This is a genomic window from Rhizobium sp. 18065 (assembly GCF_902706095.1).
Lineage (GTDB): Bacteria > Pseudomonadota > Alphaproteobacteria > Rhizobiales > Rhizobiaceae > Allorhizobium.
This window is the reverse complement of record NZ_CACSJP010000003.1, coordinates 402,672-460,026: the sequence shown is the minus strand read 5'-3', so window position 1 is coordinate 460,026 and position 57,355 is coordinate 402,672. Positions and strand designations below refer to the sequence as shown.

52 protein-coding genes and 1 pseudogene (2 of these 53 only partly in view) are annotated in these 57,355 nt (G+C 60.0%); 32 read left to right on the top strand and 21 right to left on the bottom strand.

Annotated elements, in window-relative coordinates; all coding sequences use genetic code 11:
* Both GVK95_RS10625 and GVK95_RS10620 read right to left on the bottom strand, forming a co-directional pair.
* Window positions 1–1,374, bottom strand: the start of a protein-coding gene (locus GVK95_RS10625; protein WP_159949270.1) for an AAA family ATPase. Its footprint begins 2,118 nt before the window's first position; the window shows 1,374 of its 3,492 coding nt (coding positions 1–1,374); its start codon is at window positions 1,372–1,374; the stop codon falls past the left edge of the window.
* Window positions 1,374–2,639 carry a DNA repair exonuclease gene (locus tag GVK95_RS10620; RefSeq protein ID WP_159949268.1) on the bottom strand — a complete coding sequence of 422 codons (1,266 nt, stop codon included), beginning with the start codon at window positions 2,637–2,639 and terminating at the stop codon, window positions 1,374–1,376. Before GVK95_RS10620 ends, GVK95_RS10625 begins: the two co-directional genes overlap by 1 nt.
* Before the next feature lie 260 nt (window positions 2,640–2,899).
* On the opposite strand from GVK95_RS10620, the gene GVK95_RS10615 reads away from it, so the two are divergent.
* Entirely contained in the window at window positions 2,900–3,652 is a 753-nt protein-coding gene (locus tag GVK95_RS10615; protein WP_159949266.1) for a sulfite exporter TauE/SafE family protein, read from the top strand.
* A 41-nt stretch (window positions 3,653–3,693) separates the two neighbouring features.
* On the opposite strand, the gene GVK95_RS10610 is transcribed toward GVK95_RS10615, so the two are convergent.
* The 4 genes from GVK95_RS10610 to GVK95_RS10595 form a co-directional block, all read right to left on the bottom strand.
* Window positions 3,694–3,912 carry a hypothetical protein gene (locus GVK95_RS10610; RefSeq protein ID WP_159949264.1) on the bottom strand — a complete coding sequence of 73 codons (219 nt, stop codon included), beginning with the start codon at window positions 3,910–3,912 and terminating at the stop codon, window positions 3,694–3,696.
* A gap of 332 nt (window positions 3,913–4,244) precedes the next feature.
* Entirely contained in the window at window positions 4,245–4,565 is a 321-nt protein-coding gene (locus tag GVK95_RS10605; RefSeq protein WP_244618732.1) for a hypothetical protein, read from the bottom strand.
* A gap of 247 nt (window positions 4,566–4,812) precedes the next feature.
* A complete protein-coding gene (locus tag GVK95_RS10600) occupies window positions 4,813–5,535 on the bottom strand; it encodes a response regulator transcription factor (RefSeq protein ID WP_159949262.1) in 723 nt (240 codons plus the stop codon).
* The gene (locus tag GVK95_RS10595; protein ID WP_159949260.1) at window positions 5,532–6,776 is read right to left on the bottom strand and encodes a sensor histidine kinase; all 1,245 of its coding nucleotides are present in this window, start codon (window positions 6,774–6,776) and stop codon (window positions 5,532–5,534) included. Before GVK95_RS10595 ends, GVK95_RS10600 begins: the two co-directional genes overlap by 4 nt.
* A 283-nt stretch (window positions 6,777–7,059) precedes the next feature.
* Here GVK95_RS10595 and GVK95_RS10590 point away from each other — a divergent pair, with 283 nt between their 5' ends.
* The 5 genes from GVK95_RS10590 (at window position 7,060) to GVK95_RS10570 (ending at window position 12,473) form a co-directional block, all read left to right on the top strand.
* Complete coding sequence (locus GVK95_RS10590) at window positions 7,060–8,076, top strand: ABC transporter substrate-binding protein (RefSeq protein ID WP_159949258.1); 1,017 nt, start codon at window positions 7,060–7,062, stop codon at window positions 8,074–8,076.
* A gap of 120 nt (window positions 8,077–8,196) precedes the next feature.
* Window positions 8,197–9,663, top strand: coding sequence for a sugar ABC transporter ATP-binding protein (locus GVK95_RS10585; RefSeq protein WP_159949256.1), 1,467 nt, complete (start codon window positions 8,197–8,199; stop codon window positions 9,661–9,663).
* Window positions 9,660–10,607 carry an ABC transporter permease gene (locus tag GVK95_RS10580; protein WP_159949254.1) on the top strand — a complete coding sequence of 316 codons (948 nt, stop codon included), beginning with the start codon at window positions 9,660–9,662 and terminating at the stop codon, window positions 10,605–10,607. Before GVK95_RS10585 ends, GVK95_RS10580 begins: the two co-directional genes overlap by 4 nt.
* Window positions 10,604–11,545: an ABC transporter permease gene (locus GVK95_RS10575; RefSeq protein ID WP_159949252.1), complete on the top strand. Its 942-nt coding sequence runs from the start codon at window positions 10,604–10,606 to the stop codon at window positions 11,543–11,545. The genes GVK95_RS10580 and GVK95_RS10575 overlap by 4 nt, the downstream gene beginning before the upstream one ends.
* Window positions 11,546–11,558: 13 nt before the next feature.
* Window positions 11,559–12,473: an SMP-30/gluconolactonase/LRE family protein gene (locus GVK95_RS10570; protein ID WP_159949250.1), complete on the top strand. Its 915-nt coding sequence runs from the start codon at window positions 11,559–11,561 to the stop codon at window positions 12,471–12,473.
* Window positions 12,474–12,527: 54 nt separating this feature from the next.
* Here GVK95_RS10570 and GVK95_RS10565 read toward each other — a convergent pair whose 3' ends face one another.
* The 7 genes from GVK95_RS10565 to GVK95_RS10535 form a co-directional block, all read right to left on the bottom strand.
* Window positions 12,528–12,788 carry a hypothetical protein gene (locus GVK95_RS10565; RefSeq protein ID WP_159949248.1) on the bottom strand — a complete coding sequence of 87 codons (261 nt, stop codon included), beginning with the start codon at window positions 12,786–12,788 and terminating at the stop codon, window positions 12,528–12,530.
* Between the two features lie 526 nt (window positions 12,789–13,314).
* Window positions 13,315–15,207 (bottom strand): sugar phosphate isomerase/epimerase and 4-hydroxyphenylpyruvate domain-containing protein, encoded by a 1,893-nt coding sequence (locus tag GVK95_RS10560; protein WP_159949246.1) that lies wholly within the window; start codon window positions 15,205–15,207, stop codon window positions 13,315–13,317.
* 156 nt (window positions 15,208–15,363) lie between these two features.
* Window positions 15,364–15,813: a type II 3-dehydroquinate dehydratase gene (locus GVK95_RS10555; protein ID WP_159949244.1), complete on the bottom strand. Its 450-nt coding sequence runs from the start codon at window positions 15,811–15,813 to the stop codon at window positions 15,364–15,366.
* 5 nt (window positions 15,814–15,818) lie between these two features.
* The gene (locus GVK95_RS10550) at window positions 15,819–17,120 is read right to left on the bottom strand and encodes a TRAP transporter large permease (protein ID WP_159949242.1); all 1,302 of its coding nucleotides are present in this window, start codon (window positions 17,118–17,120) and stop codon (window positions 15,819–15,821) included.
* A complete protein-coding gene (locus GVK95_RS10545) occupies window positions 17,117–17,635 on the bottom strand; it encodes a TRAP transporter small permease subunit (RefSeq protein ID WP_159949240.1) in 519 nt (172 codons plus the stop codon). The genes GVK95_RS10550 and GVK95_RS10545 overlap by 4 nt, the downstream gene beginning before the upstream one ends.
* A 67-nt stretch (window positions 17,636–17,702) precedes the next feature.
* On the bottom strand, window positions 17,703–18,698 hold the full coding sequence (dctP, locus tag GVK95_RS10540; protein ID WP_159949238.1) for a TRAP transporter substrate-binding protein DctP: 996 nt from the start codon (window positions 18,696–18,698) through the stop codon (window positions 17,703–17,705).
* 120 nt (window positions 18,699–18,818) lie between these two features.
* Window positions 18,819–19,733, bottom strand: a complete 915-nt coding sequence (locus GVK95_RS10535; RefSeq protein WP_159949236.1) for a shikimate dehydrogenase — start codon at window positions 19,731–19,733, stop codon at window positions 18,819–18,821.
* Between the two features lie 219 nt (window positions 19,734–19,952).
* Between GVK95_RS10535 and GVK95_RS10530 the strand changes: the two genes are divergently transcribed.
* The 10 genes from GVK95_RS10530 (at window position 19,953) to GVK95_RS10485 (ending at window position 33,687) form a co-directional block, all read left to right on the top strand.
* Window positions 19,953–20,594, top strand: a complete 642-nt coding sequence (locus GVK95_RS10530) for a TetR family transcriptional regulator (RefSeq protein WP_159949234.1) — start codon at window positions 19,953–19,955, stop codon at window positions 20,592–20,594.
* A gap of 257 nt (window positions 20,595–20,851) precedes the next feature.
* Window positions 20,852–21,460 carry a J domain-containing protein gene (locus GVK95_RS10525; RefSeq protein WP_159949232.1) on the top strand — a complete coding sequence of 203 codons (609 nt, stop codon included), beginning with the start codon at window positions 20,852–20,854 and terminating at the stop codon, window positions 21,458–21,460.
* Between the two features lie 1,332 nt (window positions 21,461–22,792).
* Complete coding sequence (locus GVK95_RS10520; RefSeq protein ID WP_159949230.1) at window positions 22,793–23,401, top strand: TetR family transcriptional regulator; 609 nt, start codon at window positions 22,793–22,795, stop codon at window positions 23,399–23,401.
* Window positions 23,402–23,516: 115 nt separating this feature from the next.
* Entirely contained in the window at window positions 23,517–24,650 is a 1,134-nt protein-coding gene (locus tag GVK95_RS10515; RefSeq protein WP_200844266.1) for an efflux RND transporter periplasmic adaptor subunit, read from the top strand.
* A 39-nt stretch (window positions 24,651–24,689) separates the two neighbouring features.
* The gene (locus tag GVK95_RS10510; protein ID WP_159949226.1) at window positions 24,690–27,770 is read left to right on the top strand and encodes an efflux RND transporter permease subunit; all 3,081 of its coding nucleotides are present in this window, start codon (window positions 24,690–24,692) and stop codon (window positions 27,768–27,770) included.
* Between the two features lie 501 nt (window positions 27,771–28,271).
* A complete protein-coding gene (locus GVK95_RS10505) occupies window positions 28,272–29,870 on the top strand; it encodes an ABC transporter substrate-binding protein (RefSeq protein ID WP_159949224.1) in 1,599 nt (532 codons plus the stop codon).
* A 173-nt stretch (window positions 29,871–30,043) separates the two neighbouring features.
* Entirely contained in the window at window positions 30,044–31,048 is a 1,005-nt protein-coding gene (locus tag GVK95_RS10500) for an ABC transporter permease subunit (RefSeq protein ID WP_159949222.1), read from the top strand.
* A gap of 14 nt (window positions 31,049–31,062) precedes the next feature.
* Window positions 31,063–31,971 (top strand): ABC transporter permease subunit, encoded by a 909-nt coding sequence (locus GVK95_RS10495; RefSeq protein WP_159949220.1) that lies wholly within the window; start codon window positions 31,063–31,065, stop codon window positions 31,969–31,971.
* 1 nt (window position 31,972) lies between these two features.
* On the top strand, window positions 31,973–32,824 hold the full coding sequence (locus tag GVK95_RS10490) for an ABC transporter ATP-binding protein (RefSeq protein ID WP_159949218.1): 852 nt from the start codon (window positions 31,973–31,975) through the stop codon (window positions 32,822–32,824).
* Complete coding sequence (locus tag GVK95_RS10485; protein ID WP_159949216.1) at window positions 32,821–33,687, top strand: dipeptide ABC transporter ATP-binding protein; 867 nt, start codon at window positions 32,821–32,823, stop codon at window positions 33,685–33,687. Before GVK95_RS10490 ends, GVK95_RS10485 begins: the two co-directional genes overlap by 4 nt.
* Window positions 33,688–33,737: 50 nt before the next feature.
* Here the strand turns inward: GVK95_RS10485 and GVK95_RS10480 are convergent, their stop codons facing one another.
* Complete coding sequence (locus GVK95_RS10480; protein WP_159949214.1) at window positions 33,738–34,214, bottom strand: Lrp/AsnC family transcriptional regulator; 477 nt, start codon at window positions 34,212–34,214, stop codon at window positions 33,738–33,740.
* 163 nt (window positions 34,215–34,377) lie between these two features.
* Here GVK95_RS10480 and GVK95_RS10475 point away from each other — a divergent pair, with 163 nt between their 5' ends.
* Window positions 34,378–35,550 carry an amino acid aminotransferase gene (locus tag GVK95_RS10475; protein ID WP_159949212.1) on the top strand — a complete coding sequence of 391 codons (1,173 nt, stop codon included), beginning with the start codon at window positions 34,378–34,380 and terminating at the stop codon, window positions 35,548–35,550.
* A gap of 6 nt (window positions 35,551–35,556) precedes the next feature.
* Window positions 35,557–36,186: a YitT family protein gene (locus GVK95_RS10470; RefSeq protein WP_159949210.1), complete on the top strand. Its 630-nt coding sequence runs from the start codon at window positions 35,557–35,559 to the stop codon at window positions 36,184–36,186.
* Window positions 36,187–36,226: 40 nt separating this feature from the next.
* On the opposite strand, the gene GVK95_RS10465 is transcribed toward GVK95_RS10470, so the two are convergent.
* The 3 genes from GVK95_RS10465 to GVK95_RS10455 form a co-directional block, all read right to left on the bottom strand.
* Entirely contained in the window at window positions 36,227–36,979 is a 753-nt protein-coding gene (locus tag GVK95_RS10465) for an ABC transporter ATP-binding protein (protein WP_159949208.1), read from the bottom strand.
* Entirely contained in the window at window positions 36,973–38,040 is a 1,068-nt protein-coding gene (locus GVK95_RS10460; protein WP_159949206.1) for an iron ABC transporter permease, read from the bottom strand. Before GVK95_RS10460 ends, GVK95_RS10465 begins: the two co-directional genes overlap by 7 nt.
* A 199-nt stretch (window positions 38,041–38,239) precedes the next feature.
* Window positions 38,240–39,379, bottom strand: a complete 1,140-nt coding sequence (locus GVK95_RS10455; protein ID WP_159949204.1) for an ABC transporter substrate-binding protein — start codon at window positions 39,377–39,379, stop codon at window positions 38,240–38,242.
* 115 nt (window positions 39,380–39,494) lie between these two features.
* On the opposite strand from GVK95_RS10455, the gene GVK95_RS10450 reads away from it, so the two are divergent.
* The 4 genes from GVK95_RS10450 to GVK95_RS25260 all read left to right on the top strand — a co-directional run bounded on the left by GVK95_RS10450 (window position 39,495) and on the right by GVK95_RS25260 (window position 42,707).
* Window positions 39,495–40,298, top strand: coding sequence for a class I SAM-dependent methyltransferase (locus tag GVK95_RS10450; RefSeq protein ID WP_159949202.1), 804 nt, complete (start codon window positions 39,495–39,497; stop codon window positions 40,296–40,298).
* A 71-nt stretch (window positions 40,299–40,369) separates the two neighbouring features.
* On the top strand, window positions 40,370–40,606 hold the full coding sequence (locus tag GVK95_RS10445) for an AbrB/MazE/SpoVT family DNA-binding domain-containing protein (protein WP_159949200.1): 237 nt from the start codon (window positions 40,370–40,372) through the stop codon (window positions 40,604–40,606).
* Window positions 40,603–41,007 (top strand): type II toxin-antitoxin system VapC family toxin, encoded by a 405-nt coding sequence (locus tag GVK95_RS10440; RefSeq protein WP_159949198.1) that lies wholly within the window; start codon window positions 40,603–40,605, stop codon window positions 41,005–41,007. The genes GVK95_RS10445 and GVK95_RS10440 overlap by 4 nt, the downstream gene beginning before the upstream one ends.
* A 125-nt stretch (window positions 41,008–41,132) precedes the next feature.
* Window positions 41,133–42,707 carry an aromatic amino acid ammonia-lyase gene (locus GVK95_RS25260; protein ID WP_159949527.1) on the top strand — a complete coding sequence of 525 codons (1,575 nt, stop codon included), beginning with the start codon at window positions 41,133–41,135 and terminating at the stop codon, window positions 42,705–42,707.
* Window positions 42,708–42,751: 44 nt separating this feature from the next.
* On the opposite strand, the pseudogene GVK95_RS25255 reads toward GVK95_RS25260, so the two are convergent.
* A pseudogene (locus tag GVK95_RS25255) lies at window positions 42,752–43,843 on the bottom strand (LysR family transcriptional regulator); the annotation flags it as partial.
* A 262-nt stretch (window positions 43,844–44,105) separates the two neighbouring features.
* On the opposite strand from GVK95_RS25255, the gene GVK95_RS10425 reads away from it, so the two are divergent.
* The 8 genes from GVK95_RS10425 to GVK95_RS10390 all read left to right on the top strand — a co-directional run bounded on the left by GVK95_RS10425 (window position 44,106) and on the right by GVK95_RS10390 (window position 52,682).
* Window positions 44,106–45,488: an amidohydrolase family protein gene (locus tag GVK95_RS10425; protein WP_159949194.1), complete on the top strand. Its 1,383-nt coding sequence runs from the start codon at window positions 44,106–44,108 to the stop codon at window positions 45,486–45,488.
* Window positions 45,485–46,771, top strand: coding sequence for a Zn-dependent hydrolase (locus GVK95_RS10420; RefSeq protein ID WP_159949192.1), 1,287 nt, complete (start codon window positions 45,485–45,487; stop codon window positions 46,769–46,771). Before GVK95_RS10425 ends, GVK95_RS10420 begins: the two co-directional genes overlap by 4 nt.
* Window positions 46,756–47,844 (top strand): DUF917 family protein, encoded by a 1,089-nt coding sequence (locus GVK95_RS10415; RefSeq protein WP_159949190.1) that lies wholly within the window; start codon window positions 46,756–46,758, stop codon window positions 47,842–47,844. The genes GVK95_RS10420 and GVK95_RS10415 overlap by 16 nt, the downstream gene beginning before the upstream one ends.
* Before the next feature lie 63 nt (window positions 47,845–47,907).
* Window positions 47,908–49,566 carry a urocanate hydratase gene (locus GVK95_RS10410; protein ID WP_159949188.1) on the top strand — a complete coding sequence of 553 codons (1,659 nt, stop codon included), beginning with the start codon at window positions 47,908–47,910 and terminating at the stop codon, window positions 49,564–49,566.
* Window positions 49,567–49,634: 68 nt separating this feature from the next.
* Window positions 49,635–50,072 carry a globin domain-containing protein gene (locus tag GVK95_RS10405; protein WP_159949186.1) on the top strand — a complete coding sequence of 146 codons (438 nt, stop codon included), beginning with the start codon at window positions 49,635–49,637 and terminating at the stop codon, window positions 50,070–50,072.
* Window positions 50,073–50,198: 126 nt separating this feature from the next.
* Window positions 50,199–50,939 (top strand): GntR family transcriptional regulator, encoded by a 741-nt coding sequence (locus GVK95_RS10400; RefSeq protein WP_159949184.1) that lies wholly within the window; start codon window positions 50,199–50,201, stop codon window positions 50,937–50,939.
* Between the two features lie 47 nt (window positions 50,940–50,986).
* Window positions 50,987–51,742: a 2-dehydro-3-deoxy-D-gluconate 5-dehydrogenase KduD gene (gene kduD, locus GVK95_RS10395; protein WP_159949182.1), complete on the top strand. Its 756-nt coding sequence runs from the start codon at window positions 50,987–50,989 to the stop codon at window positions 51,740–51,742.
* Between the two features lie 28 nt (window positions 51,743–51,770).
* Window positions 51,771–52,682: a sugar kinase gene (locus tag GVK95_RS10390; protein ID WP_159949181.1), complete on the top strand. Its 912-nt coding sequence runs from the start codon at window positions 51,771–51,773 to the stop codon at window positions 52,680–52,682.
* Between the two features lie 21 nt (window positions 52,683–52,703).
* Here the strand turns inward: GVK95_RS10390 and GVK95_RS25035 are convergent, their stop codons facing one another.
* A complete protein-coding gene (locus tag GVK95_RS25035; RefSeq protein WP_200844257.1) occupies window positions 52,704–52,859 on the bottom strand; it encodes a hypothetical protein in 156 nt (51 codons plus the stop codon).
* Window positions 52,860–53,374: 515 nt separating this feature from the next.
* On the opposite strand from GVK95_RS25035, the gene GVK95_RS10385 reads away from it, so the two are divergent.
* Window positions 53,375–54,430, top strand: a complete 1,056-nt coding sequence (locus GVK95_RS10385; RefSeq protein ID WP_244618731.1) for a PAS domain-containing protein — start codon at window positions 53,375–53,377, stop codon at window positions 54,428–54,430.
* Between the two features lie 26 nt (window positions 54,431–54,456).
* Here the strand turns inward: GVK95_RS10385 and GVK95_RS10380 are convergent, their stop codons facing one another.
* Together GVK95_RS10380 and GVK95_RS10375 are read right to left on the bottom strand one after the other, a co-directional pair.
* Window positions 54,457–55,749 (bottom strand): pilus assembly protein TadG-related protein, encoded by a 1,293-nt coding sequence (locus GVK95_RS10380; protein ID WP_159949179.1) that lies wholly within the window; start codon window positions 55,747–55,749, stop codon window positions 54,457–54,459.
* Between the two features lie 146 nt (window positions 55,750–55,895).
* Entirely contained in the window at window positions 55,896–56,345 is a 450-nt protein-coding gene (locus GVK95_RS10375; RefSeq protein WP_159949178.1) for a helix-turn-helix domain-containing protein, read from the bottom strand.
* Between the two features lie 147 nt (window positions 56,346–56,492).
* Between GVK95_RS10375 and GVK95_RS10370 the strand changes: the two genes are divergently transcribed.
* A protein-coding gene (locus GVK95_RS10370; protein WP_159949177.1) for an SDR family oxidoreductase crosses the window boundary here: on the top strand, window positions 56,493–57,355 show its 5' portion. It continues 37 nt past the right edge of the window; 863 of the gene's 900 nt are visible here — the first part of the coding sequence; its start codon is at window positions 56,493–56,495; its stop codon lies off the right edge, out of view.

The window sequence follows — 57,355 nt, the reverse complement described above, 5'->3', positions numbered from 1 at the left end:
CTGCTGTCGTCGCGCACGCTCCTCGACAGAAAGCCTCGAGACAAGGTTCGAGCCAGTCAGCCGGGCCAGCGCCGTATCAAGCCGCGCCAGTGCTTCTGCGCCTATGACCCCAGTTTTATCGCCTGCATCGGCTGCTTCCCTACGCAGGCTGTCGAGTGTATTGCGGGTCCGTTCAAACTCACGTTCTGCCCCCACCAGTTCCGCATCGACGCCAGAACGCCTTTCAATCAGGTCACCAATGATCGCCGTGCTGCTGGCCGGCAGTACCAGGGCTTGCGGGTTGTCGTCGCCCGGCCGTTCGAGATCAACGAGCAACCGTGCCAGCATGCCTTCCTGCTCGGCCAAAGCCAGCCGGCGCTTGGGCAGATCCACTTGGGCGGCACGAAACCGCGCACTGCCGTCGGCAAGCAATTCCATGTGGCTGGCGATCGAGAGGCTCTTCTCGTCGACCACGATGCTGCCAATCTCGGCCGCGACCTGATCGATGCCGCGGTCCTTCTCCTGCAACAGGGCCTGAAGTCGGGTTTCATCGCGCGAAAGCTGCGGCAGCAATGCAAACCATTCGGCGGGAGGGCGCGGCAGATCCGCCTGCATGGCCGGGTCGTCGAGAAGCCGCGCCAGCTCTGAGGCAAGCGGCAGCGCAGTCAGGATCCGCGTCAGCTCCGTGTGCCTGATCCTTGCTTCGGCAAGTTCGCCCGCCGCACCATCATAGGCCGACTTTGCCTGCAGGTAGCTCGCCATCAGCGCCGCATGGGCTGCGGCAAAGGTATCGGTCGCGTTGCGCTCGGCCTTCAACGTCTCCAGTGAGCGTTTCAGCTCGGCAAGCTTGGTGCTCGACGATCGCTTTTTATAGAACGAAGTGGCCTCGTCCGCGGCAGAAGACAGGACCTTGCTCAGGCCGGCCAGGCCGGAACTGGCAGAAAACAACAGCTCGCCCAGTTCGCCCTTGCTTTGCATGATGGCGTTTCCGCCGTCCTTCAGCGACTGGTCGTCGAGCGAAAACATCGTGCGATAGGCCTCACGACTGATGCCGCCCAGCGCGCCGGATACAAGTGCGTCGTTGACCGGCGCGCCACGGGCGTCGATGAGGCTGCCGCTGCGCTGCTTCAGCCGGACCAATTCATGGGCGACCCCATCGACCTCCAGCTCGGCACCGATGCGCATCGCGCCGTAGGGGTGCAGGAAGTTATAGGGCGTTTGCGGATGCATCCCGAACAGCAGGTCGAGAAATGCGGTGAGTGTCGTGGACTTGCCCGCTTCGTTGAGGCCATAGACGATATGAAAATCCGGCCGTCCCGCGACAGCCTTGCCGAAGTCGATGACGCAGTCGGTGAATTTGCCGTAGCGCGTGAGATCAAGGCGATTGAGGCGCATCAGCTGTCGTCCCGCTCGGCAGCGCTCATGCGCGCAGAAATGTCTTCGGTTCCCCTGGCAAGCAGTCCGTCGATGAAACGGTCAAAGCCGGCTTGATCGTCACCCGCAAAATTCCGGCTCTCCGGAGGCAGGTCAGCCAGAAGATCGCGGACCATGTCGCTGATCTCGTCACGAAAATCGGAGCGGCCGAGGATTTCATCGCGCATCAACTGCCTGAGTTCACCGACCGGGTCGGCGGTTGTGCCGCGTGTTGCGGTCGGCGGCTGCACTTCCACTTCCAGCTTTTCGATCCAGGTATTGCCGATCCGCTCGCTGCGCTGTTCGGCTTCCGCCTGCATCAGGTCGATGTCGCGGCGGATCTTCCAGGCGAGCGTCGTCTCCCCCGTCAGCCGCAATCGCGCAACCAGGTGCGGCGAGGCGGTGCGCTCGCGCTGTGCAAGCAGCGCCGTTTCGATTGCCGCCGCCGCGTCGCGCCATTCGACGACACCGCCGAGGTGAACACTTACCCGCTCGAACTGCGCAACGCTGGTCAGGCGCTCCTCGACGGCAATCGAACGATCGTCGGCGATGGTCACAAGCGACACGGTCTTCGCTCCCGCTTCATTGATATCGCGGCCCTGAGGCATGCCCGGCATGATGACCGTGCGCGCACCCTGATGATGGGTACGTTGATGGATATGGCCAAGCGCCCAGTAATCGAAACCGGCGGCATGCAGATCGGCGACATTGCAGGGTGCATAGACATCGTGTCCCGGTGCGCCGGCAAGGCTGGTATGCATGATGCCGATGTTCACCGCGTCCGGCACGGGCGACTTGTAGCGGGGCAAAAGCCCGTCCGGCGCCTGGGGCTTTGAAAAACTCATCCCGTGCATTGCAACCGAAAGGCCCCGGCCGGCGGACTCGACCACCTCGGCGCGCGCGCCAAAGATCTTGACGGTCGGCGGCAGCACCAGCTCCTGCGTAATTCTGGACAAGGCGTCGTGGTTGCCGCGGATGACATAGGCGGCGATACCGGCCTCGTGCAGGCGCTGCAACTGGCTGGCTAGAAACCGCGCGGTCTTCATCGAGGTCTGATCGCCATCGTAGAGATCACCGGCAATCACCAGGGCATCGACCTGTTCTTCAAGGCAGAGATCGACAATGGCAACCAGTGCCTGGCGTGTCGAACCGCCGATGAGCTCAGCCAACTCGCTGTTGCGCAGCGCCAACGAGCGCAGCGGTGAGTCGAGATGGATGTCTGCTGTATGAACAAATCGAAATGGCATGAAGGAACCCGGTACAGAATCTTTTCACTATAGGGTAAAGCCACAGCCTTCTGCTAGCACTGTGCGGGCATGAAAAGGACCCGGCGCGCCGCCTTGGATGCCAGCGGCGATTTACTTCGCGTGCATTTTCGACGAGAACCGCATTGTCGGAATGCTTCGACCTTGCGTCCATGCAGCCGAGCTCAGGCTTGGAACGTGCCGGTGGCTGCAGGCACACTGACAACACCATTTTTTGACGCGCATTGACCTGGGCAGGCTGCATGATCGAACATACCTCGTTGATCCTCGCAATCGCTCTCGTATGCGCGTTTTTTGTCGGTCTTTCCAAGGGCGGCCTGCCTTCTGTCGGCACCCTCGCCGTTCCGCTGCTCGCGCTTGTCATCTCGCCGGTAACGGCGGCTGCGCTGCTGTTGCCGATCTATATCGCGAGCGACATGGTCGGGCTCTATCTCTATCGCCGCAGCTATTCCGGGCGAAACCTTGCCATACTGGTGCCGGCATCCCTGCTGGGCGTGGTGATCGGCTGGACGTTTAGCGCCTATCTGTCGAGCATGTTCATCGGCATGATCGTCGGCCTTGTCGGCGTCATGTTCTGCCTCAATGCCTGGTTCGGCGCGCGCTACAGGAAGGTGGCGAAAGAGGCGAATGTTCCAGCGGGCATTTTCTGGGGCACACTGACCGGGCTGACCAGTTTCGTTTCCCATTCGGGCGGCCCACCCTATCAGATGTATGTCCTGCCGCAGCGTCTCGAAAAGATGAAATTTGCCGGCACCTCGACGATCCTGTTTGCCATCATCAACGCCGCCAAGGTCATTCCCTATTGGGAACTGCAACAGTTTTCCAATTTTGACAGCACTCTGGTTCTCTGGTTGTTGCCCGCAGCGATCATCGGCACCGTTGTCGGAAAGAGATTGACGCAGATCCTCCCCGAGACGCTGTTTTTCCGAATTGTCGAGATAACCCTGCTTCTGCTGTCGCTGAAGCTGATCGCCGATTACATCTTCAGCATCTGATCAGCTGTCCGTGACATTGGCTACCGGCTACTCGCGAGCAATCACGCCGATGGCAGGACGCGGATGGCCGCTTCGGTCATTCCTTCGAAAATGGCGGAGAGATCGAGCCACCCGTGTGGCCTGCGACCATTGACATTGGCCGGCCAACCGCACAGGCCGTCATGCTCGACATAGCCGACGCACCGTGGCGCTGCTTCATCTAGAAAGAACAAGACCGCCAATCGCCCCGGCTCAAGCGCTTCAATCGGATGCCAATTCACCTATCTCTCCCCAATTATGAGGGGTTATTTATAGGTGATTTCCTTGCCTCAACCTTACGGCTCCCGGCGCATGCCTTTGCAAGGCTCGAACACGCTGGTCTCACCCTGAGAAACGAACTCCTCAGAACAGAAAGGTGCCCATTGCGATGCAGATCGCTTGGGCTCAAGGGCATCACAAAAGCGGCTGTTGGCACCTTAAAATGCTGAGACTGGGCAAATGTTCACCCTCGTCTCTCATCGCGTATCCGGGAAAGGACGACTGTCGAAACACGAAAACGAGCGCCGTTGCACAGGCCGCTGTGTAAAGCAGCCTGTGTTCGGACAAAGTCAGGTTATTTGTTCTTCAGCAGCCAGATCTTACCGGCCATGGTAATTTCCTGCCTCAACTGGCCCTCACCTTCATCCGCGCCGACCTCGCTCAGGAGAGCAAAATCCCGCAACTGAACCACGGTTGTGGTGGTGGCAAAACGGATTTTGCGGGCCCGCTCCTTGAAACGATCTGTTTTGGCATAGGTGATCGTGGCATTCAGATGCGTCCACTTGTTGCCTTCCTGGGGATAGAGATCGCCTTCCAGAGCGAGCTTCAGGCCGCGTATCTGTACGGGGGTCAACGTGATCGGCGTCATATCAATCTTGTCGGTTGCTGTGGTCAAAATCAGGTCCTAGCATGCTGGGAATGGGGAGAATTTAAAGGCGGCGCTTGGCCATCTGTGTTTTTGATTAGCACGATGTGCACCTTGGCGACAACGAGCGGGGGCAACTTGGACACTCGAGATGGTAAATGCGTTGATTTCAGGCGGAGAAATCGCGTTTGATCACAATGCACCGGCTTTTCCCGTGTACGCCCGATACGCCGACCAGTCTCTTCCCCCCTGCGAGAAAGGCTTGTCCGCCCCGCCCTCAGTCCGCCTTCAACCAGTCCGCGAGCTCTGCCTCCGCCCGCTCCAGCGACGAATAGTTCAAAAGCTTGCGCAATAGCGCCACGGTCACGGCGCGGGCGCGCAGATTGAACCGGCTGTCGTCATGGTCCTCGGCCGCCATCTGGTAGACATCCAGCTTCTCGTACAAATGCTGCAGCCGGTTCTGCACGCTGCGCAAGGACAGGCCGCGCCGCCTTGCGATCGCCCGGTCGGTCAGCCCCAGCGCGATGTCGACCAGGATTTCGTATTCCGTGTCGCTGAAACCGTTCACCTGGCCAAGGCTCTTTTGCTGCATGCCCCGCACCTCGCGGTCAATGACACATTGCGCCTCGACGAAGATGCTCCTTAACGCCAGCCTCAGCCGCTCGTCGGATGCCGATTTCAACACATAGCCATAGGCCGCTCCATCCGGCACGATACGCGAGACACCGCGCACATAGGCCTCGTCCGAATAGTTGGACCAGAAAAGGATCCGGGTGTCGGGCCGCTCTTTCCAGATTGTACGCGCCGCTTCGATCCCGTTGCGGGCCTGCATCTGCAGGTCCATCACCACATGGGCGGACTTGTTGTCGCGGGCGAGTTTCTCGCCCGCGGTGCCGTTGTCGGCCTCGATCACGGTGTCGCATTCCGGCAAGGCGGCGCAGACCGCCTCATGCAGGTAGGACCGGTGCAGCGGATCATCCTCGACAATCAGAACTTTCATTGGATATCTCCAGCGATTTTCGGTTTTGCCGGGCCGACCGGCAACTGCACGCGCACGACCGTACCCTTGCCTTCCCGGCAGGGGCCCATAGTGAACTTGGCCGATATCAGCCGGGCCCGCGTCATCATGTTGTCGATGCCGCCGCCGCTACGGCGCTGCGGCCGGGTCATGCCGCGGCCGTCATCCGACACTTCGATCACGACACCCAGCGCCTGGCTGCGCAACCGCACCGAGATATGACCCGCCTGCGCGTGACGCGCGGCATTGTTGATCGCCTCCTGGGCAATGCGAAAGAGGGCGATGCGAAGCGTCTTGTCCAGCGTATCGATCAGGCCGTCGGTCTCGTCCACCAGCGCCCAACGGGTTTCACCGCCAGTGTCGCGCAGCGAGCGGTCGAGATGGTTTTCCACCGCCTGGGCAAAGCCGAAGAGTTGCAACACGGAAGGCTTGGCCTCCTCGATGATTTCGCGCAGGTCCTGCATGCAATGCTGCAGGCTGCGCGCAAGCGGCTCCAGCGCGTCGCCGGGCACCTCTTCATCGTTCATCAGCCGGTCGAGCCGGCGCGACAGTCGCGTCAGATCCGCCAGCGTCTGGTCGTGCAGGTCCATGCCGATACGCTGGCGCTCCCTCTCCAGCGCCTCGGTCAGGTTCAGCGCTCCAAGCCGCAAACCCTCTTCCCGTGCGCGGGCTTCCGCCTCGACGATGGCCGACTGCTTGGCCTGGTCGGCAGCGCGAAGGGCAAAGAAATAGGGCGACAGCAGATCGGCGACCGAGCAAGCATTGGCCACATCCTCAGCCGAATAGAACGCGATTTGATGGGAGGAGCACGACAGGGCGCCAATTACCTCGCCCTCGACCTTCAACGGCACGTGGATGCGGCTTCTCAGATTGTGCTCGAAGATCGGCCGGGTGAAGGCATCCTCGAAATGAAACCGCTGGTCCACCCGGGCATCCGGCGTGATCATCTGCTCGACCTCGCCCCACAGCAGCGATCGGATCGGACTGTTGCAGATCGGCGCTGGCGCATGCTCGCCCCAGGCGGTGTCGAGGCCCGTTTCATAGGCGGTGTGATACTTGCCATTGACCATGGTGATGCAGACATCGAGATGGTCGTGGGGAATGATGTGTGATACCTCCGCGCCGACAGCCTTGATGGCCGAGCGGAAGTCGAGCTGCCCCGCCAACAGGCGCGAGATGCCCAGGTAATGATCGAGCAGCGCCGAGGGCGCTATCTTCAACATGCCGTTCCTCTCCTCCACGACAGCCTGCTCCCGACAGGCGCCGTCCTCACATACCATAAGATAGAAGCCGTGCCGGCCGCGTCTTGCTGGATCCCGCATCATCTTGCGTATTCCCCGCAATCACACTGCCGTGGCAAGCCTATACAAGCACTGCATTCTATACCATCTTGACTGGCGTCGAGAGGAGGTGCTCGACGAGGGAGTTCAGTTTCGTCCGCGGACAGCGGACGGTTTGAAAAGAGGAAACCGGCCGCCTGAAGGTCGGACAAGAGGGAGAGAGACCATGAAGAAATCCAGAATACTTCTGGCAACGGCTGCACTTTGCCTTGCCATCACGCCCATGGCCGCGCAGGCGGATACCTCGGGCAAGAAGATCGCGCTATCCAACAACTATGCCGGCAATTCCTGGCGACAGGCGATGCTGACGAGTTGGGAAAAGGTGACAGGCGCCGCCGTCAAGGATGGCAAGGTGGCTGCCGCCGATGCCTTCACCACGGCCGAAAACCAGGCGACCGAGCAGGCCGCGCAGATCCAGAACATGATCCTGCAGGGCTACGACGCGATTGTCGTCAACGCGGCCTCGCCGACAGCGCTCAACGGCGCCATCAAGGAAGCCTGCGACGCGGGCATCACCGTCGTCTCGTTTGACGGCATCGTCACGGAGCCTTGTGCCTGGCGCATCGCCGTCGACTTCAAGGAAATGGGTCGCAGCCAGGTTGAATATCTGTCGGGCAAGCTGCCGGACGGCGGCAATCTGCTTGAGATCCGTGGCCTTGCCGGCGTCTTTGTCGATGACGAGATTTCGGCCGGTATCCACGAAGGCGTGAAGCAGTTCCCGCAGTTCAAGATCGCCGGCTCGGTGCATGGCGATTGGGCCCAGGACGTGGCGCAGAAGGCTGTCGCCGGTATCCTGCCAAGCCTGCCGGAAATCGCCGGCGTGGTCACCCAGGGCGGTGACGGCTACGGTGCAGCCCAGGCCATCGCTGCCGCCGATCGCAAGATGCCGATCATCGTCATGGGCAACCGTGAAGACGAATTGAAGTGGTGGAAGGAACAGAAGGACGCCAATGGCTATGAGACCATGTCGGTCTCCATCGCGCCCGGCGTCTCGACGCTCGCCTTCTGGGTCGCCCAGCAGATCCTGGATGGCAAAGAGGTCAAGAAGGATCTCGTCGTGCCGTTCCTGCGCATCGACCAGGACAATCTCGAAGCCAATCTGGCCAACACCCAGGCTGGCGGCGTTGCCAATGTCGAATACGCATTGGAAGACGCCCAGAAAGTGATCGAGGGCGCGAAGTAAGCCCCTGAAGAACCCCTCCCTGTTCCGTCCGGCCGTGCGCCGGGCGGGGCAGGTGGTCATATCGACCTGCGTTCTGGCCAGGCGAGCCGACACCGTCATTATGCAATGGGATCAAGATACATGACAAAGGCCGGTTCGACGCACACGGTCGTCAGCGTCTCCGACGCCAAGGTGATTTTCGGCGCGGTCAAGGCGCTGGACGGCGTGACGCTTTCTATTCGCTCGGGTGAATGTGTAGGACTTGTCGGTCACAACGGCGCGGGCAAGTCGACGATCGTCAACGTCATTAATGGCGGGCTGTCGCCGCATCAGGGCAGCGTCATCTACAGTGAGGATGCGACACTTGGCCATGGCATCGGCGCGGCCAGGCAAAGCGGTATACGGTGCGTGTTCCAGGAACTGTCGCTCTGCCCCAACCTCACCGTCGTGGAAAATACCCGAGTCATGCACAAGCCGCTTTCCGGCTGGGGCTGGCGCCGGCGTGGCGCCGACATCATTGGCCGCAAGCTGGACGAGATTTTTCCCGGCCACGGCATCGATAGCGGCGAGCATGTCGGCAATCTCTCGATCGCAGAACGCCAGATGGTGGAAATCGCCATCACCTTTTGCGAGATCGGCCATCCCGTCCGGCTGGTCATCCTCGACGAACCCACGTCCTCGCTCGATTCGCGGCTGGCCGCTCAACTTCTTGCCTATGTCCGCAGGTTCGTTGCGACTGGTGGTTCGGTCATCTTCATTTCCCATATCCTGAGCGAAATTCTCGGCATTGCCGACCGCATCATCGTGATGAAGGACGGCCGGGTCGTGACCGAGCGCGCCGCATCCGATTTTTCCGAACACAGCCTGATCGAGGCAATGGGAAGCGTGGTCAAGGAACACCGCGCGGCGCGGGTCTTGGCGGACAAGAGAACAGGCCCGCCTGCCCTATCGGCAACACCGGTACGCGGCCGCGGGCTGGCCTTTGAGGCATTTCCGGGCGAGATCGTGGGATTTGCCGGCCTCGGCGGTCACGGCCAGACCGACATGCTGGTCAAGCTCTACCTGTCCCTGAGCGGTGACTGGTTCGGCAGGCGTGATCCTGCTGCCATGTTTGTTGCCGGCGACCGCGCGGTCAACGGCACCTTTCCGCTGTGGAGTATCCTGAAGAACATGAGCGTCGCGTTGCTACCCGACCTTGCGCGCCACGGCCTTTTGGATGAAGCCCGCGAACAGGCGCTTGGCCGGTCGTGGCGGGAAAAGATCGAGATCCGCACGCCCGACATGGACAACAACATCCTGTCGCTTTCCGGCGGCAACCAGCAGAAGGTGCTGTTTGCCCGCGCCCTGGCAAGCCGCGCGCCGGTCGTCCTGATGGATGACCCGATGCGTGGCGTCGATATCGGCACCAAACAGGAGGTCTACGGAATCCTCAGGACCGAAGCGGACCAGGGCCGCACGTTCGTCTGGTATTCGACCGAAATGGACGAGGTCTGCCTCTGCGACCGGGTCTATGTGTTCAACAATGGCGCGATCGTCGCCGAACTCAAAGGCGAGGCGGTCACGGAGGAAAACATCCTCGCCGCATCCTTCACCGAGGTCGCAGCGTGAAAAAATTCTTCTCCCCTGATACGATCAGGCTCATCGTTCCGGCGCTGTCGCTGACTGTCCTGCTGATCGCGGTGTTTTATCTTCAGCCCCGCGCCATGAGCTATACCGGGCTCAACCTGCTCTTCAATCTCGCGGTACCGATCGCACTGGCCACCATCGCCCAGATGCTGATCATGACGGTCAACGACCTCGATCTATCCATGGGCACCTTCGTCAGCTTCGTTGCCTGTGTTACGGCCACCTTTCTGCAGGCGACGCCACTCCTCGGCATTGTCATCCTTGCGGCGGCCATCGCTACCTATGCCGCCATTGGCGTGCTGATCCACCTGCGCGACCTGCCCTCCATCGTTGTCACGCTCGGCATGAGTTTTGTCTGGGGAGGCCTCGCAGTCCTGATCCTGCCGGCACCGGGTGGTCAGGCACCGGACTGGATACGCGCAATCATGACCTCGAAGCCGCCCATCGTGCCGATGGCAATCGTCGCCAGCGTTCTGATTGCACTCGTCTCGCATTTCCTGATCATGCGTTCGTCATTCGGCGTAGTGCTGCGCGGCGTCGGCGGCAATGCGCGCTCGGTCGAGCGTGCCGGCTGGTCGATTGTCCGGGCACGGGCGGCGGCCTATGCGCTGGCCGCCTTCTTCGCGATCCTGGCCGGCATTGCACTGGTCGGACTGACAACCGCAGCCGACGCCAATATCGCATTGCGCTATACCCTGCTGTCGATTGCCGGCGTTATCCTGGGCGGCGGTGAATTCGTCGGCGGTCGGGTTTCGCCGATCGGCGCCGTGATCGGCGCGCTGACGCTGACGCTTGCCGGCTCGTTCCTCTCCTTTCTCCGGATTTCGCCGGACTGGCAAATCGGCGCACAAGGCGCGATCCTGATCATCGTGCTGGGACTGAGGCTGCTGCTCAACCGCTTCGAAGCAAGGAGAACACGCCGATGATCGCCCTGATGCGCAAACCGTGGATCTGGTCCTTCATCGCCACGGCGCTGGTTTTCCTGACCACCATCCTCGTGACTGGCGGGGCAAGCATGGCGGGCCTCGCCCAGGCGACGCTGACATTTGCCGCCTTCTCGGTCATCGTTGGCATCGGCCAGATGCTGGTGATCACGCTTGGTCCCGGCAATATCGATCTTTCAGTGCCAGCCACCATGACGCTGGCCGGCACGGTGGCGCTGAAGCTGATGAATGTCGAAGACAGCATGGTCCTGCCGGGCCTGCTTGTCGCCATCGGCATCGGTGTCCTGATTGGAACGGGCAATTATGCCTTGATCAAGCTGCTGCGCATTCCGCCGATCATCGCCACCCTGTCGATGAGCTTCGTCGTGCAATCCACCGCCATCTGGACCAATCGCGGGTTGCGCATCAAACCGCCACCGGCGCTGGCAGACTTTACCACCTCGACCACGGCCGGCATCCCCAATGTCGCGATCATCGCGCTCATTCTCTCGGCGATTGTCTGGGTACTCCTGCAAAAGACCGTCTACGGGCGCTGGATCGCCGCCATCGGCCAGAGCATTCGTGCCGCCCGCATGGCCGGCATTCCCATCGACGGCATCCGGTTTGTTACCTATGTGCTTTGCGCGATCCTTGCCTCGATTTGCGGCTATCTGCTGGCGAGCTTTTCCGGCGGCGCGGCGCTCAACATGGGATCGGAATATCTGCTGATGTCGATCGCCGTTGTGGTCATCGGCGGCACGGCGGTTGCCGGCGGAGATTCCAACGTACCGGGCATCTGGGGTGCCTCGCTCTTCATGTTCCTGGTGGTCTCCATGCTCAACACCTATGGATTCGGCGCCGGTGTCCGGCTCATCCTGACAGGTCTCATCATCATCGCCGTCATCATGCTCGCCGGCGGGCGAACAGCCGGAAAACGTTAGGCAGGACAGTATCATGTCGCAAAACCCCAATTATGAGATTTTCGACCCGCGTTTTCGCTCGCTGGTTATCAGCAGCGCCGATCTGGAGGAGCTCTATTCCGACTGCCGTTGGGCGGAAGGTCCCGTCTGGTTCGACGATGGCGGATATCTGCTGTTCAGCGACATCCCAAACCAGCGCATGCTGCGTTATGTCGAGGGTGGCGGCATCTCGGTGTTTCGCACACCGTCGAACTTCACCAATGGCAATACCCGCGACCGGCAGGGCCGGCTTGTCTCCTGCGAACATGGTCTTCGCCGGGTCACCCGAACCGAGGTCGACGGCACGATCACCGTGCTGGCGGACAGCTTCAGTGACAAGCGGCTGAACTCGCCGAACGATGTCGTGGTGCGTTCGGACGGTTCCGTCTGGTTCACCGACCCGACCTACGGCATCCTGTCCGACTACGAAGGATACAAGGCAGACCCCGAACAGAAGACACGCAACGTCTACCGGCTGGAACCGGATACCGGCGTGATCGAAGTCATGGTCGATGATTTCCTGCAGCCGAACGGGCTCGCCTTTTCACCCGATGAAAGCCTGCTTTACATCGCCGATTCCGGCGCGAGCCATGTGGAAGGCGCGCCACGCCATATCCGCGTCTTCGACGTGGTCGACGGTCGCAAGCTCGCCAATGGCCGCGTCTTCGCCCAGCTCGACATTGGCATCCCCGATGGTATCCGACTGGATACCGCCGGCAATCTCTGGTCCAGCGCCGCCGATGGCGTACATTGCTTTGCCCCAGATGGTACGCTGCTCGGCAAGATACTGGTGCCTCAGACGGTCGCCAACCTGACCTTCGGCGGCCCGCGCCGCAACCGGCTGTTCATTACCGCGACAAAATCGCTCTATTCGATCTATGTCACGGCGACAGGTGCACAAACTCCGTAGTCCAGCGGCGGGTTTGGTGAAGAGACCCCGTCGTTTGTCGCAGCGTGGCGACTGTCAGTCGATAGCATCGTCCTCTGGTCCTGTATCCCGGATCTCGGCATCCCGGATCTTGCCATCTTCGAGCTGGGCCGCCCGCCGCTCTGCTGTATCCCGACGCAGGAGATCGAGAAGTCTCCAGCGCATCTCGGGCATGGTGATCGAACCGGCAATCCAAAGTTCGAGCAGATCGCCAAACTGCGGATGCGTGTCGATCGGCCTGCCACGATCCCTGCATCGTGCGATGATGCGTTCCGCAATTTCCCGGCGCGAATCCATAAGCGACAGTCGTCCTTGTATCAAAATGGAGGCGGTTGATATCAATGGCCAACAGCCAGCGCCACCGACAATCCTAATATTTGAGCAATTGCCACAGCTTGTTTCGCCCGACTGACCTAAGCCCGGTCTCGCGGTGCGCGTTCGTTCTGGCCGCCAACAGCGATGCTCGTGTGTCCGAATATCGCAAGTGCGCCGGCATCTGACGGCAACCGGGCTGTCATTCTTGCCATTTCAACATCCGGCATTCAATTCCTCCAAAAGGACGAAACGCCCCCACAACGGATCGCTGTGGGCAGACCAACGGAACCAGCGCGCGTCCCTTACGAGGGTCGACAACGCTTTCCCGTCCCTCTTTGTTTCTCATGAATTGACAATGGGTTCGAAATGCGACCTGCCGATCCTTAGGTCGCGTCGATAGGCGCATCACAACGACAGGACGCGCGCGTCTGGTCGACCGCGCTCGGCCGGATGTGACGCCACAGCCAGCGGGTGACAGGATTTTATCAGCAGGCGGCCAGCGTGCCGTTTACGTCGACGGCATTCCATCCGGCCGAAGATACCGTCTGAGTGCTGCGATGCGGAAGATCGCATTGGCGGCACCATATCCCTGGTAGCCACGTCGCTCGACGATCTCGAAGAAGAAGCCTTCGCCATAGGTCGGCGAATAGAGCTGGAAATATTCGCCATGCTCGTCGCGGTCATAGAGAATATTGCTGCGTTTCAGCTCATCGACCAGCGTCGGATCCAGTCCGAAGCGCACTTCGACATCGTCATAGTAATTTGGCGAGATGGTCAGCGGCACAAATCCGTTTCGCCTGAGGGCCTCTGCCGTGGCGAAGATGTCGCCGGTCTGGAAGGCAAGGTGCTGGATACCCGAGCCGAAGGTCTCCGCGATGAAATGTCCGGCCAGCGTATTGCGGTTTTCCGCACCGTTCAACGTGATCCGCAGGCTGCCTGCCGCATTCTCCACGACCTGGCTGCGGACCACTCCGGCGGGATCGATGATATCGACCATCGGCGTCTTGCGGGTGTTCAGTTGCGATGTGTAAAACAGCAGCCAGGTCAGCATCTCGTCATACTTGACCGTCTGCGCCACATGATCGAAACCGGTCAGCCCGACATTCTTCGGGTTTTCATCGATCTCCGGCAGAGGCTCAAAATCCACATCCCATAGGCGGCCGAGATCGCTCTTTCGATCAAGGAAGTATAAAATGCCACCGCCGACACCCCGGATCGCAGGTACTGTGAGTTCTCCCGACGCCACCGGTTGCTGAAACGCCTCCGCGCCAAGTGCAATGGCGCGTTCCATCGCGGCATTGGCATCGTCGACCATCAAAGCAATCGCGTAGGCATTTGCCCCATGCACCAGATAGGAAGCGCTGGCAAAGCCGGTTTCATCCCGATTGAGGATCAGGTTGACGCCGCCCTGGCGAAACCGGGTCACGGCCTTGGACTTGTGCCTGGCGACCGCCTGGAAGCCCAGGACCTCCAGAAGCGCCTCCAACTGGCGCGCATCGTCGTCACTGACGGCGAATTCGACGAAAGCGATCTCTTCGACCTCTGCACGATCCGGCATGACCGGCACATCCATCGCGACAGCCGGCTCTGCCCGCTTCACCTGGTCCATCAGATAGACCAGCGAACGATGGCCGTCGGCCGAGATCGCCGTGGGAGAGCCGCCTCGGAACTGGTCGTTGAAGATTTCGAGCGACAGATAGCCACGATAGCCGGTCGCGGCCACTGCCCGCATGAAGTCGGTCACCGGCAGGTCGCCCTCCCCCGGCATGTTGCGGAAGTGGCGCGACCAGTAGAGCAGGTCCATATCGATCTGCGGTGCATCGGCAAGTTGCACGATGAATATGCGGTCGCCCGGGATCGATCGAATGGAGTTGACGTCGATCTTGCGCGCCAAGGTGTGAAAACTGTCGAGGATCAGGCCAATGCTCGGGTGATCGGCCCGGCGCACGATTTCCCAGGCGTCCCTGTGATCATGAATGTGCCGCCCCCAGGCGAGCGCCTCGTATCCGACGCGCAATCCGCGTCGGGCGGCCCTTTCCCCCAATTCCCGGAAGTCATCTGCGGCTCTGTCGATCCCCCCCAGCGAGACCGCCGACGTATTCGAGCAGATCAGCATCAGGTCCGTGCCGAGTTCGGCCATCAGGTCGAACTTCCGCTCGGCCCTGTCGAAATTGCGGCTTCGGAACGGTTCCGGCATGCCTTCGAAATCACGGAATGGCTGGAACAGGGTGACTTCGAGACCGTGATCGCGAACCATGCGCCCGACATCTGCGGGCGACCGGTCATAGGCGAGGAAATCGTTCTCGAAAATCTCGATACCATCAAAGCCGGCGCGCGCGATGGCCGCCAGCTTTTCTTCGAAATTTCCGCTGATCGATACGGTTGCGATCGATGTTTTCATCTGCAGCTCCTGGCGTATCGAGACATCCTGACGTCATGCCCGGTGGATGGCGACTAGAGCATTTCCGGCGAAAACGGAGTCGCCTTCAATGCTCTATCTCTTTGTTTTCACGCAATTCCGGACGCAAAACCGGTACCCACTTTTGCTGGAATTGCTTTAGCGCTTGCCTTCAGAGATCAACAATTCGAGCGCTCTCACGGCGATCGGATAGCCCTTGGCGCCGAGCCCCGCCATGACCGTGGTCGCCGTCATGGAAACGTAGGAGCGGTGATAGATCGCCTCGCGCCTGTGCACATTGCTGATGTGGAACTCGATGACCGGGCCCTTGAACATCTTCAGCGCATCAAGAAGTGCCAGCGAAGTGAAGGTAAAAGCGGCTGGGTTGATGATGATGCCCGCGCCTTCGTCGATTGCCTCATGCACAAGGTCGATCAGCTTTTCCTCGCTGTTGGTCTGCAGGAAGACCACGGGCCTGAGGCCTGCCGCCTCCCGGCACCAGGCCTCAACGTCCGCAAGCGTGTCATGCCCATAGATCTCCGGCTCCCGTTTTCCGAGCCGGCTCAGATTGGGTCCATTGAGGATGTATATCGGCTTCGTTTCGTTCATCGGCGTCATCCCTGATACCCCATTAGCCGCGGCAGCCACAGAACCAGGTCCGGAATGAAGGTGATCAGGATCAGGCACAAAAACATGCTGCCGATGAAGGGAAGAGCGTCCCGGATGATGTGGCGCACCGGAACGCCGGAGATGTTCGTCATGATGAACAGCAACAGGCCATAGGGTGGCGTGACCAGTCCGAGCATGATGTTGACGACGACGACGACGCCGAAATGGACCATGTCGATGCCCAGTGCCTGGGCCGTCGGAATGAAGACCGGCACGATGATCAGAAGGATCGCCGTCCCCTCCAGCACACATCCGAGTACCAGCAGGACGATGTTGACGAGGATGAGGAAAGTCGTCGGCGTGAGTTCCCAGCCTGTCAGCAACACGCGCAGTCCATCGGGAATATTTTCGATCGTGACGACGTAGTTGAACACGAGCGCGCCCGCGATCAGCATGCCGATCGATGTCGACGACTTGGCGCTAAGCAAGAGCGCGTCGTAAAATGCGCCCCAGCTAATGCTGCGATAGATCACAACGGAGACGAGCAGCGCATAGGCGGCAGCAAGCGCTGCGGCTTCGGTCGGTGTCGTCACGCCGGAATAGATGCAGCCGAGCAACAGGACCGGCATCATCAATGCGGGAAAGGCGCGCCAGGTGATACGCGGGATTTCCTTGAGCGCAACAGGCGCTTCGACCGGGAAATTGCGACGGCGCGCGTCATAGGCGACCTGCAGCATTTGCAGCCCGGCCATCAACAGGCCCGGCACCATGCCGGCGAGAAACAGATAGCCAATCGACGCGTCGGACACCAAGGCGTAGACGATCATTGGAATCGACGGTGGAATGATCGGGCCGATCACCGAGGTGACGGCGGTCAAAGCCGCCGCATAGCTCGCCGGATAGCGGTCGTCCCGCGTCATCATGTTCTGCATCATTCGGCCGCTGCCTGCCGCGTCGGCAACGGCTGATCCCGACATGCCGGCAAATATGATGCTCTGGACAACATTGACCTGCGCCAGGCCGCCGCGAAAACGGCCGACCAGCACATTGCAGAATGCCAGCAGCCGCTCCGTCATCGAGCCGATGTTCATGAATTCGGCCGCAAGGATGAACAGTGGCACCGAGAGGATGACATAGTTCGAATACATGCCGTTCAGGAATTGCTCGGCGACGGTGCCCATGTCGGCGCCGACGAGAAAGAGATAGAGAACCGATCCCGTCATCATGGACAGACCAATCGGCAGGCCGAGGAAGGCCAGACCGGTGATGACGAAGATGGATATCGAAAAAGGACTGGTAAAGTTCATACGCCGGAGCCCGCTTTGGTGGGATCGAAGGCTTCAGGTGCCTTGCCGCGGATGGCGGCGACACCGAGCCAGATGTAGCGGACGATCATGGCGACCGCGAAGATGATATAGATCGAATAGAGATAGTCGAAGCGGATCTTGAGATATGCCGTGCTTTCGACCTTCATGAAGCCGATGTAGTCGATCACCGCCGGCAGAGAGATACCGAATGCCGCGACCAGTGCGATCGCACACAAGATCTGCATGACACGTCGCGCGCCAGCACTTGCACTGGCCCAGAAGAAATCGAAGCGGATTTCCTCAACTTCGCGGATGACGAAAGCGGAGCCGAAGAGCACGATCCAGATCCATAGCGCCACGCTCGCCTCATGGGTCCAGCCAATGGACAGGTTCAGCAGGTAGCGGAAGGCGATCTGTAGCAGAAAGATCACGAACATGCTCAGCAGCATGTAGGCGAGCAGGTCTTCCGCCCGGCGTCTCAACCATTCGGCAATTAGTGGGATTTTGTCAGTCATCCAGCGTCACTTTCCTGTTGCATGATGCGAGCCGGAAAACCGGCCCGCATCAATGGGTGACGAACGATCAGAGAGCCGCGACCTTTTCAAGGATACCGGCCGGCCAGCTCTTGGCGAGATCCGAGGCCAGGTATTTCTCCTGCGCGAACTTGCGGAAGGCATCGAGATCCGGCTCATAGACCTGAAGGCCGGCGGCCTTGAATTCCTCGACCAGGGTGGCCTCCTGGGCAAGATGCTGCTCTTCGCTCCACATCATCGCCTTGTCGGCAGCGGCCTGGATCTTTGCCTGCTGGTCGGGCGTGAGGCCCTTCCAGACGTCGGCGGATACCGTCAAAAGGTCATAGCCGATCAGATGCGAGGTCATGACGATCTGCGACATGACTTCATAGAACTTCATGTTCTTGACGTTGGGCAGCGGATTGTCCTGACCGTCGATCGCGCCGGTCTGAAGACCGGTATAGACCTCGGCATAGGCCATCGGGATCGGGTTTGCGCCGAGCGATTCACCGAGGAACTGCCAGGCATCGCCGCCCGGCATGCGCAGCTTGACGCCGGCGAGATCGGCGGGACCGCTGATCTTCTTTTCAGGCTTGAGGCCAACCTGGCGCGCGCCGAAATAGGTCGGTCCGAGAATATGAACGCCGGCCTTGTCCTCTGCCATCTTCTTGAATTCCGCACCGACATCGCTGGCGAAGAAAGCCCGGACATGGGCTGCATCGCGAAACAGGTAGGCCGACGTCAGCACGGACCATTCCGGCACCTGCTTGGAAATATCCTGCGGGGCGATGTTGCCCATCTGCAGGTTGCCACGCTGGAGCGCGACCAGTTCCGTGCCCTGCTTGAACAGCGTGCCGCCATAGAAGGGCTCAACCTTGAAGCTGTCCTTCAACTCTTCGGCAAACATCTTCACCATGCCGGCGCGAATATCCTGCTCGGAGAATACCGCCGAGAATTTCAGCGTCACCGCGTCCTGAGCGAAGACCGCTGTAGAACCTGCCATGACCGTGGCCGTGGCAGCTAGGGATGCACCAAGGAAATGGCGCCGCGAAAGTTCGAGTGTCATGTCTTTCCTCCTCAATGTCCCATCCGCCTCCACGGTCGCGGGACTTCTCCTCATCAGAGCGGCCGCCCGGCCGCCCTTTCTAATCTGCTTGCGAGATCGACTTTCCCGCAGGACCGAACATCAGCCATGACGCTCGCCCCGCATCGGATCCGGATTGGTCAGCGCCAGAAAATGCGCCAGCATGCGATCCACATCCGGCTCGCGTCCGGTAAACAGCCTGAATGCGCCGACGGCCTGAAATACAGCCATATCGCCGCCATGCGCCACATGGCAACCGCGCGTGCGCGCCTCGGCCAGCAAGGCGGTTTCCAGCGGGAAATAGACCACTTCCGACACCCAGACCTCGCGCCGCAAGTAGCGTGCGGGCAGCGGCAGACCGGGACGTTTGTCCATGCCGGTGGGCGTCGCATGCACAAGACCGGTCGCCGTGCGCATCGCTTGCTCAAGATCGCCCCCGGCGCGCACGCTCGCCTGCGGGAAATGGCCCTCCATCGTGTCCGCCAGCTGCGCGGCGCGATCACTGTCGACATCGAAGATCGTCAGCAATTCCGCACCCATCTTCAGGATCGCAAAGGCAGTTGCGGCACCCGCACCGCCGGCGCCGAGCTGAACCACGCTTTCCAGATCAGCCTTGGGCAGCTGTCGGCGAAAGCCTTCGGCAAAGCCCCACCAGTCAGTATTGTGACCGAAGCGCTTACCGTCGCGAAACACGACTGTGTTGACGGCACCCAGCATTGCGGCGTCTTCGGACAACTCGTCGAGCAGCGGCATGACCCTCTGCTTGCAGGGATAGGTGATGTTGACGCCACAGAAGCCACTGCTTTCTGCCTCGCGGATCAGGTCAGGCAACGTGTCAGGATCATGACCCAGCGCGTCGAGGTCGATGAGCACATAATCATAGTCGAGGCCCTGAGCTGCGCCTTCCGCCATATGCATGGCGGGCGTGAGTGAGCGCTGGATTCCCGCACCGATAAGGCCCGCAGACTTTGTCTCGACGATGATAGCCGTACCCTCCCTCTCACCTGCGTGATCCATCTCGCGGCCTGAGCCGCCAGTGCGATCTGCTGCCCGATCCTCCATCAGTCAGCACGCATCCTCAGATCAACGAATAATGTACGAACTAGTTCGTGTCAATTCTCCAGCTGTTGAATCAAAGCGTCAAGATGACTAAGAAATGGGGAGAGGCAGCAGCCAAACGGCGCGCTTGGCAGCGCGCGCTTGAGACCGCACCGAATACAGGGAGTAGGGACGACCATGGCCAGAGCAGCCAGCGATGCACGCAAGAACGATCCGGAAAAGACCAAGGAGAATATTCTGGAGATCGCCACTGCAGAATTTGCCGAGTTTGGCCTGTCGGGCGGGCGCGTCGATGCGATTGCCGAGAAGACCCGCACCTCCAAGCGCATGATCTACTACTATTACGGCAGCAAGGAGGGCCTGTATCTGGCTGTCCTGGAAAAGGCCTATCGGAAAATCCGCTCGCTGGAGGCAGACCTGGAACTCGCCGACATGCCGGCGGAACAGGCCCTGCGACAGTTGATATCGACGACCTTCGACCACGACGAACGCAATCCCGAATTCGTGCGCCTGGTGAGCATCGAGAACATTCATCATGCCATGCACATGAAGCGGTCAACTGAGATCGGCGAATTGAACATCTCTGTCATCCGCACGATCCAGGCAATCCTCGACCGAGGCCTTCGCGAAACCGCCTTCACACGCAAGGCTGATGCGATCGACCTGCATATGCTGATCAGCGCCTTCTGTTTCTTTCGCGTGTCCAACCGTTACACATTCGGCACGATCTTTCATCGCGACCTCTCCGAAACGAGCCTCTACGCACGCCACAAACAGATGATCTCCGACGCCGTGATCGCCTATCTGCAAAGCCCTTAGCCCCGCATCGCACGATCAGATCTTCGGACACTCTGGTGGAAAATTCGAAAGGCGTTCCGATGGCTATGGCCTATCTGCAACACATACCCGACGACATGCGTCTCGGCAGAGAGTAGGCGCACTTCATTTCCCGCCGCCTAAGCACTTGGCTCGCCAACTGGAATGGGTATTAAGACCCCAGCACCGGCAAACCTGCAGTCGCTCGTCGCTGTGTTGTTGGTCTTGCCGTTTGGAGCAGCTCTGCCCTATAAGGCGCGATGACGTCTGATTCAAAGATTTTCGTGGGCCTGAAGCCTACCCGCAAAAAAGCTGCACCGCATCGCAAGCCGACCGGTCCCACCTGCCAATGGGACGGTTGCGAAGCGGCTGGAACACATCGCGCTCCTGTCGGGAGAGATGCGGAAGGGCTTTATCTACAGTTCTGTCCCGATCATGTCCGGGAATATAACAAGGGTTATAATTTCGCGACGAACCTGTCCGATCCCGTGACTGCGCGCTACCAGAGGGAAGCGGCAAGCGGTAGCCTTGCGACCGCGGGCACCAGCGTCAAACGGCCGTCTGAAACCCCGCTCCCGTCCACTGCCCGCTCCGGTTCGGCGAAGGCAATCAATTCGCGCAAAACTGCGCAGCAGCGCCAGGCGGCAGGGGTGGAACTTCAGCGGCGCAAGCTCAAAGTACTGGAAGCGAAGGCATTCGATGCGCTCGACCTTTCGCCGGACGCAACGCCGGAGGAAATCAGAAGCCGCTACAAGCAGATGCTCAAGCTGCACCATCCGGACGCGAACCACGGCGATCGCAATTCAGAAGACAAGCTTCGCGCCTCGATCGACGCGCACAAGATCCTGAAGCTCAACGGGTTCTGTTGAACACGCGACCTTGTCCTGTCGCCACGACATGCAGTGAACAAAATCAGCGCAGCGGATCAAAACTGAATGCGAGCGGCGCCGTTGGCGGCGCCAGATGTGCTGCCACAAGCCGGAATCATGACTGCCGCGGATACTTTTCGCAGTTCTTAACACGTTGATTTTGCTAAGCGCAATTTGCAATATGAAATTGAAATGGCCGTTTAGTTTCGCCACTGCGGATGCCGCTATGGTTAACCGAACTTGACCATGTAGCTGAAAAATTGGGGCAGAGCGCCCGTGAAGCGATTCCGCTTCGATAGTGGGATGAGATTGCCATAGATAACTGGAATTTCCAAGTGCCCAACGCGCATTGACGAAAAAAATACGTAAATGCGCTCGAAGACGTAGTTGCCTGTGAACGATGATCCCATCCAGTGATGCGTTACTGACTTCCCTGCCGCGCCGACAGGCAACAGCCGATGCACGTCCGCGTCGCCACGATTCAATACGCCGGACTGGCTACCCCCACGCCTGGACGTGCAACGCTGCTGGATGGCGGAGGATGCCTGTCTCTGCTATTTTTTAATCGATGGTCGATCGAAACTCCATACCCCAGGCGAGTTCATGAAAGTTATGGCCCGGTAAGGTTCGAGCTTCGCGAAACCTGCCCAGCCGGCATCAATTGCGCCATTCCCGAGATGCTGAAATTTTCGAATGCGGCACTCAGACTTTTCATAATTCCCCGACGACCCGGAATAGCGCTGCCCGCGCGACAAGGCGAACGGCAATGGGTGTCGCGGCGGCCCACGCATCCTCAATGGTTCGAATATGCTGTCGAGTGTTTGGGCGACCAAATCTGCGCCCCTGCCCCAACTTTCAGTTCGTTTCGTTTCGTTAAGTCCAGACCGCGCCTGAAAACCGTGCGCGACTCACACACGGCCACACACTTCTGTTGACAGCTGTCAACAGCCGCCTGCCCCGCAATACCGGCCTCATTCACGAGACATTGGAGATAAGGGCGACACTGATGGGCTGCGCCACCTGCCCACATTGGTTTTGAAACCGCTCAAGCGCCGGCAGTTGAGCGAACCCTCCCTGCAGCACCCAACCGGACGGACCCGCGAAACCCGGAATGCAGCCGCTCCGGAGCACTTCCGTCATCTACCCACCGCCATCACCACCCTCAGACAAATGCCGTCGGCAGAAGCATTTTGTTAACAGTCGCAAAGCATAATGCAACACAACTCTGGCGCGCTTTGTTTCAGACTTTTCTTTCATGGCATATATTGACAAACAATGTCTGACATTTTATTGCTGACGAAATTCAATATTCGTCAGCAATCAGGAATGCAGATGCCTCAAGCCCTAGAAGCCGAACAAGACAAGGTACGCCACGACAATGTCGCGCGCATTCTTGTCGCGGCAGAGCGCCTGTTCAGACATTATGGATATGCGAAGACGACAGTTGCCGATATCGCCAAGGATCTCGGCATGTCGCCGGCCAATATCTACCGCTTCTTTGCGTCCAAAGTGGAAATCCATCAGGCGCTGTGCGCCCGTATGCTGAACGAGAGCCTCGAACTGGCACGCGCGTGTGCGGCTCTTCCGCTCAGCGCCGAAGAACGGCTGAGGCGCTATTCGATGAACCACTATCAGTATACAGTCGAGACCATGCTTGATGCCGAAAAGGTGCATGAAATGGTCATTGTCGCCATCGAGCGAGACTGGCAGGTAGTCGACCAGCATATCGACCAGCTTCAGAGTATCGTGCGCGACATAATCGCCGAAGGTATGGCGAACGGTGAATTCACAAAGGGTGACCCGGAACTGGCATCTCGTTGTTTCGGCGCAGCCACATCCGCGCTGCATCACCCACAACTCGTGGCCCAATGCATAGGCAAAGGCAATCGCGCCAGCGCCGAGGAATTGACCGAATTTTCGATCCGGGCCCTCAAGGCCTGACCCGAGATCGAGCCACAGGTGCTCGAACCGGCATCCCGTGTTTCAGGAGAGTATGTATATGACCGCGCGTCCCTCTGAATATCCAAGCACTCGCCGCAGCAAGGGTGCACGATTTATGCGCCTGCTTGCGCCGTTGGTGATGACGATCGCGCTGGCTGCCTGCTCCGACGGTAGTGCTGAAGTATCCCAGGCGCCCGCACTCCGTCCGGTCAAGGTTGTCGAGGTCGACGCCGCTTCACCGGCCCGCGAAATGCGCTATTCCGGTGCGGTAAAGGCACGCAGCGAAGCCGCGGCCGGTTTCCGCGTCGCCGGCAAGATCATCGAGCGCAATGTTGATATCGGCGACCGGGTCAATCCCGGCGACGTTCTGGCACGGATCGATGCGACAGACTATGAGCTGCAGGTTCGCAGCGCAGAAGCCAGTCTTGCGTCTGCCCAGCGTCAGGTCGAGACCACCGAATTTGCCCTGACACGTGCCGAAGCGCTCTACAAGCAGCAGGTCACGACAAAAGCCCAGCTCGAACAGGCGCAGCTTTCCTACAACCAGGCCACCGCCACCCGCGACAGTGCCCGCTCGACCCTGGCGCAGGCCCGCAATCAGGTCGGCTACAGCGAACTCAAGGCGGACAAACCCGGCATCGTCACCACGATCAATGCCGATGCCGGCCAGGTCGTCTCAGCCGGCAGCCCCGTCGTCACGGTTGCTGCCGACGGCGAAAAGGAAGTCCTGATTGCCGTGCCGGAGAACGAGATCTTCGCCTTTAACACCGGCAAGATCGTCGACGTCACGTTCTGGTCGAATGCCGGTGTCACGCTCAAGGGCACTGTTCGCGAAGTCGCCGGTTCCGCCGATGCCAGCTCCAGGACATTCGCCGTTCGTATTTCGCTTCCCGAAGATGCCCGCGTGCTCCTCGGCATGACTGCTGGCGTGACAGCGACAACGCCGACCGCCGACAATCACTACAGCCTGCCTCTGTCGGCGCTTGCGCGCGACCCTGGCCAGCAGACGATTGTCTGGACGGTGGAGCGGCTCGATGGCACCGTGCATGCGCGGCCGGTCAAGGTCGCCGAATTCACCGATATTGGGATAAAGATTTCTGACGGCATTCGGCCCGGCGATCTGGTCGTCGCGGCCGGAACCCAGTTCATGGCGGAAGACATGAAGGTCAAGCTTCCCGAGGGCGTTCTGACGCATTCGGCCGAAGCCGTAGAGCCTGCCGTCACCGGCAGCACCAGCGAAACGCCCTGATCCAGATCCCTTCCCGTTCCTCCCGCGCGGACCATTGCCATGAACACCCCACCCGTCGACCACGGCTCTTTCAATCTGTCGCGTTGGGCGATCGGCCATCCCAGCATGGCGCGCTTCCTTTTCGGCCTCATCCTGATCGCCGGGCTATTCGGCCTGATGCGCATGGGCCAGAAGGAAGATCCAGACTTCACCTTCCGAGTCATGGTCGTGCAGGCCTTCTGGCCAGGTGCGTCGATCACCGACATGCAGGACCAGGTGGTCAACAAGATCGAGCGCAAGCTTCAGGAGACCCCCTATCTCGACTGGGTGAAATCCTACACACGCGCCGGCTCGGCGATCATCACACTCCAGGTCAAGGGAAATACCGACGCGCAGGACGTGGCGGACGCCTTCTATCAGGTGCGCAAGAAGGTCAGCGATATCGAAAACGAGCTGCCGGAAGGCCTGCTCGGCCCCTATTTCAATGACGAATTCGGCGACACCTATATCACGCTCTATTCCCTCACCGGCGATGGCTACAGCTATCCGGAGCTGAAGAAATACGCGATCCAGGCGCGCGACGTGCTTCTGTCCACCGCGGGCGTTGAAAAAGCCGTGATCCTTGGCGATCAGCCACAGAAGATCTTTATCGAGGTCTCCTCGAAAGCCCTCGCCGAGCGCGGCCTGACCTTTACCGATCTCCAGGATGCACTTGCAGGCCAGAACGCTATCGATGCCACCGGCTCCATAGACACGAACGAGCGCTCGGTGCGCATCGCGGTCGATGGCGGCTTCAGCGCCGCCGAAGACATCCGCGAACTCCGCCTCAAGGCCGGCGACCAGGTCACCAGGCTTGGCGACATCGCCACCGTCACAGAAGGCCTCGAAGACCCTTACCAGCGCAAGTTCCGCTTCAACGGCCAGGATTCCGTCCAGGTCGGCGTGGTGATGACCAAAGGGTTCAACGTCACCGATGTCGGCAAGTCGGTCGAGGAAACTCTGTCCCGTTTTCAGGTTAGCCTGCCGCTTGGGGTGGAGGTCTCGCAGATTTCCAACCAGCCTGAAGTCGTGGAAGAGGCCGTCGGCGAATTCATGAAGGCACTCGGCGAGGCGCTGTTGATCGTGCTTGTCGTATCCTTCATCTCGATCGGCTGGCGCTCTGGCCTGGTTATCGCCATTGCCATCCCGCTCGTTCTCGCCGCAACCTTTGCCGTCATGTACCAATTCGGGCTTGACCTTCAGCGCATCTCACTCGGCGCCCTGATCATCGCACTCGGGCTTCTTGTCGATGACGCGATGATCGTCGTGGAGTTGATGGAGCGTAAACTGGAGGAAGGATTGCACAAGATCGACGCGGCGAGTTTTGCCTACTCATCAACTGCCTTCCCGATGCTGACCGGGACACTGATTACCATCGCCGGCTTCATTCCTGTCGGCTTTGCGGAATCGACCGCGGGCGAATATGTCCGGTCGCTCTTCTACGTCGTCGGCATCTCGCTCGTCATATCATGGTTCGTGGCCGTCTACTTCACGCCTTGGCTCGGCTACATGATCCTCAAGCAGAGGCACCATGCCGGCAGCCATCACGATGCTTTCGACACACCGTTTTACCATCGGCTGCGTTCCACCGTCGTATGGGCGGTCAAGCACCGGATCATCGTGATCCTGCTGACACTCACCGCGTTCGTCACCAGCCTGTGGGCCTTCCAGTTCATCCCGCAGAACTTCTTCCCGCAATCCTCACGGCCGGAAATCCTCGTCGATCTGTGGCTACCGGAAGGTACGTCGATTTCCGAAGTCGAACGTCAGGCGACTGTTCTCGAAGACCGCATCCTCAAGGAAGACGATCAACGTTTCGTTGCGACCTATATCGGGGAGGGGGCACCGCGTTTCTTCCTGCCGCTCGACCAGCAACTGCGCAATCCGAACTACGCCCAGCTTCTGGTCATGGCCAAAAACGAAGAAGGGCGCGAGCGATTGATCACCAAGATCCGCGACATGCTCGCTGCCGACTTCCCCGATATCCGCGGCAAGGTCGACCGCCTGTTTCTGGGCCCGCCGACAGGATGGCCGGTCCAGATGCGCATTTCGGGGCCGGATCGCACAGAGGTTCGCCGGATTGCCGACGAGGTCAAGAAGACCTTCAACGCCAACCCGGTCCTGCAAGCCGTTCACGACGATTGGCTTGAGCCCGTGACTGCGATGAAGCTGGTGGTCGACCAGGATCGTGCACGCGCGCTTGGCGTCACTTCGCAGCGGCTGCGTCAGATGTTGCAGGCGACAATGAGTGGCGCACCGCTGGCGGACGTGCGAGCAGGGGAGGAGACAATCTCGATCGTTGCCCGCGAACCGGAGGAAAGCCGCAAGCTGTTGACAGCTGTCAACTCGATCTACATCCCGACCGACAACGGAACTTTCGTGCCCTTGTCGCAGGTCGCCAAAGTCGTGCCTACCCTGGAGCAGGGCATCGAATGGAGACGTAACCGCCTGCCGACGATCACCGTCCGCGCAACCCTTCCAGATGACGTTCAGTCGAACGACGTCACGATGAAGATGTTTGCCGAGCTCCAACCGCTGCGGGATCGGCTGCCCGCCGGATACCTCGTCGAGATACAGGGCGGAGCCGAAGACAGCGCCGAGAGCCAGAACTCGATTGCCGCAAAAGCTCCGATCATGCTGCTTGTCATCGTCGTGCTGCTGATGATCCAGCTCCAGCATTTCGGCAAGGCGATGCTGGTCCTGGCAACGGGCCCGCTCGGCATCATCGGGGCGTCGGCAGCATTGCTGATCTCCGGCGCACCTTTCGGCTTCGTCGCGATCCTCGGGGTCATCGCGCTTCTCGGCATCATCATCCGCAATTCGATTATCCTCATCGACCAGATCGATCAGGACATTGCCGCCGGCATGGAGCGCTCGGAAGCAATCGTCGGCTCAGCCGTTCGACGCTTCCGCCCGATCATGCTCACGGCAATGACGGCGGTGCTCGCACTCATCCCGATCTCTCGAGGAATTTTCTGGGGGCCGCTCGCCTATGCGATGATGGGTGGCATCCTCGTGGCAACGGTGCTGACCATTCTGGTTCTGCCAGCCGCCTATTCGCTATTCTTCGGTCGCACGCCCAAAAAGCTGGTGACCGAATAAGGGGAGGGAGGGGACCCCAAGCCCCTCCCGACTTCCCTTTTCTTGATCGATTGATCAAGCGACAAGACGTGGTAAAATCATCGTCAAAACCAACCAAAACAGCTTTCCGTTTTGCGACGTCCCTACACGAAGCCCTTGGAAACTAATGCTTCTATCATATCACTAAATCAAATTTCGTATGCCTAACTTACTATTAATTTTTGCGAATTTTATCCTGCACTTGGCAAATTTCGCCAAATTCCAGTCTAAAATGAAGTGATATTGCGGCGGAATCTCTCTTTACAACGTTTTTTAAGCCGATATGACGTTGAGCATGCGGGCCTTGACGTCGGGCACACGCACTGGCCTCTTTACGACAGCCAATGCGTTATCGCCGTCTCGGTACGCCGGAATGAGGATCAATACCTCGTTCTGCAAAACACTGGGTGCGAAACACGCACCACGGAACCAAAAGAACCGGCGACCGGACAGTCATGGTCCAACGCCACTGGGAGACTGCTCATGAAATACAAGTTTGGCTTTGCCGCCGCCGCTTTGCTCGCGGCTACGTTCCTTTCCAGCGCCGCCAGCGCCAAGACCTTCGTCTATTGCTCGGAAGGTTCGCCGGAAGGCTTCGACCCGGGCATGTACACCGCGGGCACCACATTCGACGCTTCGGCGCATCCAGTTTACAGCCGCCTGATGGAATTCAAGCCAGGCACCACGGAAGCTGAAGCCGGTCTGGCTGAAAGCTATATCGTCAATGCCGAAGGCACCGAATACACATTCAAGCTGCGTCCGGGCGTCAAGTTCCACACCACCGAATTCTTCACCCCGAGCCGCGAATTCAACGCGGACGACGTGATCTTCTCGCTGGAACGCCAGATCAAGGCCGACCATCCGTGGAACCAGTATGTCGCCGGCACTTCCTGGGAATATGCCGCAGGCATGGGCTTCCCGGAACTGATCAAGTCGATTGAAAAGGTCGATGACCTGACGGTCAAGATCACGCTCAACAAGCCGGAAGCACCGTTCCTCGCGAACCTCGCCATGCCGTTCGCCTCGATCCTGTCGAAGGAATATGCCGACAGCCTCGAAAAGGCAGGTAAGAAGGAACAGCTCAACCAGATGCCGGTCGGCACGGGTCCGTTCTCCTTCGTCGGTTACCAGCAGGATGCCGTCATCCGCTTCAAGAAGAACGCCGACTATTGGGGTGGCGCACCGAAGATCGACGATCTCGTCTTCGCGATCACCACAGATGCTGCCGTTCGTTACCAGAAGCTCAAGGCTGGCGAATGCCACCTGATGCCGTTCCCGAACGCAGCCGACGTTGCTGCGATGAAGACCGACGACACCCTGACCGTCATGGAACAGGAAGGCCTGAACGTCGCCTACCTCGCCTACAACACAACCCAGGCTCCTTTCGACAAGCCTGAAGTGCGCAAGGCGCTGAACCAGGCGATCAACAAGCCGGCCATCGTCGATGCCGTCTTCCAGGGCATGGCAACACCGGCCAAGAACCCGATCCCGCCGACAATGTGGTCCTACAACGAAGCCACGCAGGATGATGCCTACGACCTCGACGCCGCCAAGAAGGCGCTCGAAGCTGCCGGCGTCAAGGATCTGTCGATGAAGATCTGGGCGATGCCGGTATCGCGTCCCTACATGCTGAACGCACGCCGTGCGGCTGAAATCATGCAGGACGACTTTGCCAAGATCGGCGTCAAGGTCGAGATCGTTTCCTACGAATGGGCCGAATATCTCGACCGTTCGAAGGCCAAGGATCGTGACGGCGCTGTCATGCTTGGCTGGACCGGCGACAATGGCGACCCGGACAACTTCCTCGACACCCTGCTCGGCTGCGAAGCCGTGGGCGGCAACAACCGCGCTCAGTGGTGCAACGAAGAGTTCAACGCCCTGGTGAAGAAGGCCAAGGTCACGTCCGACCAGGCAGAACGCACGAAGCTTTACGAAGAAGCCCAGTTGGTCTTCAAGAAGGAAGCTCCTTGGGCCACCATCGACCACTCCCTGTCCATCGTACCGATGCGCAAGGAAGTCTCTGGTTTCGTTCAGAGCCCGCTCGGTGACTTCACCTTCGAAAACGTCGACATCGCCGAGTAATCGGATACGAGACGCAGTCGCCGCGGGCCAAAACCCGCGGCGATTCTCGTTAAGCTCACCCGGATAAAATCCGGCGATTTCCACGGTTCGAAACCCGATACGGCTTTTCGAGTGACCGAAGAGGCGACAAGCCCACGGTCCGACCTTCATAAGAAAAACAACAGGTCTCCTACATGTTTGGCTTTCTCTTGCGGCGGCTTGCCGTCTTGATCCCGACCTTCATCGGCGTATCGATCATAGCCTTCGCCTTCATCCGGCTTCTGCCGGGTGATCCCGTCGCGCTGTTGTCCGGCGAGCGCGTCATGTCGCCTGAGCGACACGCTGAAATCAGCGCCAATCTCGGCCTCGACCGGCCGATTGTCGTGCAGTATTTCGACTATATCAGCGGCGTCATGACGGGTGATTTCGGCACATCGATCGTCTCCAAGAGCCCGATCATCGATCAGTTCTTCGCGCTCTTCCCGGCGACCGTCGAACTGTCCTTCTGTGCCATCATGATCGCCATCGCCATCGGCGTACCAGCCGGCATCATTGCCGCGATCAAACGCGGCTCGGCCTTCGACCAGACAATGATGGGCATTGCGCTCGTTGGCTATTCGATGCCGATCTTCTGGTGGGGCCTGCTGCTGATCATCCTGTTTTCCGGCATCCTGCAGTGGACACCGGTCTCGGGTCGTATCTCCCTGATGTTTTTCTTCCCGCCGGTTACCGGCTTCATGCTGATCGACTCACTGCTGTCAGGACAAAAGGGCGCCTTTACCTCGGCGCTCAGCCACCTGATCCTGCCATCGATCGTGCTCGCCACCATTCCGCTTGCCGTCATTGCACGCCAGACACGGTCCGCCATGCTGGAAGTGCTGTCGGAGGATTATATCCGCACGGCCCGCGCCAAAGGACTTTCGCCGTTCCGCGTGGTCGGCCTGCATGCGCTTCGCAATGCGATGATCCCGGTGATCACCACGATCGGCCTGCAGATCGGCGTCATGCTTGCCGGCGCGATCCTGACCGAAACGATCTTCTCCTGGCCGGGCATCGGCAAATGGATGGTCGACAGCGTGTTCCGCCGCGACTATCCCGTCATCCAGGGCGGTCTGCTGCTGATTGCCGGCATCATCATGGTCGTCAACCTGATCGTTGATCTCCTGTATGGCCTGATCAACCCGCGCATCCGCCACTAGAAGGATAAAATCCCATGGCTGAGACCATTCAAAGCCAGCCGGTCACCACAGCGGCGATGCGCCGCCAGATGCTGACCGAGTTCTGGTTCTACTTCTCCGAAAACCGCGGCGCCGTCATCGGCCTCGTCGTTTTCATCGCCCTCGTGCTGATCGCGGTGTTTGCACCGCTGGTCGCGCCGCATTCGCCGTTCGAACAGTATCGCGAGGCCATTCTCCTGCCACCCGCATGGCTTGAAGGCGGCAGCTGGAGCTATCCGCTCGGCACCGATCCCGTCGGGCGCGATATCATGTCGCGCCTGATCTACGGATCGCAGTATTCGCTGTTCATCGGCGTGTTCGTCACCACGCTGTCTTTGACCACCGGCATCGCGATCGGCGTGATTGCCGGCTATTATGGCGGCTGGCTCGACACCACGATCATGCGCCTGATGGACATCATCCTGGCGTTTCCGTCGTTGCTTCTGGCCCTGGTGCTGGTGGCAATTCTCGGACCGGGCCTTACCAACGGCATGATCGCCATCGCACTGACGCTGCAGCCACATTTCGTCCGTCTGACGCGTGCCGCCGTGATGTCGGAAAAAACCCGTGACTATGTGACGGCCGCGCGACTGGCCGGGGCAGGGCCGTTCCGCCTGATGTTCCGCACCATTCTGCCGAACTGCATGGCGCCACTGATCGTCCAGGCAACCCTGTCGTTCTCGAACGCCATTCTGGATGCGGCAGCGCTGGGCTTTCTCGGCATGGGCGCCCAGCCACCGGCACCTGAATGGGGCACCATGCTGGCGGAAGCCCGCGAGTTCATCCTGCGTGCCTGGTGGGTCGTGACCTTCCCGGGTCTGGCAATCCTGATCACGGTTCTGGCGATCAACCTGATGGGCGACGGCCTGCGCGACGCACTCGACCCCAAGCTGAAGAGGTCCTGACATGGCACTTCTCGACATTCAAAACCTCACCGTCGAGTTCGAGACCGCTTCAGGCTGGTTCAAGGCCGTCGACGGCGTGTCGCTTTCGGTCAATGCTGGTGAAGTTCTGGCGATCGTTGGCGAAAGCGGCTCCGGCAAATCCGTTGCCATGCTGGCTGTCATGGGCCTTCTGCCCTGGACCGCCAAGATCACTGCCGATCGCATGCTGTTTCTCGGGCGCGATATCCAGGGCATGTCGCCGTCGGATCGGCGCAAGCTGATCGGCAAGGATGTGGCGATGATCTTCCAGGAGCCTGTCGCCAGCCTCAATCCGTGCTTTACGGTCGGCTTCCAGATCGAGGAAGTCCTGAAACTGCACATGGGCATGGGTGCCAAGGAACGCCGGGCGCGCGCGATCGAACTGTTCAAGCTCGTCGGCCTGCCGGATCCGGCAGAACGCCTCAACCATTTCCCGCACCAGATGTCGGGGGGGCAGTGCCAGCGCGTGATGATCGCCATGGCGATCGCCTGCAATCCGAAGCTGCTGATCGCCGACGAACCGACGACGGCCCTCGACGTGACGATCCAGAAGCAGATCCTCGATCTGCTGATGAAGCTGCAGGCCGAGACCGGCATGGGCCTGATCATGATCACCCATGACATGGCGGTGGTGGCCGAAACGGCCGACCGCGTGATCGTCCAGTACAAGGGCAAGAAGATGGAGGAGGCCGACGTGCTGTCCCTGTTCGAGGCTCCGAAGAACCCTTATACCAAGGCGCTGCTTTCCGCTCTGCCGGAAAATGCCACCGGCGACCGCCTGACGACGGTCTCCGATTTCATGGCAGCGTCCCAGACGACGGGAGGTGCCGCATGAGCACTGTGGTCGAAAACACCAGCGGAACCCCGATGCTGGAAATCCGCGACATCAAGCGCGACTATCACGTGCCGCAAGGCTTCCTGAAGCCGGACAAGACAGTGCATGCGGTCAAGGGCGTGTCGTTCAAGCTCGAAACCGGAAAAACGCTGGCGATCGTCGGTGAAAGCGGCTGCGGCAAGTCGACACTTGCCCGCATCCTGACCTTCATCGATGAACCAACCGGCGGCGAATTGCTGATCGAAGGCAAGAAGGTCGATACGCGTCCGGGCCACCTGACGGCCGAAATGCGCCAGAAGGTGCAGATCGTCTTTCAGAACCCCTATGGATCGCTCAATCCGCGCCAGAAGATCGGCGATGTGCTGGGAGAGCCGCTGCTGATCAACACCAAGATGACGGCGTCGGAGCGCCGCGATCGCGCCAATGAAATGCTGATCAAGGTCGGCCTCGGTCCGGAGCATTACAACCGCTATCCGCACATGTTCTCCGGCGGCCAGCGCCAGCGTATCGCGATTGCCCGGGCGCTGATGCTGAACCCGAAGCTTCTGGTTCTCGATGAGCCTGTCTCGGCGCTCGACCTTTCGGTTCAGGCACAGGTGTTGAACCTACTTTCCGACCTGCAGGAAGAGTTCGGCCTGACTTACGTGTTCATCAGCCATGACCTCTCGGTAGTGCGCTACATCGCCGACGAAGTGATGGTGATGTATTACGGTGAGGCCGTCGAATACGGCACGCGCGATGCGGTGTTCACCGATCCGCAGCATGACTATACCCGCACCCTGTTTGCCGCGACCCCGCGTGCCGACGTGGATTCGATCCGCGCCCGCATGGCAAAACGCGGCAAGCTTGTCAGCGCCGGCTGATCGATCAGCGCCGGATAATCTGGAGGAGGGGCGCTGTTGGCGCCCTTTTTCTATTCCGGCAGGTGACCGTAGGATATCTTCGGGCTGTCGAAAACCATGGTCGAGCGGATCGTCTTGATCTCTGCCAGCTGATCGAATTCCTGCCAGATCAGGCGCTTGTAGTCGGCCATGTCGCGGACGGAGATCTTGAGCAGGAAATCGAAATCGCCGGCCACTGCATGGATCTCGACCACTTCCGGCAAACGCCCGACCATCTGGATGAAGCGATCACCTACCTGTGGCGTGGTCCGGTCCAGCGTAATTTCTACATAGGCCTGCAAACCAAGACCGACGCGGGCCGCATCGATGATCACCGCCTGTCGGATAATGCCGCTATTGTAGAGGCGCGCCAGTCTGCGCGACAAAGGCGCGGCAGTCAGACCCACACGATCGGCAAGCTCGGCATTGCTGAGGCTCGCATTTTCGAGCAGGCATTCGATAATGCGGCGATCGATGCGGTCGAGTTCGAATTGCGGTTCAGTGGTCATGGCACCAAGCCTACCGAATATTGCGCAATTTTCTAGCGCTGAATGCATATAACTCGCAATTCCTCAAAGCTTTTATACTTCTAGAGGAGAAAATCAGGCGCGACTTTGCTCGATTGAATTGCTATGATTTGCGCATATTACGCACCCTTCAAGAAGGTTCTTCATGTTCGACAAGCTCGCTTCCCAACCGAACGATCCGCTGCTCGCCCTGATCGGGCTCTACAATGCAGATACGCGCGCAGATAAAATCGATCTCGGGGTTGGCGTCTACCGTGATGACCTCGGGCGCACGCCGGTGCTGCGCGCCGTCAAGGCCGCCGAAAAGCAGTTGCTCGAAACCCAGGAGAGCAAGTCCTATGTGGCGCCGGAAGGCGACCGGGTCTTCCTCGATTTGCTCTGGGATCTGGTTGGCGGCAAGGACACGGGCAAGTTTGCCGCTGGCGTGCAGACCCCTGGCGGCTCCGGAGCGCTACGTCTGGCGTCTGATCTTTTTGCCCGTGCCGGAACCCGCCGCCTCTGGCTCGGCCTGCCGAGCTGGCCGAACCATGCCGGCATCTTCGGTGCGACCGGGCTTACCGTTGAAACCTATCCCTATTTCGACGTGCCGACCCAGGCGGTACGATTTGCCAGCATGATGAAGGCAATGACAGGTGCCCAGGCAGGCGATGCCGTACTGATCCACGCGAGCTGCCACAACCCAACTGGAGCTGGGCTGACACCCGCTCAATGGCAGGAATTGGCGGCCATCATTGCCGAGCGCCGTCTCATCCCTCTGATCGACAGCGCTTACCAAGGCTTCGGCACCGGCATCGAAGACGATGTTGCGGGCCTGCGCCAGGTAATCAAAGCCGCGCCTGAAGCGCTGGTGGCCGTCTCCTGCTCGAAATCCTTCGGCATCTACCGCGAACGCACCGGCGCGATCTTTGCCGTCGCCGAAACGCAGACCGCCGCCGATATCGCCCGCTCCAATCTCGTAACAATGGCCCGCACCAGCTATTCCATGCCGCCGGATCACGGCGCTGCCGTCGTTCGCACCATTCTTGCCTCCGAGACGCTGCGCAGCGACTGGGTCGATGAACTGAATTCGATGCGCGACCGGTTGAACGGCCTGCGCCGGGAGCTGGCCCATGCCCTATCCGATGGCTGGCAGCTTGCGCCACAGATTGCCGAGCAACAGGGCATGTTTTCGCTGCTGCCGCTGAGTGAGAGCGACGTGCTCGCTCTGCGCAAGGATCACGGCATCTATATGCCGACGTCCGGCCGCATCAACATCGCCGGACTGAAAAGTGCCGACATCGCGAGGGTTGCCTCCGTCCTCAAGCCATTGCTCGGATAACAGTCCATGACCACCGCAACCGTTAACCCGATGGCGCCCGCAGAGCGTCACCGGCTCTATGAAGACGTGCTGGCGATGCTGTCCGGCACGCTCTTCGTCTCGCTGGGAACGCTGATCTACACCAAGACGATGCTGACGGTCGGCTCCACCGCTGGCCTGGCCTTGCTGATGTCCTATGCGTCGGGATGGGGTTTCGGGTTGATCTTCTTCCTGGTCAACCTGCCGTTCTATATCCTTGCGGTCAAACGCATGGGCTGGGGCTTCACCATCCGCACATTCACCGCAGTGGCGCTGGTTTCGATCCTGTCAAAACTCAACGCAGCGTGGATCGATTTCTCCCATCTGGACCCGCTCTATGCGACGATCATCGGCGGTGGACTGATCGGCACGGGCCTCTTGATGCTGTTTCGCCATCGCACCGGCCTTGGCGGCATCAACATCCTCGCACTTTACCTGCAGGAAAAGCTCGGTTTTCGGGCCGGATACGTGCAGCTCGGCGTCGATCTGGCCATCCTCGCCGCTGCCTTTTTCATCCTGCCGGCAGACCGCCTGGCCTATTCGGTGCTGGGCGCTGCGATCGCGAACCTGATCATCGCCATCAACCACAAGCCTGGTCGCTATATGGGGTTGAGCTGAAAAACGTTCCAGCTGGAATCAGCTGGAACGTCGTCTTCAATCAGGCCAGCGCCGCATCCACGATCACCATCGGGCGACCTTGCGTGCAATTCTCGATCCGCGCATCCACGCGGTAAACTCGCCGAAGCAGGGCAGGGGTGATGACATCGGCCGTCGGTCCATTGGCAACCAAACGGCCGTCGGCCACGACCAGCGAATGGTCGCAATAGCGCATGGCATGGTTGAGATCGTGAAGCGCGATCAGTACGGCCATGCCTGTCTGGCGGGCAAGCTGGTGCATGTGCTGCAACACCTCGATCTGCCGGAAGAGATCGAGAGCCGACGTCGGCTCGTCCATCAGCAGAATTTGTGGTTTGCGTACCAGCGCCTGGGCAATGGCGACCAGTTGCCGCTGGCCGCCCGACAGTTCACCCAGATCGCGAAAGGCAAGATCGGTGATGCGAAGGGATGACAAGATACGGTCTATGTCGACCAGTTCTTGATCCGCCACCTTCCAGCCGGAGCCTTGCTTGGAGGCGAGCAGAACGCTTTCATAGACAGTGAGTACGGCATTGGCGCCGGTATCCTGTGGCATGTAACAGATCGGCCGGAGGCTTTCCTCGCCACGGACATGCACGATGCCGTCGCCCTTCAACAGGCCGGCGATGCGTTTGAACAGCGTCGATTTTCCCGCAGCATTCGGGCCGATCACTGCTGTCAGCATGCCGCCGACGATATCGCCGGTGGTGATGTCGGTAAAAATGCGGTTGCGGCCATAGTGGGCGCCAAGCGCCTCGAGCTTCAGGGCTACCATGCGCGTCTCCGATGGGTGAAAATCAGCGAGAAGAAGAAGGGCACACCAACGAGCGCGGTGATGACCCCGATCGGCAGAATGGCGCCCGGGATCAGCATCTTAGAGACAACCGAGGTCACCGACAGCAGCAATGCGCCGCAGATCACCGAGCCAGGCAGGAAAAAGCGCTGGTCTTCACCGACCAGCATGCGAGCAATATGCGGGCCAACCAGACCGATGAAACCGATCGTGCCGACAAATGACACGGGGATTGCCGCGAGCAGGCTGACCAGCATCATCGTCTCCAGCCGCAGCGCTTTGACGTTGACGCCGAAGGACGCTGCCTTGTCGTCACCGAGACGAAGGGCCGTCAAAGCCCATGCCTTGCGGGCAAAGAGCGGCACGCACAACACCAGAACTGCAGCGGTCACGCCGACCTTGGCCCATGTGGCCTTGGTGAGTGAACCCATGGTCCAGAAAACGACGGCAGCAAGCGCCTGTTCGGAGGCCAGGTATTCCAGCAGCGACAGCAGTGCATTGAAGGTGAAGACCAGGGCGATGCCAAGTAGGACGATCGTCTCGACGGTCACGCCCCTCAGCGTTGATACGCTGTAGATGAAAAGCGAAGCGAGCATGGCCATCAGGAAGGCGTTGATCGGCACCATGTATTGCACGGCGGCTGGAAAGACCGCGACGCCGCCGACCAGTGCCAGCGCTGCGCCAAAACCGGCAGCGGCCGAAATCCCGAGCGTGAACGGGCTTGCCAATGGGTTGGCCAGAATGGTCTGCATCTGCGCACCGGCAAGAGACAGGCTGGCGCCGACGGTCACCGCCATCAGCGCGATCGGCATGCGGATATCCCAGATCACAACCCGTAGCTGGTTGTTGGCTTCACTTGGAGACAGGATCGTCGAAACGACTTGGGCCAACGTATAGCGCGCCGGTCCGAGCGCCATATCCACGGCAACGCTGACGATCAGCGCGATAAACAAAGCGCTCAGGATCAGGACGCGGCGCGCAGTCAAGGCACGGTAGCGACCGCGCCCCTCGACCCCGGCTGCATCTTCAGTCACGACGGCCATCCAATGTTTTCCTTTTCATGCAAAGCAAAATCGCCGGGCTTGGCAGCCTGCGGCGAGAATCTCTGGTGGGCCTGCGGGGCCGCGAAGGATGGCACCGTCAAAAACGGCAAAAGGGCAAAACTTGCCCGGCTTCTTTCGGCCAACATGAGAACCCGCCCACCATACGGAGGCCGGCGGGTTTCCCCGCCGGCAAGAACCATCAAAGGCCAGCCTTCAATGAAGCAAAATAGCCCGGCTGGTAGTCGACCGGCAGGAAACGCTCATGCATTTCCTTGAAGGTCGCATCCGCATCGAGATCCTTGAACAGGTCCGGATGCAGCCACTTGGCGATCTGCTGAACAGCGACGAACTGGTAAGGGCTGTTGTAGAACTGGTGCCAAATGGCGTGGACGTTGCCATCCTTGACCGCCTTCACATCGGTAAAGCCGGGGCGTTCCATCAGATCGGACAACTTCTGGGCAGCGACGGCCTTGTCAGCACCCGGACCGACGCCGACCCACTTGCCACCGGGAACATAAAGTTCCCAGTTCGACCCAGTGACGATGACCTGGTCCGGGTTCGATGCGATGATCTGCTCGGGATTGACGGTGCCGAAGGTGCCGGGGATGAAGTCCTTGGCCATATTCACGCCACCGGCGAGCTCGACCATCTTGCCGAAGTTCTCGTTGCCGAAGGACATGCAGCAATCGTCGGAGTAGCCGCCGGCACGCTCGATGAAGACAACCGGCTTCTTCAGGTCGGCAGCCTTGGCCAGCGTGTCGGTGACACGGGCAATCTGCTCGTCGTGGAACTTGACGAATTCCTCGGCGCGTTCTTCCTTGCCGAACAGCTTGCCGATGATGCGCATGGAATCGTCGGTGTGTTCCATCGGCTTTTCGCGGAAGTCGATATAGACGAGCGGAATGCCGACTGCAGCCAGCTTTTCGATGTAGCCGCTTTCCTCTGTGGCAGACTTTGCTTCCGTGTTCATGATGATCACGTCGGGCTTCAGGACAACGGCCTGCTCGATATCGAAAGTACCATCCTTCATGCCGCCGAAGGTCGGGATCTTTTCCATCTCGGGGAATTTCTTGAGATAGATATTGTAGCCGTCAAGGTCGGCCTTCTTGAAATCGTCGCGCCAGCCGACGACGCGGCCGAACGGCTTTTCGGTATCGAGCGCTGCGGTAAAATAGATCTGGCGGCCTTCGCCGAGGATGACGCGCTCGACCGGCACCTTGACCTCGACTTCACGGCCCGTGATATCCTTGATCTTCACGGTCTCGCCTGCGTAGGCCGCCGTTGAAAAAAGAACGAGCGAAATCGCGGCGGCGGAGGCCACCTTGTCGAGATAAAACACTGTCGCGTCTCCTGTTTGAGATTGTGCGGTGATTTATGTTTTTATGACTTTCGCAGTCAACAATTATCTTTTAGAAGTGTTCCAACCTCACGATCACTTCCGGAAGATCCAGCCAATGCAAGCTGTTAGCACTCTATCGAATCACGATCTGCGCGACGAAATCAAAGCCTATTGGTCGCTGAGGGCAGAAACATTCGACAGCCAGCCGGGTCACGAGATCTTTTCCGAGGATGAACGGGCTGCCTGGCACGCGCTCTTCTCCAAACACCTCGGAGATGGGCAGGGGAGACAGGCGCTGGATCTGGCCTGCGGGACCGCTGTTGTCTCCCATATCCTCGACGATCTCGGCTTCAAAGTTACCGGTCTCGACTGGGCAGAGCCGATGCTGGAGCGCGCGCGCGCAAAGGCCGCAAAACGTGGCCGAGAGATTCGCTTCCTGATGGGCGACGCGGAAAACACCATGGAAGCCGACCAGTCCTATGACGTGATCACCAATCGCCACCTGGTCTGGACGCTGGTCGATCCGCTGGCCTGTTTTCGCGAATGGCACCGTGTGCTGAGAACGGGTGGGCGCGTGCTCATCGTCGATGGCGACTTCGTCAACGTATCGCCCCTGACCCGGCTGATGAAACGCTTGACCCAATGGGCGGCACGCATTGGCCTCGCCAAGGATGCCAAACATGGCGCGCCGAATTCGGATATGGCGGAAACGCATAATCGCATTCTCTCGCGTGTCCATTTTTCCGATGGCGCCCATGCCGATGCCGTTGTGGAACTGCTGAAACAGGCAGGCTTTGCCAAGATCTCCGTCGATACAGATCTTGGCGCAATCCACCGTGCCCAGCGCAAGAACTTCTCCTTCCTGAAGGGGCTGGAGCGGGCAACCCAACACCGCTATGCCATCTGCGCCGAGAAATAGGCCGCGCTTGCCGCTTGCATCGAACGCCAAGAGGTAATACTTAATTTTCAGAAGGTATTACCGAGGTAATCATGTCAACGACGGTGACATCCAAGGGTCAGGTAACGATCCCCAAGCCAGTTCGCGACCTGCTCGGCATCCTGCCAGGCACTGAGGTCGAGTTTCACCGCGCCGCAGATGGCAGCGTGGTATTGACTCGCGCTGATCGCAAGGTCGGGAGAAGCCGTTTCGGATCCTTGCGCGGCCATGCCGGTGAAGGCATGAGCACAGACGCGATCATGGCCCTGACACGTGGTGACGGGGGGTGATCCTCGTCGATACCAATGTTCTGCTCGATCTGGTCACCGACGATCCTGTCTGGGCACCTTGGTCAGTGGAACGGCTGGAGGCTGCAGCCCTTGAAGGGCCGCTCCTGATCAATGATGTGGTCTATGCCGAACTTGCCGTGCGCTATGCCAAGATCGAACGGCTGGACGACTTTGTCGAAGCGGCTGGCCTGATCCATGTTCCGATCCCCAAGCCAGCCCTCTTTCTCGCCGCCAAGGCCTTCACCGCCTATCGCAAGGCAGGCGGATCACGCACGGGCGTGCTGCCGGATTTCTTCATCGGAGCGCATGCTGCCGTTGGCGGGTTCTCGGTCCTGACCCGCGATAGCGGACGCTATCGCAGCTATTTCCCGAAGCTGGCACTGATCACGCCGGAAAGGTGAGCGAGGGTGCGCACAAATCCTTGCCCCGAAGACATGCCCAGGATTTTAAACGTCGCATTCACACATAGAATGTCCGGCATTTGGGATATGCCATGCACATCGGGGCCTGTACTATCTCTTGCATGATGCGTCGCGCCGATCGGTCCCATGCCACGCAGCAGTTGGAGAAATTCCCGCCCGTGTCCGGCATCGTCCTTGACTCCCAGCCTCTCACCTTCGCCACCCTCGACGCCATCGGCTCGGGTCGCGTCTCCGTCAGCCTCAGCCCCGCCGGCATGGCGCGGGTCCGCAAGGGCCGAGAAGGCGTGGAAATCGCCATCACCCGAGGCGAAACCATCTACGGCGCCAATACCGGTGTCGGTGCGATGAAGGACACCGACTGGAGCGAGGACGAGATCGGCACCTTCAATCTCGGCCTCGTGCATGCGCATCATTTCGGCACCGGCGCACCATTTCCCATTCCGACCGTGCGCAAGGCAATCGCCATTCGCATCAACACCGCGCTGACCGGTTACGCCGGATGTTCGCCGGAACTGGTCGAGGCGTTTCTGGCCTTGCTGAACAAGGACGTTATCCCGGTCGTGCGTCGGACAGGATCCATCGGCTGCGCCGATATCGGTCTGATGGGGCAGATCGGCTCGGTCCTGACCGGCGTCGGCGAAGTCTATTACCAAGGCCTGCGCCGCAAGACCTCGGATGTCTTTCCCGAAGTCGGCATCAATCCACTCAGGCTCGCACCACGAGACGCACTCGCCTCGCTCTCTGTTAATGGTGTCGGTTACGCAGCCAGCGCCGTCGCACTTCGCGATGCGGCCAAGGTGCTGCGGGTGCTGATGGGGACCGCGCTGATGTCGTCGGCAACGCTTGGCGCGGCCCGCGCACCCTGGCGCTCAGCGATTACGGTCGGCTGCACCATGCAATCCGAGATCGGCCAGTGGCTGACCAAAACGTCGAGCGATTGGGACTGGAAGGACGCATCGCATGTGCAGGATCCGTTGAGCCTGCGCATGCTGCCACAGATCTTTGGTGTCGCGGTTGCCGAAATCGCGCGTATCGGTGCTGTCGTCTTGAATGCCACCGGCCGCAGCGATGACAATCCTGTCGTGGTCGAGGGGGAAGTCCTGACGTCCGGCGGTTCGCTGCCGTTGGAAGTGGCGATTGCCATTCAGGCGGGCCAGTTGGTTCTCGCCCACGTCGCACGCAATATCTTCAATCGCTGCGTCCTGCTCGCCAATGGTGGCAGACGTGGTCTCCCGGTCAATCTCGTACCATCCGGCGCGGTCGCAACCGGCTTCGGCCCGGCGCTCAAACTCGTCGGTGATCTCTATATTCGCGTGCTGTCGATGACCTCTGCCCTGTCGCCTCAGTCTCTGGTGGTGGCAGACGGCATCGAAGACGAAGCGGCTTTCCTACCGCTGATCGTCGAGCGGCTCGAGCGGCAGGTCGAGGCCTTGAAGCGCATGGCGGCGCTTGAGGCTCTGTTTGCAGCGCAGGGCACGGATATCCTCGGCGATCGGCCGGAGGGTATCGCCGCCTTGCTGCATGAGATCACCCGCAGTCACTCCGCCTTCTACCGCTCTGACCGGCCTTTATCATCGGAGGTGGAGGCGCTGGAAGAGGATCTGGCCGCAACCGGTACGCTGTCACGGCTCGTCGCGGCAGCGCCGCTGCCAGTCTTCGACAGCTTCTTTGCACTTTGATCCGGCGATTTGCCATCGGGCTCAAACGGCAATTCCCTGAGAATATCCAGCGCAACGGCCATGGCAGCATCAGCGACAGGGGAGGAGCGACGCACCAGTGTCAGCCGAATGTCATAGTGATCGGGCAGGGTGATCGCATCCATCTCACCCTCCAGTCCGGCAAGGGCAGAGACCGGCATTACGGTCAGATAACCATGATCGACGACGAGATTGGCGATGACGGGGATCATGTCGATCTCGGTCACGGACATGCGATCCCGCAGCTGGCGTGGCAGTTCCTCGGTGAGCAACTGCGTGATCTTCTGACGCAATCCGGTGCGTGAGGAGGGGGCTGCAATCCTATGAGCCATCAAAATTTCCGGAATGTCAGCCCGTGCCTTGCCGACGAGACTGCCCACTGGCCCGACAAGCGCCAGCCGGGATTGCCAGACGGGCTGTGCCGTCAGGCCATCCGGTATCTGATCACAATCGACCAGGACCAGATCGTAGAGGCCGGCATTCAAGCCGGCCAACAGTTCATCGGCGCTGGCGGAGGTGACAAACAGGGGAGCCCGCGCACGTCGCCTCGGCCAGGCAGCGACCAGGGCCGCGATGATCCGGGCGACCCGACTGCCGGATCCGAGTGGCGAGACCGCACCAAGGCGCGTTGTGGCGCCGAGCCGGTGAAACCGATCATCCGATCCTTCATTCAGACGGTTCCAGACCTGATCGAGGTCTTCAGCCAGAGCCAGCAGGCTGCGCCCGGCTTCGGTCAGCACAACACCCGCCTGGCCGCGTTTCATCACTTCGACGCCCAATTCGGTTTCCAGTCTCCGCATCTGGCGCGTCAACTGCGGCTGGCCCATGCCGATTTCCATCGCGGCCCTGCGGATGCTGCCGGCGCGGGCAATCATCAGGAAGCGCTGCAGCGTGGCGAGCGAGATCGAGAGATGCGTAGCTCGGACCAGAGATGGCACAACCGAAGGTGGGGGCGAGGGTGAGCGGAGGGGTCGCGCGTCCTCGGTGGATGTTGACCCAGGCGGTTCACATCCAAGACAGGCAATCTCCAGAGACAGTTCTGCGGCGCGCGACAACGAAGCCTCGAGCCTGCGGCCTTCCAGCGTCAGCAGGTTGCGGCTGCCCGACGTTGCAAACATGGGCGTGGCCACCGCCGCCTGAAATCGGCCGAGTGCTGCCGAAACACTGGATACCGGACGCTCAAGCAGGGCGGCTGCCTTGCGCACACCACCGGCGACCAGAACCTGATGCACGGTCATCAGCGTCGCGATATCCAATCTCTCACCCTTCCGATGTCAGCAGACAGAGCATAACTTGTCCATGAATTGGGATATGCCACAAAACCGCGCGCGTGCCTAATCTGTTTTCCGACGCCGGATCAACCGGCAACGGAGTGATGCGATGGCGGATTTCGATCTGGTGCTGTCGGGCACAGTGGTCCTGCCCGAGCGTATCTTGCAAAATGGCTTCGTTGCGGTGCGCGACGGTGTTGTGGCGCTGGTCGGGCAGGGGGTAGCGCCAGCGGCCCGCGACCGCCACATCCTGCCGGACGCCCTGATCTTTCCCGGTGCGATCGATGCCCAGGTACATTCACTGTCGCAGAAGGGGCAGGAGGATTTCATCTGGTCGACACGCTCGGCCGCGGCCGGTGGTATCACGACGATTGTCGATATGCCCTATGATGAGGGACACCTTGTCTGTTCCGCTCAGGCCGTTGCGGAAAAAGTCGCCCATGCCAGTACCCAGGCCCGTATCGACTTTGCGCTCTATGGGACTGTCAATCCTGAGGAAGGCGCGTCCCGCATCGCAGAGCAGGCGGAAGCCGGCGTCGCGGCCTTCAAGTTCTCGACATTCGGAACCGATGCCAAGCGCTTCCCGCGCATCATTACGCCGCTCCTTGCCGAGTGCTTTGCCGAAGTCGCCAAGACCGGGCTGACGGCCGGCGTGCACAATGAAAACGAAGAATATGTCCGCTTCGCCGTGGATCAGGTGAAAGCAGCCGGCATCACCGACTACACCGCCCATGGCCTGTCGCGCCCGCCGCTGACCGAACTTCTGGCAATGCTGGAGATCTATGAGACCGGCGCCCAGACCGGTTGCCCTGCCCATGTCGTGCATTGCTCACTGGCGCGCGGTTACGAGATCGCCGCCGGTTACCGGGCACAGGGGCATCAGGCCACGGTCGAGTGCCTGATCCACTATCTGACACTGGATGAAGAAGTCGACGCGAAGCGCCTGGGTGGACGGTCGAAATGCAATCCGCCGATCCGGCCGCGTGCGGAGGTCGAGGCGCTCTGGCGCCAGCTGACCGCAGGCAATGTGACACTCCTAGCCACCGATCATGTCAGTTGGTCACTCGACCGCAAGAGCAAGCCAGACATGCTGGACAATGCCTCCGGGCTGCCGGGGCTCGAGATGATGATCCCGCTCTTCGTCAAAGGCGCGCTCCAGCGCGGCGTGCCCTTGACCTGGGGTGCAAGGCTGATGGCGGAAAACCCGGCGCGGCACTTCCGCATCGATCATCAAAAAGGGGCGCTTGCAATCGGCCGCGATGCAGATATCGCCGTGCTGACACCCGAAGCCTTCGTCTATGACGCCTCCAAGACCGGCAACAATGTTGCCGGCTGGTCACCGTATGACGGGATGAGCCTGCCCTATCGGGTCGCCGCCACCTACAATCGCGGCGAACTCGTCTATGATGGAACGACCGTCACCGGCCAGCCGGGCCGCGGCCGTTTCGTGCGCCCGCCCTCTGCCGTGCCCTATCGGACATACGCCGCATGAACCGCCGCAATTTTCCCGTATCGGCCGAGCGGATCGCCGCCGATATCGATGCTCTTGCCGGCCTGACAGAGCCAGGGAGGCCCTATACGCGTCGGGCTTTTACCCCCCTGCATCTGGAGGGCCGGTCTTTTCTAATTGACCGCTTCCGACAGGCCGGCCTCGTTCCGCATGTCGATGAAGGCGGCAATCTGGTCGGACGCCGGGCTGGCAAAAATCCGGACCTCGGCACGCTCATGCTCGGCTCGCATTCCGACACTGTGCCGGACGGCGGCCGGTTCGACGGCATCGCCGGAGTGATCGCCGCGCTCGAAGTCGCGCGGACGCTTTTCGAGCAGGGGATCGAACTGAAGCATAATCTGGAGGTCGTCGATTTCCTCGCAGAGGAAGTTTCCATATTTGGCGTGTCCTGTATCGGCAGCCGCGCCATGGCCGGCATCCGCCCGGAAGAATGGTTGTCGCGCGAGGTCGAGGGCCAGACATTGTCGAACGGAATCGTCAGCGCCGGTGGCGACCCCGCCAGGCAGCAAGCCCGGTCCGACATCCGGGCGTTTCTCGAACTGCACATCGAGCAAGGCCCGGTGCTTGAGGCCGAACGGCTTTCGATCGGTGTGGTGACGGCGATCGCCGGCATTACCCGGATCGAAGTCACGATCGAGGGGCGGGCTGATCACGCTGGCACGACACCGATGGATCGGCGGGTAGATGCGCTGGTTGCCGCATCCCGCCTCGTGCTGGATATCGAGGCATTGGCAGCAACGATGGCGAGCGGCAAGGTGCATTTCGCCGCAACTGTCGGCGAATTTTCCATGCTTCCCAATGCCGCAAACGTCGTTCCATCGCATGTCAGGATGTTGATCGACATCCGCGCAGAAAAGCCGACGGATGCAATACTCTTCGCCAGCGCCTTGCACAAGAATGCCGCCGAGATTGGCTCTGCCAGCGGAACCACGATCCGCATCAACCCGATCTCCGAGGCCGCCGCCGTCCCGATGAACCCCTATCTCCAGGATATATTGGCCGACATCGCAGGCGCGAACGGCGAGGGGCATCGACGCCTTGCATCAGGAGCCGGCCATGACGCCGCGTTCATTGCCAGGGTGGCACCGGCGGGTATGATCTTCATTCCCTGCCGGGGCGGACGTAGCCATGCCGCAGAAGAGTTCGCCGAAACCGACGACATTGCTCTTGGAGCAAGTGTGCTGCTGGAAGCGGTGAAGAGACTGGACAATGAAATGAGCGCAGCAACTGGCGCAGAAAGGCTCGCACCATGGGACGCATCCTGACGGAAAAGGACATCGAGCCCGCCGTTCGTGGCGGATCCGTCTATGCGGCGGGTGGCGGCGGATGGGCCGATCATGGGCGCATGCTCGGCCGCGCCGCCGTCAATGCCGGGCAGCCGGAACTGGTCTCGATCGACGAATTGGCGCCATCGGACTGGGTGGCAACCGCTGCAGCCATCGGCGCACCGGCCTCGACGACGCCCTGGGAAATGCGCGGCGTCGATTACATCAAGGCCGTGCAACTTCTGCAGAAAGCGCTTGGCGAGCCGCTCGCCGCCCTGATGGTCGGACAGAACGGCAAATCCTCGACGCTGAACGGATGGCTGCCATCGGCCATACTGGGTACCAAGGTACTGGACGCGGTCGGCGACATTCGTGCTCATCCGACCGGCGACATGGGATCCATCGGCATGGCCGGTTCACCGGAGCCGATGATCCAGACGGCGGTCGGCGGCAACCGTGCCGACAATCGCTACATCGAGCTGGTGGTGCGCGGCGCCACCGCCAAGGTCTCACCGGTGCTGCGTACCGCGGCCGACCAGTCCGGCGGCTTCATTGCCTCCTGCCGTAATCCGCTCAAGGCGTCCTATGTGCGCGACAATGCAGCGCTCGGCGGGATCAGCATGGCGCTTGCCCTTGGCGAAGCGATGATTGCGGCCGAAAGCAACGGACCGCATGCGGTGATCGACGCCATCGTGGACACCACCAACGGCGTCATTCTCGCCGAAGCCGAGGTCACAGCAAAGAACGTTGTCTACACAGCCGAAGCGTTCGACATCGGCACGGTCACGCTCGGGACCGGCGAGAGGGCCGTGACCCTGCACATCATGAACGAATACATGGCGGTGGACGACGCTGGTGGAAACCGCATAGCAACCTTCCCGGATGTCATCACCACACTGTCGGCGGAGGCCGAGGCCATGAGCGTCGGGCAATTGCAGGTCGGCATGAAGATCTTCCTCCTGCATGTGCCCAAGACGGTCATTCCGCTCGCCTCCAGCGTCAAGGATCCGGCCGTCTATCCGTCGGTCGAGAAAGCCATGGGCATCGAGATTGCCCGCTATGCCCTGAGTTGAATAAGCCCGAGCTTGCCTGCCGTCCGTCTATCTGAACAGCATTCGAACAAGAGAGTGAGAGCCATGCCGAAGCCCAATCCCCGCCATCCGAGATTTCCGATCCCCGGCGGGCCTGTGCTGCGTGCCAAGGGCTGGCGGCAGGAAGGACTTCTGCGCCTGCTCGAAAACGTGCTGTCGGTCGGCGAAGACCCGGACAATCTCGTGGTCTATGCAGCCCTCGGCAAGGCCGCGCGCAACTGGTCTGCCCATGCGGCCATCGTCGAGACGCTGAAGACGATGGAGGAAGACCAGACTCTGATCATCCAGTCGGGCAAGCCCGTCGGCCTGCTGAAGACGCATTCGCGCGCGCCGCTGGTGCTGATGGCCAATTGCAACATTGTCGGTCAGTGGGCGAAGGCGGAGAACTTTTACGACCTGCAGCGCAAGGGTCTGATCTGCTGGGGAGGCCTGACGGCTGGCGCGTGGCAGTATATCGGCAGCCAGGGCGTCATCCAGGGCACCTATGAAATCTTCATGCGCATCGCCGAGAAACGCTTCGGCGGCTCCCTGGCCGGCCGTTTCATCCTGACGGCGGGGCTTGGTGGCATGGGCGGAGCGCAACCACTGGCCGGTCGCCTGGCGGGCGCTGCCATCCTGGTGGTCGACATCGATCCCGAACGGGTGAAGAAACGCAAGGAAATCGGCTTCCTCGACGAGGCGGCAACCTCGCTGGACGACGCATTGGCGATGATCGAGAGAGCGGTGTCCGAGAAAAGGGCGATTTCTGTCGGCCTCGTCGGCAATGCAGCCGAAATCTACCCCGCGATCGCCGCGCGTGGCATCACGCCCGACATCGTTACCGACCAGACCTCGGCGCATGACCTCGTCTATGGATATGTTCCGAACGGCATGACGCTGGAGCAGGCGCGTTCCCTGCGCGAAGACGGGCAGGGCCAGCTGATGGCCGCCAGCCGCGCCTCGATCGTCACGCATGTCCGCGCAATGCTCGATTTCCAGAAAAAGGGCGCGGAAGTCTTCGACAATGGCAACCTGATCCGCACACAGGCATTCCAGGGCGGCGTCCAGGATGCATTCGACATTCCGATTTTCACCGAAGCCTATCTGCGCCCGCTGTTTTGCAAGGCGATCGGCCCGTTTCGCTGGATGGCCCTGTCGGGTGAGGAAAGCGACATTGCCACGATCGACGATCTGGTGCTGGAGATGTTCCCTGACAACCAGATCGTCACCAACTGGATCCGCCTAGCACGGGCAAACGTACCCTTTGAAGGCCTTCCCGCGCGCATTGCCTGGCTTGGTCACGGCGAACGCACGCGACTGGCGCTCGCGGTCAACGCACTCGTGCGCGACGGAAAACTCTCCGGGCCGATCGCCTTTTCCCGCGACCACCTCGATGCCGGCGCCATGGCGCATCCCAATATCATGACGGAAAAGATGAAGGACGGCTCGGATGCCATTGCCGACTGGCCCTTGATCAACGCAATGACGCTTGCCTCGTCGATGGCCGACCTGGTGGTAATCCATTCCGGCGGCGGTGGCTATGCGGGCTACATGACCAGTTCCGGGGTGACACTCGTTGCGGATGGAACGACAGAGGCAGATCTGCGGCTTGACCATGCAATCACCAATGACACATCGCTTGGCATCATCCGCTATGCGGATGCCGGGTATGATGAAGCGCTGGAGGCGGCAGAGGCAAATGCGGTCGGACATATCCGCACGTAGTTTCAGACTGATCAGTTTAGCGAAAGCTACTTGAGTTTATATGCCACTCCTCAGTTTGGGAGAATGGCATGACACCAGCACAAGTAGAACGCGTGCAAGACAGCTACAGCTTCATATTTGCCGTCGGTACGCCATTTATCCTCTCGTTCTACGACAAGCTCTTCGACATCGATCCGGCTCTCAAACCGCTCTTTCGGTCGGAATTGTCGGCACAGTCTGAAAAGCTGCTGATGGCACTGACCTATGTGGTGAAGAACCTGCACGACGCGGATCGGCTTCTTCCTGTCGCCGAAGTCATCGCCAAGCGTCACCTAACCTACGGAGTGAAGCGCGAAGACTACGTCAAGGTCGGACAAGCGCTGATTCAGGCCCTGGACGAGACGCTGGACATGCGTTTCACCCCCGAGACGCATCAGGCCTGGCTTGCTGCCTATACACTTCTGGCCGGCATCATGTGCAATGCGGCCTACGGTTCGAGGGATGAAGACAATCTGCCACCGCCCTGAGGACAAGTGCGACAAACGAGGAAGGAGAGGGGAGGACGCTTCAAAAACACGAAATATTTGCTGGCGTGAATGAAATACTAGTATATCAATTCTCCCACGCAAACGGCAGAGTGGGAGGCTTGACCGATGGCGGATGCTGAAATTCGCCTAGGTCCGGGCAAGGGACGCTCACCGGAACACGTTATTCCAAGAGCGCGCGGTGGACGCGCGGCCAACCAGATACATGCAGCTTTGCGCGATGACATCGTCCAGATGCGCCTGAAGCCGCTTGATGTCCTGAACGAAAAACTGCTGGGAGAGCGCTTCGGTGTCAGCCGCACGCCGGTGCGCGAAGCCCTGTTGAGACTGTCCGACGAAGGACTGGTCGACATCTATCCACAATCCGGTACCTTTGTCGGCCGTATTCCCCGTCGCGCCCTCTTTGAAGCAATCCTGATCCGCAAGGCTTTGGAGGCGACGACGGTCACACTTGCAATCGCCGGCGGGCAACCAGAGGGAATTGCCGAGCTTGAGGAAACACAGGTTCAGCTAGTCGCCTGCGCCGAGGCCGGGGATATCGTCCGCTTCCACCGCATTGACAGCGAGTTTCATCAGCATATCGCCGAGCTTGCGGGATATCCCGGCATCTGGAACCTCATCCAGCAGGTTCAAGTCCAGATCGACCGGTATCGCTACATCACCCTGCCGCGTTCGGGCCGGCTGGATGTGGTGATTGATGAACACGCCGCGATCATCGACGGCATGCGGCGACGGGACGATTGTGCTGCAGTCGCAGCCATGGGAATCCATATCGGTCGAATGCTGGAAGAGCTTGACGACATCCAACATCTCGACCCGGCGATCTTCATCGATGACCGGCAGCCGTGACTGCCACAATGACAAGGCCATCTCGGCCAACCAACGGAGGTTTTGACATGTCGGTTTCCTTCGATCTCGCCGGCCGCAGCGCCATCGTCACCGGGGCGAATACCGGCATCGGCCAGGCCCTGGCAGTGGCGCTGGCGGGTGCTGGTGCCGCAGTGCTTGGCGTTGGCCGTTCCGGTATGGAAGAAACAGCGAGCCTGATCGAGGGGCAGGGCGGACGTTTCGCAGGCTTTTCTGCCGATCTCGGTACGATCGCGCCGGTCAATAGTATCGTCGATGCGGCACTGGATGCGTTCGGTTCCGTCGACATTCTGGTCAACAATGCCGGCATCATCCGTCGAGCCGATGCCATCGACTTTACCGAGGCCGACTGGGATGATGTCATGGATGTTAACCTCAAGAGCGCGTTCTTCCTGTCTCAGGCTGTGGCCAAGCGCATGATCCCGCAAGGTCACGGCAAGATCATCAACATCGCATCCATGCTCTCCTTCCAGGGCGGCATTCGCATACCGTCCTACACGGCGTCGAAAAGCGGCCTCGCGGGCCTCACCCGGCTCCTTGCCTGCGAGTGGGCTTCCAAGGGTATCAATGTCAACGCGATCGCGCCGGGATACTTCGTCACCAACAATACGACCGCACTTCGAGAGGACCAGAAACGTTCGGCCGATATCCTCGCGCGCATTCCAGCCGGTCGTTGGGGTAATCCTTCCGAACTCGGCGGCGCGGCCGTCTTTCTTGCCTCCGATGCGGCCGCCTATGTGCATGGCACCGTATTGCCCGTCGACGGCGGCTGGCTGGCGCGCTGAACAGACACAGAAAAAAGGGGGCAGGACAATGAAACGTATCGTATCGATCGGCGAATGCATGGGCGAGTTGTCGGAGACGGACGTGCCCGGCGCGCTGTCCATGGGTTTTGCCGGCGACACTCTGAACACGGCCTGGTATCTGCGCCGCATGCTGCCCGGCGACTGGACTGTGGACTATGTCACCGCCGTGGGCACTGACGGACTGTCCAACCGTCTGGTCGAGTATCTCGACAGCGAGCGCATTGGTACGGGGCATATCCAAAGGCTTTCCGACAAGACGATCGGCCTCTATTACATAGAGCTCAAGCATGGCGAGCGCAGCTTCACCTATTGGCGTTCCGACAGTGCAGCCAAGCGATTGGCAAGCGATGTCGCAACGCTTGAACTGGCACTCGCTGGCGCGTCGATCGCCTACTGGTCAGGCATTACGCTCGCAATCCTCGCCCCCGCCGATCGCCAGACCTTGATCGACGTGTTGAAGCGTTTTGCGGCCCAGGGCGGCAAGGTCATTTTCGACCCCAATCTTCGTCCCCGCCTGTGGGAAAGCCCCGACGCCATGCGGGAATGGATCACGCGCGCAGCCAGCATTGCCGATCTCTGCCTGCCGTCGCATGAAGACGAGGCATCCTGGTTTGGAGACCGGGATGCTGAAGAGACCGCGCGACGCTACCGGCAGGCAGGCGCCAAACGAGTGGCGGTGAAGAACGGCCCCGATGAAATCAGCCTGCTCGGTGCCGATGGCGAATTGAGCAACGTTCCGGTTCAGCCGGCAGCCAATGTCGTCGACACGACAGCTGCGGGCGACAGCTTCAATGCCGGGTTCATCGCAGCAGAGCTTGCCGGTGGTACAATGGCGCAGGCAGCAAGGGCTGGTGCTACGCTAGCCGGCAGGGTCATCGGTGCCCGCGGCGCGCTGGTCCCGCAGGCAATCGAGGCATAGCCTGTCCGACCAGACACCCGGCTAGCCGCCGGTGACCGTGAAATAGCCCCAGGCAGCGACGATTGCCGCAGCCGCGCCAACCCATATCAGTGCCTTGCGTGCACCCGGCGTCACGGACCGTTTCGGCTTCGGCGCCTTGGGTTCCGGCGGGCGCTCGAATTTGATGACATTCGACATGGTATTCTCTCGTTTCTTCGTAGCATGCTTATAGACGCGACGGGTTTCCAAAGTCCTGACATTCTAACATCGCAACAGGGCACAAGGCGACCGGACGAGACGTTCTGTCCTGCGCCTGCCAGCCCGACGCGCATACGAAGTGATTCGCAGCCCCTCCAGGGGAGGCCGGCGCGCCTCGAACGCGACCTTTTTCCTGCTCTGCCATCGCGGACGCTCTGTGTTCACTTGTGATCGGCGTTACACAGAGAGCACGCCGAAAAGATCGATAACCATTCATCCGGAGCCGTGGAATTTTTTATCCATCAATTCGAATGTTCGAAAATTTTTTCTGACTTAGCAAAGTTCTTGATGTGTATATTTGAGCACGCTAGCGTCCGCAAATACGGGAAAACAGGGCTTTCGAGGCAAAATATGCCCTGGCCTGCATATAACGAAAAGCTCAAGCGTGGGCAGATCATAAAACCAGCGAACTGGAAAGAATGCAGGAAAAATCGTCGGTCGGCAGCAAATCGGATATGGAGTTGAGCTCGGAGCAATTCGAGGCAGCGGTGCGAAAGATGTCCGGCATCTCGTCGGCGCATTTCCTCAAACTTGTCGAGGATCGCGGCACGGTCGGATTTTGGTCCAGCGACATCGCAACAGGCCAGGGTTCTGCAACGCTCGGCCTGCTTCGGGTACTTGGCCTGGATCATGGCACGCAATTCCGCATTGCCGATTTTACCAGATTTATCCATCCGGACGATCGCGGCTATGGCGAGGACATCTGGACCACGATCCGCCAGGGCATCCCGGTCAACCGGAATTTTCGCATCATCCGCTCCGATCGGACCGTGCGCTGGGTGGAATTCAAAAGCGAAGTGGTTCTCGACGGGCAGCAAAAACCGTCCAAGGCCATCGGTCTCATCATCGATGTCACCGACCAGCAGGAAGGTCGGCAAGCGCTGGAGGACTCGCTAGAACGGTACCGAGCGCTGGTTGGCTCGCTGGCCGCCATGGAATGGCGCGCAACAGCGGATGGCCATCCGGTCTTTTCCCATGGATGGACCGCGCTGACCGGACAGTATGAAATGGACGCCGCCGACTACGGCTGGATCCAGACAATCCACCCCGACGACCGTGAACAGGTCAGCCGCAAATGGCAAGAATCGGTCTCTACGCTTGCACCTTACGCGGTCAATCACCGCATCCTGTTGGTGAATGGCCACTACGAATGGTTTCATGCGCGGGCGGTGCCGATCATAAAACGGGGCGGCCGAAGTCATGAATGGCTCGGCATCATCATGCGCCAGGCGGACCTGAAGCGCGAGGCGCCGATGCTGCCTCCCTCGATGAACATGCTCACGCCGATACAGGTCAGAGCTGCCCGCGCCATGTTGCAATGGACGCTTGACGAACTGTCTCAGGTCTCCGGCGTTTCCGTATCCTCGATCCGCCGCATCGAAGGCGAGGGAGAACGAGCCACGAGGCCAGCATCCCTTCAAGCCATTCGCGCCGCATTCGAGGAGTATGGCATCGAGTTTGCGATCAACACCGCCGGAGCCGTCACGGTCGCATTCCTCAGCCAAAAATAGAAACCACCGACGCTTGCCAGTTCAGATCAACTTGTCAGGCGTGGCATGCTGACGATTTTCTTGAACAGGGCATTCATCGCATTTGTGATGCCTTCACTGGGGCTCACTTCGAAGAACAGGCCAGGCGAGGCGCAGGCCTCCATGCGCTTGGGGATCTCCGCCTGAAAGGGTTTGATCCACTTGTTGTACCAGTCGTTGGTCGGAAGCGGCAGATAGGTCGTGTAGAGAACCGCGATGCGATAGCCCTTCGCCTTCAGCGCGGTGCATTCGGTAATGTCGATCGGTTCCTGGCACCGTCTGCCCGTCGTTGCCTTCGTGCAGGTGCTGGGTTTTTCGGCATCGCCGACCCCGTCTGATACGAAGAAGACCACCTTTTCCGGACTTCCGGCGGATGCGCCGGTGCCCGGTGTGCCGACCAGTTCGCCAATACTCTTCAATGCCCGGTCAAAATTCGTCTGCTGGTCATTGTCATAGCCCTGCTCGGGAATGGACATGAGGCCGATCTTCCCCGCCTTCGTTTGCACGGAATCGAGGTTTTCGGTCAGCGATGCCACTTCAAGCAGCTTGGTATCCTCCGCCTTCTCGCCAAAAGTATAGACGGCCATGCGGTACTGGTTCGAGCTTTTGCGCAGGCTTTTCGCCGTCTCCATCAAGGCGGCGGTTGCCTTGGCCACGACATCGATGCGGATCGTTACGCCGAGCTTCTTGGCAAGGTTGTAGTAGCTGTTCTTGTTCTCCACGCCATTCTTGACGATATGACACGCAAATGCGCACTGGTCCGACGTGTTGTTGACCATCTTGGTAACATCAGCCGGTGTTGCTCCCACGCCCATGGAAGGCGTGTTGTCGAGCAAAAGATAGAAATCGCGGAATGTCTGCGTCTGGAACGTGGCTTCCGCCGTGCCCGATACCGTGACCGCATCCTGGCCCAAGATACGGGCGAGGGTGGTCGGCACCTTCGCCTTATAGCTGAACACAGCCTTCAGCTCGCTTCCCTGCTTGACCACATCCACATCGGTACTGATCAGCTCATAGCCTTCGCCACTGCCTGTCTGTGCGATAAAGATCTTCCTTGCATCAGCAACCGCGGCCGTCAGCGGACCGTCCGAACTCATCAGCATCGCCTCGGCCACGCCAGCAGAACTCTCAGCCACTGCCGCAATCGCGGCCGCATCAGCGGCGCCCTGAAGCGTCGTTTTGACCAGCAGCGCATCGCTGATATCCAGTGCAAGACCTGCCGTTCCAATGACCGGCACCAATAGCAGAGCGGTCATCATCCCGAAATTACCGGAACGATCACCCAAAAGACGCTTCAACATAACATCCCCCAAAACCTTGGAGGCTATTTTACACAGCGATCATGACGAAAGCCCTCCCATAGATGGTTTATGAAATCCTGCTGATAAAGCTTGCCGCCCTTTTCGCAAACGGATGTCCCATGCCCCACACTCGCTGATGCAATCGCTCAGCGCCTTTTCCCAGGCGGGTTATCGATGTCATACACATCACGCGCCTGGCGGATCTGGCCATGATGACTTGCCGCCCAGGCGACCAACACGGAAACCGGCTCGAGCAGTGACCGACCCAGATCGGTCAACCGATACTCGACACTCGGCGGCTGGGTCGGAAAGACATGCCGGCTGATCAATCCGTCACGCTGCAGGGTGCGCAATGTGCTGGTCAGCATGGCCTGGGAGATGTCCGGAATCGCGCGCCGCAATTCGCCGAAACGATGCGTGCGTTGCCCAAGCGTCCCGAGAATGAGCGTGCTCCACTTGTCGCCGATATGAGAAAAGACGTCACGCACCGGGCATTTTTCGGACGAGAGCTCAGCACCACCGCTTGGATCTGTCTTCAAGCCATCGGCCTCCACCCGTTGACTCTTCTTGCTTTCGATCCGCTCCTGCAGCGTCATCCGGTATCCTTTCCAAAACCTGGTTCTAAAAAACTGCCTACTTTACTGCAGTTCGATGATCTGCAATCTACACCTACTCTGTTTTTCAGACCAGCCATCATTTGCAGAGCGCTTTATGGCCGGTCGCACTCTGAAAGTGGACGACACATGACTGCAAAATATCTCGTCACCGGCGCCACCGGCCAGTTCGGCCAGGCAGTTCTACGCCATCTCGTGGAAACCAATGAAGTGGCACCCGCCGATATCGTTGCTGCAAGCCGCAAGCCGGACGCCCTTGCCGACTGGGCGGCGAAGGGCATGAATGTCCGGGCCGTGGATTTCGACGATGCCGCATCGATGGAAACGGCGTTTATCGGCGTTGAGCGCGTGCTCATCATCAGCACCGATTCCCTCGACCGTCCCGGCCATCGCCTGACCCAGCACCGTGCAGCGATCAAAGCTGCAGAGCAGGCGGGTGTACGGCATGTACTCTACACATCCATGCCGGACCCGGAAAATTCGCCGCTGCTGTTTGCGCCAGATCATGAAGGCACCGAAGCGGCCCTCAAGGCGAGCGGGCTGCCGGCCTGGACTGTGCTTCGCAACAACTGGTATTTCGAGAACCTGTTCATGAGCGCCAGACCCGTTCTGTCGTCCGGCCACTGGTATTCAGCCGCCGGGCAGGGGCGCATCGCCCATATTGCGCGCGACGATCTGGCCCGCGCGGCTGCCGCCGCCCTGATCGCGAATGAAGATGGCAAAAAGGTCTACACTCTGACCGGCTCCAAGTCCTACAGCCACAAGGACATGGCGGAACTGCTGGCCAAGGCCGGCGGTCGCGACATAGCGGTGATCGACGTTCCGCTCGAGGGCCTTGTCCAGGGCATGATCGGCGCCGGTCTGCCGGAACCAGTCGCCCGCGTCTTTGCCTCGATCGACACCATGGTCGGCGTCGGCGGTCTCTCCCGGATCACAACCGATTTCAAAACCCTGACCGGTATTGAACCGCAATCCTTCGAAGCCTGGATGGA

Excerpts from the sequence above, each read along its gene's own strand:
- GVK95_RS10470 (WP_159949210.1), top strand. The coding sequence starts at position 35,557 with ATGACCACCGCAACCGTTAACCCGATGGCGCCCGCAGAGCGTCACCGG.
- GVK95_RS10475 (WP_159949212.1), top strand. The coding sequence starts at position 34,378 with ATGTTCGACAAGCTCGCTTCCCAACCGAACGATCCGCTGCTCGCCCTG.
- GVK95_RS10525 (WP_159949232.1), top strand. The coding sequence starts at position 20,852 with ATGACGTCTGATTCAAAGATTTTCGTGGGCCTGAAGCCTACCCGCAAA.
- GVK95_RS10530 (WP_159949234.1), top strand. The coding sequence starts at position 19,953 with ATGGCCAGAGCAGCCAGCGATGCACGCAAGAACGATCCGGAAAAGACC.
- GVK95_RS10405 (WP_159949186.1), top strand. The coding sequence starts at position 49,635 with ATGACACCAGCACAAGTAGAACGCGTGCAAGACAGCTACAGCTTCATA.
- GVK95_RS10595 (WP_159949260.1), bottom strand. The coding sequence starts at position 6,776 with ATGTTGAAGATAGCGCCCTCGGCGCTGCTCGATCATTACCTGGGCATC.
- GVK95_RS10590 (WP_159949258.1), top strand. The coding sequence starts at position 7,060 with ATGAAGAAATCCAGAATACTTCTGGCAACGGCTGCACTTTGCCTTGCC.
- GVK95_RS10620 (WP_159949268.1), bottom strand. The coding sequence starts at position 2,639 with ATGCCATTTCGATTTGTTCATACAGCAGACATCCATCTCGACTCACCG.
- GVK95_RS10410 (WP_159949188.1), top strand. The coding sequence starts at position 47,908 with ATGCCGAAGCCCAATCCCCGCCATCCGAGATTTCCGATCCCCGGCGGG.
- GVK95_RS10400 (WP_159949184.1), top strand. The coding sequence starts at position 50,199 with ATGGCGGATGCTGAAATTCGCCTAGGTCCGGGCAAGGGACGCTCACCG.
- GVK95_RS10615 (WP_159949266.1), top strand. The coding sequence starts at position 2,900 with ATGATCGAACATACCTCGTTGATCCTCGCAATCGCTCTCGTATGCGCG.
- GVK95_RS10460 (WP_159949206.1), bottom strand. The coding sequence starts at position 38,040 with ATGGCCGTCGTGACTGAAGATGCAGCCGGGGTCGAGGGGCGCGGTCGC.
- GVK95_RS10585 (WP_159949256.1), top strand. The coding sequence starts at position 8,197 with ATGACAAAGGCCGGTTCGACGCACACGGTCGTCAGCGTCTCCGACGCC.
- GVK95_RS10450 (WP_159949202.1), top strand. The coding sequence starts at position 39,495 with ATGCAAGCTGTTAGCACTCTATCGAATCACGATCTGCGCGACGAAATC.
- GVK95_RS10535 (WP_159949236.1), bottom strand. The coding sequence starts at position 19,733 with ATGGATCACGCAGGTGAGAGGGAGGGTACGGCTATCATCGTCGAGACA.
- GVK95_RS10545 (WP_159949240.1), bottom strand. The coding sequence starts at position 17,635 with ATGACTGACAAAATCCCACTAATTGCCGAATGGTTGAGACGCCGGGCG.
- GVK95_RS10375 (WP_159949178.1), bottom strand. The coding sequence starts at position 56,345 with ATGACGCTGCAGGAGCGGATCGAAAGCAAGAAGAGTCAACGGGTGGAG.
- kduD (WP_159949182.1), top strand. The coding sequence starts at position 50,987 with ATGTCGGTTTCCTTCGATCTCGCCGGCCGCAGCGCCATCGTCACCGGG.
- GVK95_RS25035 (WP_200844257.1), bottom strand. The coding sequence starts at position 52,859 with ATGTCGAATGTCATCAAATTCGAGCGCCCGCCGGAACCCAAGGCGCCG.
- GVK95_RS10505 (WP_159949224.1), top strand. The coding sequence starts at position 28,272 with ATGAAATACAAGTTTGGCTTTGCCGCCGCCGCTTTGCTCGCGGCTACG.
- GVK95_RS10425 (WP_159949194.1), top strand. The coding sequence starts at position 44,106 with ATGGCGGATTTCGATCTGGTGCTGTCGGGCACAGTGGTCCTGCCCGAG.
- GVK95_RS10500 (WP_159949222.1), top strand. The coding sequence starts at position 30,044 with ATGTTTGGCTTTCTCTTGCGGCGGCTTGCCGTCTTGATCCCGACCTTC.
- GVK95_RS10495 (WP_159949220.1), top strand. The coding sequence starts at position 31,063 with ATGGCTGAGACCATTCAAAGCCAGCCGGTCACCACAGCGGCGATGCGC.
- GVK95_RS10465 (WP_159949208.1), bottom strand. The coding sequence starts at position 36,979 with ATGGTAGCCCTGAAGCTCGAGGCGCTTGGCGCCCACTATGGCCGCAAC.
- GVK95_RS10390 (WP_159949181.1), top strand. The coding sequence starts at position 51,771 with ATGAAACGTATCGTATCGATCGGCGAATGCATGGGCGAGTTGTCGGAG.
- GVK95_RS10445 (WP_159949200.1), top strand. The coding sequence starts at position 40,370 with ATGTCAACGACGGTGACATCCAAGGGTCAGGTAACGATCCCCAAGCCA.
- GVK95_RS10575 (WP_159949252.1), top strand. The coding sequence starts at position 10,604 with ATGATCGCCCTGATGCGCAAACCGTGGATCTGGTCCTTCATCGCCACG.
- GVK95_RS10515 (WP_200844266.1), top strand. The coding sequence starts at position 23,517 with ATGCGCCTGCTTGCGCCGTTGGTGATGACGATCGCGCTGGCTGCCTGC.
- dctP (WP_159949238.1), bottom strand. The coding sequence starts at position 18,698 with ATGACACTCGAACTTTCGCGGCGCCATTTCCTTGGTGCATCCCTAGCT.
- GVK95_RS10415 (WP_159949190.1), top strand. The coding sequence starts at position 46,756 with ATGGGACGCATCCTGACGGAAAAGGACATCGAGCCCGCCGTTCGTGGC.
- GVK95_RS10510 (WP_159949226.1), top strand. The coding sequence starts at position 24,690 with ATGAACACCCCACCCGTCGACCACGGCTCTTTCAATCTGTCGCGTTGG.
- GVK95_RS10560 (WP_159949246.1), bottom strand. The coding sequence starts at position 15,207 with ATGAAAACATCGATCGCAACCGTATCGATCAGCGGAAATTTCGAAGAA.
- GVK95_RS10550 (WP_159949242.1), bottom strand. The coding sequence starts at position 17,120 with ATGAACTTTACCAGTCCTTTTTCGATATCCATCTTCGTCATCACCGGT.
- GVK95_RS10490 (WP_159949218.1), top strand. The coding sequence starts at position 31,973 with ATGGCACTTCTCGACATTCAAAACCTCACCGTCGAGTTCGAGACCGCT.
- GVK95_RS10520 (WP_159949230.1), top strand. The coding sequence starts at position 22,793 with ATGCCTCAAGCCCTAGAAGCCGAACAAGACAAGGTACGCCACGACAAT.
- GVK95_RS10480 (WP_159949214.1), bottom strand. The coding sequence starts at position 34,214 with ATGACCACTGAACCGCAATTCGAACTCGACCGCATCGATCGCCGCATT.
- GVK95_RS10420 (WP_159949192.1), top strand. The coding sequence starts at position 45,485 with ATGAACCGCCGCAATTTTCCCGTATCGGCCGAGCGGATCGCCGCCGAT.
- GVK95_RS10555 (WP_159949244.1), bottom strand. The coding sequence starts at position 15,813 with ATGAACGAAACGAAGCCGATATACATCCTCAATGGACCCAATCTGAGC.
- GVK95_RS25260 (WP_159949527.1), top strand. The coding sequence starts at position 41,133 with ATGCGTCGCGCCGATCGGTCCCATGCCACGCAGCAGTTGGAGAAATTC.
- GVK95_RS10600 (WP_159949262.1), bottom strand. The coding sequence starts at position 5,535 with ATGAAAGTTCTGATTGTCGAGGATGATCCGCTGCACCGGTCCTACCTG.
- GVK95_RS10380 (WP_159949179.1), bottom strand. The coding sequence starts at position 55,749 with ATGTTGAAGCGTCTTTTGGGTGATCGTTCCGGTAATTTCGGGATGATG.
- GVK95_RS10485 (WP_159949216.1), top strand. The coding sequence starts at position 32,821 with ATGAGCACTGTGGTCGAAAACACCAGCGGAACCCCGATGCTGGAAATC.
- GVK95_RS10570 (WP_159949250.1), top strand. The coding sequence starts at position 11,559 with ATGTCGCAAAACCCCAATTATGAGATTTTCGACCCGCGTTTTCGCTCG.
- GVK95_RS10385 (WP_244618731.1), top strand. The coding sequence starts at position 53,375 with ATGGAGTTGAGCTCGGAGCAATTCGAGGCAGCGGTGCGAAAGATGTCC.
- GVK95_RS10565 (WP_159949248.1), bottom strand. The coding sequence starts at position 12,788 with ATGGATTCGCGCCGGGAAATTGCGGAACGCATCATCGCACGATGCAGG.